40 protein-coding genes (2 of these 40 running past the window's edge) are annotated in these 57,671 nt (G+C 34.2%); 20 read left to right on the top strand and 20 right to left on the bottom strand.

The genetic code is table 11. From position 1 onward, the window contains the following. From Q0910_RS11355 to Q0910_RS11340, 4 genes are all read right to left on the bottom strand, one after another. Positions 1–3,596: the 5' portion of an immunoglobulin-like domain-containing protein gene (locus Q0910_RS11355; protein WP_299216146.1), read on the bottom strand. Its footprint begins 796 nt before the window's first position; 3,596 of the gene's 4,392 nt are visible here — the first part of the coding sequence; the start codon lies at positions 3,594–3,596; the stop codon falls past the left edge of the window. A gap of 131 nt (positions 3,597–3,727) precedes the next feature. Next, the gene (locus tag Q0910_RS11350) at positions 3,728–8,086 is read right to left on the bottom strand and encodes a LamG domain-containing protein (RefSeq protein WP_299216143.1); all 4,359 of its coding nucleotides are present in this window, start codon (positions 8,084–8,086) and stop codon (positions 3,728–3,730) included. A gap of 742 nt (positions 8,087–8,828) precedes the next feature. Then, a complete protein-coding gene (locus tag Q0910_RS11345; RefSeq protein WP_299216140.1) occupies positions 8,829–12,968 on the bottom strand; it encodes a M60 family peptidase N-terminal accessory domain-containing protein in 4,140 nt (1,379 codons plus the stop codon). Between the two features lie 479 nt (positions 12,969–13,447). Next, positions 13,448–15,079: a tetratricopeptide repeat protein gene (locus tag Q0910_RS11340; RefSeq protein WP_299216137.1), complete on the bottom strand. Its 1,632-nt coding sequence runs from the start codon at positions 15,077–15,079 to the stop codon at positions 13,448–13,450. 234 nt (positions 15,080–15,313) lie between these two features. Between Q0910_RS11340 and Q0910_RS11335 the strand changes: the two genes are divergently transcribed. The 4 genes from Q0910_RS11335 (at position 15,314) to Q0910_RS11320 (ending at position 26,749) form a co-directional block, all read left to right on the top strand. Continuing rightward, a complete protein-coding gene (locus Q0910_RS11335) occupies positions 15,314–15,835 on the top strand; it encodes an RNA polymerase sigma factor (RefSeq protein ID WP_299216134.1) in 522 nt (173 codons plus the stop codon). Positions 15,836–15,906: 71 nt separating this feature from the next. Then, on the top strand, positions 15,907–16,812 hold the full coding sequence (locus Q0910_RS11330) for a FecR family protein (protein WP_299216131.1): 906 nt from the start codon (positions 15,907–15,909) through the stop codon (positions 16,810–16,812). Between the two features lie 116 nt (positions 16,813–16,928). Then, positions 16,929–19,604: a TonB-dependent receptor gene (locus Q0910_RS11325; protein WP_299216128.1), complete on the top strand. Its 2,676-nt coding sequence runs from the start codon at positions 16,929–16,931 to the stop codon at positions 19,602–19,604. Between the two features lie 368 nt (positions 19,605–19,972). Continuing rightward, complete coding sequence (locus tag Q0910_RS11320; RefSeq protein ID WP_299216125.1) at positions 19,973–26,749, top strand: ELWxxDGT repeat protein; 6,777 nt, start codon at positions 19,973–19,975, stop codon at positions 26,747–26,749. A 278-nt stretch (positions 26,750–27,027) separates the two neighbouring features. Here Q0910_RS11320 and Q0910_RS11315 read toward each other — a convergent pair whose 3' ends face one another. The 3 genes from Q0910_RS11315 to Q0910_RS11305 form a co-directional block, all read right to left on the bottom strand. Further along, positions 27,028–27,402 (bottom strand): hypothetical protein, encoded by a 375-nt coding sequence (locus Q0910_RS11315; protein WP_299216122.1) that lies wholly within the window; start codon positions 27,400–27,402, stop codon positions 27,028–27,030. Then, entirely contained in the window at positions 27,402–27,773 is a 372-nt protein-coding gene (locus Q0910_RS11310; protein ID WP_299216118.1) for a hypothetical protein, read from the bottom strand. Before Q0910_RS11310 ends, Q0910_RS11315 begins: the two co-directional genes overlap by 1 nt. A gap of 115 nt (positions 27,774–27,888) precedes the next feature. After that, positions 27,889–28,767 carry an RNA polymerase sigma factor gene (locus tag Q0910_RS11305; RefSeq protein WP_299216115.1) on the bottom strand — a complete coding sequence of 293 codons (879 nt, stop codon included), beginning with the start codon at positions 28,765–28,767 and terminating at the stop codon, positions 27,889–27,891. A 223-nt stretch (positions 28,768–28,990) separates the two neighbouring features. Between Q0910_RS11305 and Q0910_RS11300 the strand changes: the two genes are divergently transcribed. From Q0910_RS11300 to Q0910_RS11270, 7 genes are all read left to right on the top strand, one after another. Beyond that, entirely contained in the window at positions 28,991–29,497 is a 507-nt protein-coding gene (locus tag Q0910_RS11300) for an SRPBCC family protein (RefSeq protein ID WP_299216112.1), read from the top strand. Between the two features lie 136 nt (positions 29,498–29,633). Further along, positions 29,634–30,155 carry a DinB family protein gene (locus Q0910_RS11295; protein ID WP_299216109.1) on the top strand — a complete coding sequence of 174 codons (522 nt, stop codon included), beginning with the start codon at positions 29,634–29,636 and terminating at the stop codon, positions 30,153–30,155. A gap of 158 nt (positions 30,156–30,313) precedes the next feature. Further along, positions 30,314–30,817, top strand: a complete 504-nt coding sequence (locus Q0910_RS11290; RefSeq protein ID WP_299216106.1) for an SRPBCC family protein — start codon at positions 30,314–30,316, stop codon at positions 30,815–30,817. Positions 30,818–30,837: 20 nt separating this feature from the next. Beyond that, complete coding sequence (locus tag Q0910_RS11285; protein ID WP_299216102.1) at positions 30,838–31,431, top strand: DinB family protein; 594 nt, start codon at positions 30,838–30,840, stop codon at positions 31,429–31,431. A gap of 29 nt (positions 31,432–31,460) precedes the next feature. Then, a complete protein-coding gene (locus tag Q0910_RS11280) occupies positions 31,461–32,081 on the top strand; it encodes an SRPBCC family protein (protein ID WP_299216097.1) in 621 nt (206 codons plus the stop codon). A gap of 2 nt (positions 32,082–32,083) precedes the next feature. Beyond that, a complete protein-coding gene (locus Q0910_RS11275; RefSeq protein ID WP_299216094.1) occupies positions 32,084–32,437 on the top strand; it encodes a nuclear transport factor 2 family protein in 354 nt (117 codons plus the stop codon). Positions 32,438–32,507: 70 nt separating this feature from the next. Further along, positions 32,508–32,879 carry a hypothetical protein gene (locus Q0910_RS11270; protein ID WP_299216091.1) on the top strand — a complete coding sequence of 124 codons (372 nt, stop codon included), beginning with the start codon at positions 32,508–32,510 and terminating at the stop codon, positions 32,877–32,879. 141 nt (positions 32,880–33,020) lie between these two features. Here the strand turns inward: Q0910_RS11270 and Q0910_RS11265 are convergent, their stop codons facing one another. After that, positions 33,021–36,392 (bottom strand): T9SS type A sorting domain-containing protein, encoded by a 3,372-nt coding sequence (locus Q0910_RS11265; protein ID WP_299216088.1) that lies wholly within the window; start codon positions 36,390–36,392, stop codon positions 33,021–33,023. 273 nt (positions 36,393–36,665) lie between these two features. Here Q0910_RS11265 and Q0910_RS11260 point away from each other — a divergent pair, with 273 nt between their 5' ends. From Q0910_RS11260 to Q0910_RS11250, 3 genes are all read left to right on the top strand, one after another. After that, positions 36,666–37,175 (top strand): sigma-70 family RNA polymerase sigma factor, encoded by a 510-nt coding sequence (locus tag Q0910_RS11260; protein ID WP_299216085.1) that lies wholly within the window; start codon positions 36,666–36,668, stop codon positions 37,173–37,175. Between the two features lie 73 nt (positions 37,176–37,248). Then, positions 37,249–38,157 carry a FecR family protein gene (locus Q0910_RS11255; RefSeq protein ID WP_299216082.1) on the top strand — a complete coding sequence of 303 codons (909 nt, stop codon included), beginning with the start codon at positions 37,249–37,251 and terminating at the stop codon, positions 38,155–38,157. Next, positions 38,158–40,752 (top strand): TonB-dependent receptor, encoded by a 2,595-nt coding sequence (locus tag Q0910_RS11250; protein ID WP_299216079.1) that lies wholly within the window; start codon positions 38,158–38,160, stop codon positions 40,750–40,752. An 80-nt stretch (positions 40,753–40,832) separates the two neighbouring features. Here Q0910_RS11250 and Q0910_RS11245 read toward each other — a convergent pair whose 3' ends face one another. The 9 genes from Q0910_RS11245 to Q0910_RS11205 form a co-directional block, all read right to left on the bottom strand. Then, entirely contained in the window at positions 40,833–41,702 is an 870-nt protein-coding gene (locus Q0910_RS11245) for a M57 family metalloprotease (RefSeq protein WP_299216076.1), read from the bottom strand. A 368-nt stretch (positions 41,703–42,070) separates the two neighbouring features. Then, complete coding sequence (locus tag Q0910_RS11240) at positions 42,071–42,916, bottom strand: M57 family metalloprotease (RefSeq protein ID WP_299216073.1); 846 nt, start codon at positions 42,914–42,916, stop codon at positions 42,071–42,073. A gap of 575 nt (positions 42,917–43,491) precedes the next feature. Further along, the gene (locus Q0910_RS11235) at positions 43,492–44,340 is read right to left on the bottom strand and encodes a M57 family metalloprotease (RefSeq protein WP_299216070.1); all 849 of its coding nucleotides are present in this window, start codon (positions 44,338–44,340) and stop codon (positions 43,492–43,494) included. A 353-nt stretch (positions 44,341–44,693) separates the two neighbouring features. Then, positions 44,694–44,969: an ATP-dependent Clp protease adaptor ClpS gene (locus tag Q0910_RS11230; RefSeq protein ID WP_118461178.1), complete on the bottom strand. Its 276-nt coding sequence runs from the start codon at positions 44,967–44,969 to the stop codon at positions 44,694–44,696. Positions 44,970–45,026: 57 nt separating this feature from the next. Further along, positions 45,027–45,869: a 50S ribosomal protein L11 methyltransferase gene (gene prmA / locus Q0910_RS11225; RefSeq protein WP_299216455.1), complete on the bottom strand. Its 843-nt coding sequence runs from the start codon at positions 45,867–45,869 to the stop codon at positions 45,027–45,029. Between the two features lie 98 nt (positions 45,870–45,967). Then, the gene (tpiA, locus tag Q0910_RS11220) at positions 45,968–46,720 is read right to left on the bottom strand and encodes a triose-phosphate isomerase (protein ID WP_299216067.1); all 753 of its coding nucleotides are present in this window, start codon (positions 46,718–46,720) and stop codon (positions 45,968–45,970) included. 55 nt (positions 46,721–46,775) lie between these two features. Then, positions 46,776–47,846: an ABC transporter permease gene (locus tag Q0910_RS11215; RefSeq protein ID WP_299216064.1), complete on the bottom strand. Its 1,071-nt coding sequence runs from the start codon at positions 47,844–47,846 to the stop codon at positions 46,776–46,778. Positions 47,847–47,848: 2 nt separating this feature from the next. Then, positions 47,849–49,045, bottom strand: a complete 1,197-nt coding sequence (locus tag Q0910_RS11210) for a BT_3928 family protein (protein ID WP_299216061.1) — start codon at positions 49,043–49,045, stop codon at positions 47,849–47,851. A gap of 89 nt (positions 49,046–49,134) precedes the next feature. Further along, positions 49,135–49,677, bottom strand: a complete 543-nt coding sequence (locus Q0910_RS11205; protein ID WP_299216058.1) for a DUF1599 domain-containing protein — start codon at positions 49,675–49,677, stop codon at positions 49,135–49,137. A gap of 83 nt (positions 49,678–49,760) precedes the next feature. Between Q0910_RS11205 and folP the strand changes: the two genes are divergently transcribed. From folP to Q0910_RS11185, 4 genes are all read left to right on the top strand, one after another. Further along, positions 49,761–50,591, top strand: coding sequence for a dihydropteroate synthase (gene folP / locus Q0910_RS11200; protein WP_299216055.1), 831 nt, complete (start codon positions 49,761–49,763; stop codon positions 50,589–50,591). 85 nt (positions 50,592–50,676) lie between these two features. Continuing rightward, on the top strand, positions 50,677–51,453 hold the full coding sequence (locus Q0910_RS11195; protein ID WP_299216052.1) for a diadenylate cyclase: 777 nt from the start codon (positions 50,677–50,679) through the stop codon (positions 51,451–51,453). Then, positions 51,453–52,247, top strand: coding sequence for a DUF3667 domain-containing protein (locus tag Q0910_RS11190; protein ID WP_299216049.1), 795 nt, complete (start codon positions 51,453–51,455; stop codon positions 52,245–52,247). The genes Q0910_RS11195 and Q0910_RS11190 overlap by 1 nt, the downstream gene beginning before the upstream one ends. A 75-nt stretch (positions 52,248–52,322) precedes the next feature. Continuing rightward, entirely contained in the window at positions 52,323–53,099 is a 777-nt protein-coding gene (locus Q0910_RS11185) for a DUF3667 domain-containing protein (RefSeq protein ID WP_299216046.1), read from the top strand. On the opposite strand, the gene Q0910_RS11180 is transcribed toward Q0910_RS11185, so the two are convergent. Both Q0910_RS11180 and truA read right to left on the bottom strand, forming a co-directional pair. After that, entirely contained in the window at positions 53,096–54,862 is a 1,767-nt protein-coding gene (locus tag Q0910_RS11180) for an ABC transporter ATP-binding protein (RefSeq protein WP_299216042.1), read from the bottom strand. The two genes, Q0910_RS11185 and Q0910_RS11180, sit on opposite strands and share 4 nt — an antisense overlap. A 2-nt stretch (positions 54,863–54,864) precedes the next feature. Next, positions 54,865–55,611, bottom strand: coding sequence for a tRNA pseudouridine(38-40) synthase TruA (gene truA, locus Q0910_RS11175; RefSeq protein ID WP_299216039.1), 747 nt, complete (start codon positions 55,609–55,611; stop codon positions 54,865–54,867). Positions 55,612–55,727: 116 nt separating this feature from the next. Here truA and Q0910_RS11170 point away from each other — a divergent pair, with 116 nt between their 5' ends. Next, complete coding sequence (locus Q0910_RS11170; RefSeq protein ID WP_299216036.1) at positions 55,728–56,222, top strand: metallophosphoesterase family protein; 495 nt, start codon at positions 55,728–55,730, stop codon at positions 56,220–56,222. Between the two features lie 57 nt (positions 56,223–56,279). Here the strand turns inward: Q0910_RS11170 and Q0910_RS11165 are convergent, their stop codons facing one another. Then, positions 56,280–56,690 carry a DUF4293 domain-containing protein gene (locus tag Q0910_RS11165; RefSeq protein ID WP_299216033.1) on the bottom strand — a complete coding sequence of 137 codons (411 nt, stop codon included), beginning with the start codon at positions 56,688–56,690 and terminating at the stop codon, positions 56,280–56,282. A gap of 202 nt (positions 56,691–56,892) precedes the next feature. Between Q0910_RS11165 and rho the strand changes: the two genes are divergently transcribed. Further along, positions 56,893–57,671, top strand: the 5' portion of a protein-coding gene (gene rho / locus Q0910_RS11160) for a transcription termination factor Rho (protein ID WP_299216030.1). The gene runs 901 nt beyond the window's last position; 779 of the gene's 1,680 nt are visible here — the first part of the coding sequence; it begins with the start codon at positions 56,893–56,895; its stop codon lies beyond the right edge, outside the window.

Genomic DNA, 57,671 nt, shown 5'->3' with positions numbered 1-57,671 from the left:
TCCATAAAAGCAGATGCATCGATTACTACAGCTGATCCATCATCGGTAGTAGCACCTAATTCAGAATACCCAGCTCCTAGCTGAATTGTTTGTGGATTTGCTCCGGTTAAGGTAATTATTGGTGCAGTCGTATCCACTACGTTTACTATACGAATTACTTCTATTGCATTATTACCAAAAGTATCTGTTGCGTTATAAGTAACATTATAACTTCCTGTTACATTTGTATTTACTGCTGAAGCATCGATTACTACGGCTGATCCATCATTAGTTGTAGCTCCTAATTCAGAATAACTATTACCTCTTTCAATCATTTGCGGGTTGGCTCCAGTTAAAGAGATTATCGGTGCTGCAGTATCAACTACGTTTACAATTCTTACTACTTCTACTGCATTATTTCCCGAAGCATCCGTTGCATTATAGGTCACATTGTAACTTCCTACTGCATCTACAAAAGCAGAAGCATCGATTACTACGGCTGATCCATCATCGGTAGTAGCACCTAATTCAGAATATCCAGCTCCTAATTGAATTGTTTGTGGATTCGCTCCGGTTAAGGTAATTATTGGTGCAGTCGTATCTATTACATTTACTACACGTACTATTTCTATAGCATTATTTCCTGAAGCATCCGTTGCATTATAGGTAACATTATAGCTTCCTACTGCATCCATAAAAGCAGATGCATCGATTACTACTCCTGATCCATCATCTGTGGTAGCTCCTAATTCTGAGTATCCAGCTCCTAATTCAATAGTTTGTGGATTCGCTCCTGTTAAGCTAATCACTGGAACTGTAGTATCTACTACGTTTACGATACGAACTATTTGTATGGCATCATTACCAGCGGCATCAGTCACATCGTATGTAACTGAATATGATCCAGGGATTAATGTATTTACAGAGTTTATCACTACAATACTAGCAGTAAGATCACCATCTACTATATCACTTGCGGTGGCTCCGGCATCTACATATGTATTTCCTGCCTCCACAGTTACAACTGGTACCCCATTAGGTATAATTACTGGTGCAGTGGTATCTATCACGTTTACTTCTCTAGTAATCTCTACAGCCATATTTCCTCCATTATCTTCTACATTATAAGTTACTGTATACATGCCAGGAACAGAAGTGTTTACCGGATTTACGGTTACAATGTCTGCAGTGATATCTCCATCAAAAGAATCACTAGCGGTAGCGCCAGCATCAGCATAGGTACTTCCAGCTTCTACAGTTACAGTCGCTGAACCATTTAATGCAATTACTGGAATAGTAGTATCCGAAACGGTTACTTCTCTTGTAACCTCTACAGCAGCATTCATTGCTGCATCACTTACATTATAGGTAATTGTATAAACTCCGGGCACCGCAGTGTTCACTGGATTTACAGTTACGATATCTGCTGTAATATCTCCGTCAAATGAATCACTAGCGGTAGCTCCCGCATCCGTATAAGTACTTCCTGCTTCTACAGTTATAGTTGCAGCACCATTTAAAGCAATTACAGGAGGGGTATCATCTTGTACAAACACTAAACGAGTTTGTTGGGCAGCTGCATTTCCAGCGGCATCACTAACATTATAGGTTACTGTATAAGATCCAGGAATAGAAGTGTTCACCGGATTTACCGTTACAATATTTGCTGTAATATTTCCATCAAAGGAATCACTTGCGGTAGCACCAGCATCCGTATATGTGCTTCCTGCTTCAACAAATTCAATAGGACCACCCAATACCGTAATTACAGGTACCGTAGTATCCGTCACCGTAACTTCTCTTGTAACCTCTACTGCATTATTTCCTGCTGCGTCACTAACATTATAGGTTACTGTATATACTCCAGCCACAGAAGTGTTCACTGGATTTACCGTTACAATATTTGCTGTAATATTTCCATCAAAGGAATCACTTGCGATAGCACCAGCATCCGTATAAGGGCTACCTGCTTCTACAGTCACAGTAGCTGAACCATTTAAAGCGATTACCGGAATTGTGGTATCGGAAACAGTTACTTCTCTAGTAACCTCTACAGCAGCATTCATTGCTGCATCACTTACGTTATATGTTACTGTGTATACTCCAGGTACTGAAGTATTCACTGGATTTACTACTACAATACTTGCAGTAAGATCTCCATCGAAAGAATCACTTGCCGTAGCACCAGCATCAGCATAAGTACTTCCTGCTTCTACAGTTATAGTAGCGGAACCATTTAATGCTACTACAGGAATTGTAGTATCCGAAACGGTTACTTCTCTGGTAACCTCTACAGCAGCGTTCATTGCTGCATCACTTACATTATAGGTTACTGTGTATACTCCAGGTACTGAAGTATTCACTGGGTTTACTACTACAATACCCGCGGTTAGGTCTCCGTCGAAAGAATCACTGGCTGTAGCGCCAGCATCAGCATAGGTACTTCCTGCTTCTACAGTTAAAGTAGCTAAACCGTCTAAGGCAATCACTGGAGCTGTTGTATCCGAAACAGTTACTTCTCTGGTAACCTCTACAGCAGCATTCGTTGCTGCATCACTTACATTATATGTTACAGTATATACTCCTGGTACTGAAGTATCCACAGGGTTAACCACCACAATATTTGCTGTAAGATCTCCATCAACAATATCACTAGCTGTAGCGCCAGCATCAGTATAGGTACTTCCCGCTTCTACAGTTATAGTAGCGGAACCGTTTAATACAATGGTTGGTGCAGTCGTGTCCACTACTGTTACTTCACGGGTTACTTCTACTGCGGCATTTCCGACAGCATCACTTACATTATATGTTACTATATATAATCCAGGCACCGCAGTGTCCACCGGATTTGCTATAACAATATTTGCTGTAATATCCCCATCCACATTGTCCAGTGCAGTAGCTCCTGCATCAGCATAGGTACTTCCGGCCTCAACAGTCTCAGTAGCATTTCCTAGTAGAGTAACTACAGGTGGCGTCGTATCAATTTCTGCTCCTGAAGAATCAAAGGTATCGTTCGCAGCAGATATAACAGTCCCAGAACAAGGAATACCTTCACAGGCAATTACAAATTGACCTCCAAAAAGAGCTGCTTCTTCAAAAGTAAACATAGGATCTTTTGTAATATCCTGATACTTTATCTTTAAATGAAATAAAAGCTTTGGTGTACTAGTCACATCACTTTGAGTGTCCATTAGACTTACATTAACACCTTGTTGAAAGGAAACAGAATATCGAGTATTGGTATTGTTATTATCAACAAAACCATTATAAACGTTTAAAGCACCTCCGAATAAAGTAGCTCCAGTAATAGAACCCACGGGTTGCGTATATTCTGAAACATCAGGTATTGGAGGAACTGCTGAAGTATCTCCGTCAATGTTAATTCCGAAAGCCTCGGAATTATAGTTAAAATACAGCTGACCTGATCCTAGTTTGAAATCTACAGTACTTTCGATCAATACATCTACTTCGTAGAAATCATCGACTCCGTCATTGGTGTTTTGTGCATTGGCAAAGGTAAAAAGGATATCCTGTGCCTGCACACTGATCAATCCTGACACTAGGGCTAGTGTCAAGGTTAAGTTCTTAATAAATCTGTAATAATTGTGTTTCATATTGTATTTGTTTAAGGGGTTTTAAGGATTATTAGTTTTATAAATTTCAATAATTTCTTATGGGTGATTTCAGTTAATACAGTCAAGTTTTGAGACACCCTATTTTTATTTTACTTTTTTCGATAAAAGGTTTAAAACTGTTCTCCTTTACCAAGGTTAGGGTTCATTAATGTATTGATGTCTGTATTCTGGATTTGACCGTTCATATCCATATCAGCTTTGCTATATCCTGATCCTCCTAATACTTGTATGACTGCATTGACATCAGCATTTTGGATCTGACCATTCTCGTCCTGATCTCCTACAGGGATAGCAAAGACCCCATCACCCATATCAATTACAGCGTTAGCTGATCCTTGTAATGAAGTATTGTTTGAAGAAAGATCAACAATAGGGTTGCTTGATGATAAATAATGGGTATTTATAGAAAGTACGCCTAAGTGATTATGGTGTTTAATTGCTATATAGTAATCATCGGCTGATAGAACGAAAGACACTGATGATACTCCATCAACGTTCACAATATCACCATCACGCTGTAATAAAGCTGATTTACCTTCTACAAATACTGTATTATCATTGGCTTCTCTTAATTCAATCCATATCCAATCTACAATGGCATCAGCTCCTGTTACGGCTAATACAGCCGAATCTAACACAAGTGCATCAGCATAAGGGCTTGTAGTAGGAATCATTCCACCGGTTCTAAGATCATCTCTCATTAATGTTTCTTCTCCAGTATTAGGATTGGTTGCTGCTCCTTGCAAGTATATTTTGGGAGACACTAGGATCATTCCTGCATTTACAGTTAGGGATTGTACAACGTTCGGAGCTACATCGTAATCATCATTACCATCCTGAGAAGCAGTGATATCAATAGTTCCAACACCAACAATACTTACTGTATTTCCTGAGATTGTTACCACACCGGTATCAGAGCTCATAAATGTAACTGCATTACCCGAAGCTCCTCCAGATACAGTAAGGTCAAAATCCGCATCTCCAAAGGCTACATCAGCTAATGCATCAAAAGTGATTGTTTGCGATGCTCTATTTACCGTTAAACTCTGCACTACATTTGGTGCTGGCAAGTAATTAGAAGTTCCAATTTGTAAAGCTGTGATATTAACGTTTCCTCCTCCTACAATTGTCACTGTATTTCCTGAAATGGTTGCCACTGAAGTATCTGAACTCTCATAAGTTATAGGCAAACCAGAACTTGAGATTGCTGCTAAATCAAATGTTGGGTCACCGAAAGTTTTATCGCTTAATGCATTGAATGTAATGACTTGAGATAGACGAGGTGTAAATCCAATTCCAGAACCATCCACATAGTTACTTTGTGTTCCTGTTAAGGCAAACCTGTTAAAAGTTGCATGATTCCCGGCATTACTTTGATCTGGCACCTGTGTTATTCCTGTGTTGTCACCATTGATGGTTCCTTCGCTAAAATTATAATACAATACAAGTCCCGATTCTGAGCCTTGAAGCTCTACATTTTTATAATCGTCAATTTCAGCATTCGTTCTAGCAACGTTCCAAAACCTAATTTCATCCATTGCTCCATCAAATGGATAAGGATCATTAATTGCATTTCTACTTGCTCCAATTAAAAGTGGTTCAGCATTAGTTGGTAATTCACCTGTACCAGCATCTGTACTAGAAGCCACTTCTATACCATCAATTAAAATAGACGCTTTATTATTAGTACCATCCAACTTTACCGCAACATGATGCCAACTACCAGCAGTTAAATCTGACCAAGTATAATCAGTAAAACCATTTCCAAAACCAGTATGATAAAAACGCATTAATTTTGATGGAGCATAGACCATTAAGCCATAGCTATCTACATATCTAGATTTTGCAAATAGTGCTCTCCAACCAAACCCTGCATTAGAAACGTTTAATTGTTCAAAATTCACCCATGCCTCATAAGTAAAATGGTCTGTAAAATCTAATGAATTATCATCTGGCACTGATAGATAATCATAATCTGTAAAGTTTACCACTTGCTCAAAGTGTAGTGCTGGTGATGGTACTGTAACTGTAAATAATGCATCCTGGACACCCATATTGTAATTAGCATCCTCGGCAATTGTAGCTCTGATGGTAAAAACACCTCCATCACCAACTGTCCATACAGAATTATTAGCTCCAGATAAGGTATTCCCATTTGGCGCACCACCTTCTATAGTATAACTAATAGTACCTGTAGAAGCACTTGCTCCTGAACCTACAACTTGAGCAGTTGCCGAAAGTACTTGATTAGGAGAACCCGAGGGAACCGTAACAGGGTTGAATTGAATGATTGGATCCGCTTTATTAATCGTCATTGTTGCTTGTACCGTACCAGAATTATAATTTGAAGTAGCAGCTTGATCTACTTGGATAATTACAGTTCCTGCATTACCTACGGTAACTGTACCATTTGTAGCCACGGCACTTCCTCCATTGATTTGACTTACTAAGGAATACGTAAGATCACCGCCAGAATTTGAAGAAGCAACTGCATTAAAAGTAGCATCGCCATATGTTTTTATAATATCATTAAGAGTCAGCGTAGGACTAGGTTTTACATTTTCTTGCGAAAATGCATAACCTGTCGTATTATAAAAGATTACACCATCAATTTCAGAATATGTATATATCGTAAAGTAATACGTGGTAGAGGCAGAGAGTCCGGAAATTCGAATATCCGGATCTACAGATGTACCAGCATATACCACTTGCTCACCTCCTGAGTACGTAGTACTTGCACCAGGTAACGAAGCACTTCCATCTGCTGGAGCAGTGAAAGAATTCGTTATATTCATTTTAATTACATGTCCTGTGACTCCTGCTGCTCCCGTAAAAGATTTTAAATCCATAAATGTATCTCCTACTTCAAAAAAGACAGCATCACTAGCGACAGTTTGCACGGCACCTAATGTGGCAGCATTAACTTCTACACCGGTAGATTCAAAAAAACCATTACTTTCACAATTTCTGTATGCAAATGCTTTGAAATAATATGTTACTCCTCCGTTACTATTATCCAGATTTGTAATTGAGGTATTGATTGTCGAAGAAGTTCCAACATATACTACTTGTTCACCACTTCCTGCATACACTGTATTTGCACTTGGCAATACTCCATTAGAAGGATTTGTAAAATTATTGGTCGTATTCATTAATACTAAATATCCATCGGCATCAGCTACAGAAGAAATAGAAGAAAGGCTTATGGAACTATGACTTATATCAGTTAGCGAAAGTATTGTTGGAGAAGTATCTGGAGCACCTGCGCAAATTGTTATTGAACTACTTACTCCTGTTGTTTCTATATAATTGATGCCATCACATGTTTCGTATGCATAACTTCTCATGTAATAAGTATTTTCTGAAATAATTCCCGTGCCACTAATGGTTGTATTAGGAGAGGTAGAACTTCCTACATTAATAGCTTGCTGCCCAGTTCCATTATAGATAGTGTTGGCAGAAGGAATAGAAGTAGGTGCTATAAACGTATTGTTATCATTAAGATAAGTGATATACCCTGTAGCTCCACCAGAAGCCGCACCAATAGACTGTAAGGTAATCGATGTTGGTGAAGATGAAATAGCTGTAAGACTTGTTGGTGCTGAAGGAACTACACCACAAGTCTGAGAGGGAGTAGTTGTTATACCAGCACCCATTTTATAGAAACTCAAACAGTTTGAGTAAGGTGTCACCTTGAAGGTATAATTTGTACCTTGACTCAAACCGGATACATCAACCGCACTAGGAGAAATAAGATTTGCTACTACCTGATTTCCGGAACCTCCAAAGACTGTATTTGGTGTACCTGTGTAGGCTTCATCGTATTGATTAGATAAACTAGAAAACGTACCGTTATCAGAAATTTGAACAATATAACCATCCGCATCACTTACGGTAGGAAAACTATTTAATTGTAGACTAGTAGTACTTGTCCGCGTAGTTCCAGAGAGTGTTGTTGCCGTAGGAGCTAAACAAGGCACAATCACGTCCTGATTTGGTGCTGCAGCACTAAAACATGAAGTCACTGCTGCGTCTTTCTCTTTAATAGTAACGGAATAGCTCTGGCTTGTACCGTCTGTTGATCTGATCCTTAAGAAAGTATACTTATTCGTAAATGAAGAAGTATAAGAAAACGTACCACAATGTGTAAAAGGTGTAGATAAAGACGATTCTGTTCCGGCATAAAGCCCTGTAGGGCTATCAATCACTCCTCTTTCTACGGTTATTCCATTTGGTATATTGCCATCAAAATAGACCCACCACCTGAACTCTTGAGGAAAACTCATGGAGAAGTCATAGCCGATCAGGAAATAATCATCATCCCCTGAAGAAACGGTTCCTGTAAGGGTTGTAGGTTCGAAAATTCGATTCTGAGAGGAAGCAACGGCCTCAGACACTGTGTTATTGGGTTCTACCTCTGGTGAAGTTTGGGCAAAAGAATTAAAGATTCCTGCTAAGAAAAGCAGCATTGTAACATATGTTTGTCTAAAAGTAAACGTTGATTTGTAACATTGTTTCATGGTAAAAAGGGGTTAAAAGAATTGATTTTTTATATAGGTTTTCCATATCAACAATTCATGTAATCCATGATTATTGATTCTTGATCTATTGATAAACTGGATTTAATCTATATGTATCGTTTGGAAATACATACTACTTCGCGAAGGCAAAAACTTGCAGAAGAAATGATTAAAGTAGGTTGCTAATACTAAAGGAGTAATTTTTTTCATCATAAAGGGGCTTTATAGGTTTATTATTTGTAATGACCAAGCGATTTTGATCACCTGAGTTAATCCTATTACAGGTAGGTTTCGAAATACCCTATTTTTATTTTTAGGTTTTCGATAAAAGGTTAAAAAACTTTAAACTCATATCTGGTCGTGTAGAAATGCATAAGGGGTTCATAGGTTTTAAGTATTTTAAGATTAAGGTGAAGCAAAAGTATGTCATGTATGAATTTTTAAAGAAAAAAGCACCCCTACAAATACCCCTACAAAAAACACAATCATCTAAAAAACAATAATTTGAGCCGTAAACTAATAATTACAAATGCTTTAAAATCGACATCTAATCAAAAAATCTTATAGTTGTTATCCCATCCAAACGGCTGATTTTAGATCTTATCTAGGACACCTAATAAAGTAGGTTCATACCTAAATATGGGCTATCACGATTTTCTTTATTTTTATTAATTCTATTGTTATATAAATTCTAAAACTGCTCTCCTTTTCCAAGGTTAGGGTTCATTAATGTATTGATGTCTGTATTCTGGATCTGACCATTCATATCCATATCGGCTTTGTTATAACCTGAACTACCTAATACTTGTATCACTGCATTGACATCAGCATTTTGTATCTGGCCGTTTTCGTCTTGGTCCCCTACGATAATGGCAAAAATGCCGTTACTCATATCGATTACTGAGTTAGCTCCTCCTTGTAATGAAGTGTTATTTGAAGAAAGATCAATAACAGTATTGCTAGAGGATAAATTGTAGGTATTTGCCGAAAGTACATTCAAGTGATTACGGTGCATAATTGCTATATAATAGTTAGCTCCAGGTTGCGTAAACTCTAAAGGAGATGTCCCGTCTATAGATACAATGTCTCCATCACGTTGCAATAAGGCTGATTTGCTATCGATAATCACCGATGAATCATTAGCATCTCTTAACTCTAACCATACCCAATCTACGATAGCATCATTTCCTACAGCATTAAAAACACTTGTGTTACAGGTTAATGCATCAACATATGGGCTTGTAGTTGGTAATAATCCAGCAACTCTCAGGTCATCCCGCATTAAATTTTCTTCTCCGACATCAGGATTTAATGCAGCGCCTTGTAAATACACTTTTGGAGCGACTTGTAATCCTTCATTACCTTCAACTACAAAATCATCCAAAATAATACCTTCTTCATTAAAGATATTGTCAGAATGTAAAGTCATTCTAAACATAATATTATCTTCATTAGTAAGATCTGCTTCTCCCAAAACAGCATTTTCCGCAAAATCATATCCGTACGATGTCATAGTTGTATTTGTTCCGGTCCATTGCGCTCCCGGACAACCTAGACAACCAAATTCACTACCATCATTATCACTATTATACCAGTTTGGCTGACTATTTACAGTACCCAAATTTTCCCATGTTAGCCCACCATCTATCGAATACTGAACATTTGCCCAATCCCAATTCTCCTCAAGGTCATAAGCCATTTGAAATTTAAGTACAGGATTAATAATCTGTATAAAATCATAACAATTTGATTGCAAACTTGCATTTGCATCGGCAGGATAATTCCCAGATAGATTAGTGCCGTAAACCTTAGTTCCTGTTGCTGCATTATTTAAGACAGAACCCGTTGGAACACCTCGTTCCCAAACACCATTTTGAACAATTAATTCATCCTGAAGATTTTCAAAAGAATTTATCACATTAAAATCCCCTGATGTATTTGCACTAAAGTTTTGTGAAAGGTTATCATTAGTATTATTCTCGTCATTAGTTATAGATACTTCAACATTTAACGTGAAATTTCCGGATCCTACTGAAATTGAAGATAGATTTACAATTGTTTCTTCATCAGATTGCAGCATCCCATCCCAAGTATAATTATGAGTTTCACCTCCAATTACACCATACATAATATTAATATCACTTATGTCATTTATTCCATTATTTCTTATTAGTAATTGTGGAGAAATATCACCACAAATTGTTTGTGAAGCATTTGGATTATTAATGGCACGTAAACTGACATCATTTTGAAATGTTTGGCAAGCTCCGTTAGGATAATAAGTTGCTAATAAGGAATCGATTTGAGCGATAATTTGATCACCTATGTTTTGAATATCATAATTATTATAAATATCATTGATCTCAGCATGATGATATGGATCTACTTCTGATAATAATAAATCACGCCAAGGCAAGAATTCAGCTTGTGTTTTAGGTACCAAACTCTTATAATGTAATAAGCGATCATATATTTTACAACTCGCCTGATACGACGCATAGGTATTGATTTCGTTAGCTGTTGGTATCATCCCCCAAAAGTTGAGTAATGGAGTCATATTAAATCCAATACGTTCTGTAGCTGCTTGCAAATATTCAGAATCAGTCACGTGTGTATTTCCTAGAGGAGAGCCTCCTTCTATTGTCCACTTATCATAAAAGAATTTATTCAACTTTCCCAGATCTTCCCAACTAAACATATCGACGATATCAAACCATTTTACGGCACCGCGTACTTGATATTTAGCATGCTCATCTAACATAGCTGTATTATTCCTAAATTCCGGAGTGATCATCCAGGCAATTGCGCCCGTATCTCTTCCGTACGTTTCGTCCTCGACATAGCTAATTGATTTTTCTAAATCATTGGTCAATACAAAGTAACTTGGCACCGAAAACATTTGCACCACGGTTTCCGCATGTCCTCTAGGGATTGGAAATAGCATATTATGCCCTAATTCATGAAAAATAAATCCCTGATTGGTTTCTACAAAATTGGGTTCTAGCACTCGCAGAGGATTCCAATAGGTGGATGGTAATGCCTTATCATAGGTGTTTTCGTGCATACGCTTAGGATATCCTCCAGATCCAACACCTCCAGAACAATCTGCCTGAACGTATTCTGCTCGAACCGGAGTCAAAGGTCTTCCGGCGACTGTATTTACCAGATCGATCATCTCACCCCACTTAAGCATTACATCTGTAACATCAGTAATACCAACCATACTCGTCGGTAATGTAAACATCATTTTATCAGATTCTATATCAGCCCAGGGAACGTATGCATAGGTAAGATCAGTGATCCATTCACCTACATTTTGTGGTTGCCCGGTGAGCATTCTGAAATATGGTGCTTTTACAGCTCCAGTAATTGTAACTGTTTGCCAACCTATGGTAGTTTCCTGGGGAATCCTAAAATATAAAGCGCCTCCAAAGGGGTTTGCTATCTGTGTTGTAGTAGACGTAATTTCAATTGCTTTAGAAATACGCTGAAAACGTTGCATACCTGCTAGAGAAGGTTCATTACTATGAGCACCTGCTACAATTTTTATTCCTTGATTGACCATAGCAGTGGGTACAGTAACGCTAACTAATTCTCCGGGGGCTGCATAATATCCTGTAGGACGTAATACCCCATGATGCCCATGTACAAGCTGTATTCCCGGATCTTTAATATAGGTTGCATTTATGGCGAGTTGAGCATTAGTAATACGTGGTGCAGCACTACTTACTGGACCAGGATAAATATTTCCTTCTCTAAAACTCATACCTGCCACATTTGCCATATTTCCTGCTACAAATTCATTATCAAAGATATCTTGCATTAGAAAGTAAGCTACCTGTTGTTCATTAAGTAAACTTGACAAACTAGGTGTTACGGCGCGATTGGTAAATAATGCATCAAAATTAGCTTCAAATGCTGCCAGATAATTATCTATTTCAGTTTTGGCATTAGTATAATTCTTTTGATGATTAACAATAATGGTATTGGTGTGTGTATCTTTTTCTGCCTGAGTTAAACTGATATTCCCTAAAATGTGATCCGTCATTTGTTGCAAAGCTGTTTGTAATGCAATAACATCTCCAGGTCTTGCCGGAACGTGCAACTTAAACTGATCTATGATCATCGTTCCATCAAAATTAAGAGCCTCCATATCCCACCCATGATCTTTTTGCCAACCCATATACGCAGGAAGGTTTTGAAGGGCGTTTTTAAAAATGTCCATATCAAAACCCTCTGAAAAAAAACCAAAATTAAATACCTCGTTGGCTTTAAAAAACCACGATCTTGCCTGATAATCTACCTTTAGACTTATATTAATTTCTTCATTCTTATTAAGAGGTAAAGGATTCACTTTAAAAAAAGAAGACTCATCAAAATTATCATCGGCAAATCCTAAAAAGATATTGAATGTAGTTGCGTTATTATTAAGCGCATTGAGCACCAAACCAGCACTCGCATTACCTGTGAGTTTAGAACCATAAATAGGTTTACGTCCATTACCCATGCCTGTATAGGTATACCTAAAATCAATCTCTATCTCAAAAGAATCATCACTCACTATTAATGACTGAAAGGAATTGTCTAGTAAAAAATATTGATCGTGTGTAAGATCTATTCCTTGCCCTCCAGAAGGTGTTGATGCATAATTCGGCACTGGAAAAGAGTTCCTCCATTCCAGAAACGTTCCTGTTACATTATTCGCAGTATCATTCAAATTTCCATCTAAGGGATGGTTGACTACCTGAGCTAAAAGTCCAGCGGTCATAAACATCAAAATCACATAAGGAAAAACTAATGTACTTGGAGTGGTAAGGTAGTTTTGTTTCATAAGTAGGTTTATTAGGGGTGTTTTCTAAACTTATTATTAATACAATTAACACTAGGTATACCCTATTTTATTTTACCGGATATACTTTAGATTACTTGATTTGGATCATGTAAAAATAGATCATAGAACACCTTCAACACAAAGAATCACCCCCTACAAACATCCCTACAAAACTACCTAGTAACCTTTTTATCTTCTGAAAAACAATGATTTACATTGGCTGTTTTAGCATATCTAATATATTGAATATGCTTACTTATCCTTCTTAACCAGCATTATACGTGGTTGTAAAAATAACTTGACTATGAAGAAAAGTATTTGATCATTACTAATTGGGAAATCAGCGATCGATACAGCAAGTTTAGATACCTCCCAAAGCAATTATATTCCCCTAAGATTTCAATCCCTTATGAATTTGCTAAAAAAATAGATCTTATAAAGATCAAAAATTGATGTCATATGATAGTAATCAACTAGTTTTAGTTTTCAAAATATTCAAGAATTGGAGCTCCTTTGGGTGCATCGATTTTTTTTCGCAAGCGGTAACGGTTCATCATCACACTATCTTCTGATATTGCCAACATATTAGCAATTTGTCGAGTATCCAGTCCCAATTTTTCCATTGCGACCAATCTTTCTTCAGACTGTGTAAGCTCGTACCCTTTTTGTTTGATATTTTCAAAAAAAGAGGGATATGCTCTTACAAACTTTTCTTTGAAATTATACCAATCATCTTTGGTTAAAATCTTTTCAGCTGCCACTTCTTGTAGCTTTTTTAAAGAACTTTTTTCTACAACTTCAGCTTTTAGTTTGTCTAGCTCCTTTGTTAATTCTTCTTGTTCTTTACTCTTCGCCACTAGTTGTTTGGTGAAACTTGTTAATTCTTGCTTATTCTTTTCTAATGCTTCTGCTGCTAACCTGACTCTGCTTCTATAGATCCTTCTTATAAGATAGGCAATTACAATTCCAGCAACGATAGTTACCAAAAAAAGTATGAAATAGATTCTTTTTTCAGCAGTTTCGGCTTTGGCAATCAACTTTAATTCACTTTTTTCTTTGGCAAACTGCAAGCTGTCCGCCAACTTTTCCTGATCAAATTGATAATTAAGTTCTAATGCTTGTACCTTTTTCGCGTTTTCGATATTAAACACGGAATCCGAATGTTTTTTATAAATTCTATATTCTTCTAAGGCTTCTAGATACCTACCCATTTTTTTATAAATCAAGCTTCTTCGTTGATGTGCCTTTGATATCCTAACTTTTGTTTTTTGTTCTGTTGCAATTTCTAATGCTTTATTTATATGGTATAAAGCGATATCATGTTGTAATAATCTTAAGTAACTTAATGATATATTGTAGTGTACTCTTTGCAAGGAAAGTTGTTTGTTATTTTTAATATCAAAATCCAGGTTTTCTTTATAAATATCAATGGCTTTTTGGTATTCTTTCTGTGTATGGTACCAGGCTGCAAGATTAGAGTTTACTCTGTAAATATTTTCTTCATCTTGTAAACGTAAAAATGTAGTTTTTGCTTTCTGATAACTACTAAAAGCTGAATCCATCTGCTTCGATTGCCGATATGCTACCCCCATCATATTATAGGCGATGGCTACTCCCGTTTCCTCTTTCAAACTATCTTTAAGAGCGATTGTTTTTTTGAAGTATTCTATAGATTTTTTGTAATCTTTTTGATCCCGAAATACCATTGCCAAATTGTGATAAATATCTGCGATATTGGAGTCATCTTTTAATTGGTGATAAAGATCCATAGATTTTAAATAGTACTCCACTGCTTCAGGATAATCGCCTTTTCGTTTACTAACGATTCCTAATGCTTCATAAACGGTTGCTAATTGTACTTCTTTTACTTCTGTACTATTTTTACTAATAAGTTCTAAGGCTTGTAACAGATATTTTTCTGCCTTTCTAAAATCTCGGATTATTTGATAGTCTCCAAGGTCAATAAGTGCCTTAATTTTTGCGGTATCGGATTGTGCTAACTTAACTTCAATAGTAAGTCTAACAGCTGTAGTATCTTGCTCCTGAGCAGAAAACACTAAGCTTGTAAAAAGTAAAGAACATATAAAAACAATTATGACAGGTTTTTTCATTATAGGGGTATGATTAAGAGTATTAAAGTCTTGCCTGATTACAACCTATTTAAAGATACTAAAACAAACAGAGCATATTTACTTTTTGACTAAATAGTACGAATTTTACTAATATTTCTTTTATCAAACTTCTTACTATTTGGTTTAAAACATAATACAGATGAATACGGAAATACCCTATCTTTTTTCTGATTTTTTTTAATAGCTTTGAAATTCCAATAAGGTTAACATTACATGGCTGAAGGAAATAAATCTGTTTGCGAAGAAAAGAATTTTGATAGTCTTTTCAATACTCACTACGAATCAGTGAGAAATCACTTGTATTATAAGTGTGGTAATCTTCAACAAGCCGAAGATATCGTGCAAGATGCATTTGTAAAATTATGGAAGCAATGTGCTGATATTATCTATAATACTGCAAAATCTTTGATATTTAAGATTTGTAATAATGCACTTCTTAATGAATTTGCGCATAAAAAAGTGGTTTTGCGGTATGAAAGTACCCCAAGAGATGACAGAAATCATGAAAGCCCTGATTTTATTATGGAAACCGAAGAATTTAGAGAAAAATTGGAATTCTGTATTTCAAAACTATCTCCTAAAGAGCGAGAAGTATTTTTATTGAGTAGAATTGATAAAAAAACATATAAAGAAATTGCAGAGATGACTAATATATCAGTAAAAGCGGTAGAAAGAAGAATGAGCAAAGCCTTTGTTACACTAAGAGAATTACTGGGAAGTGAAATAAAATTTTAAAAAAAGTAGGGTAATCCCACAACAACCTGTATTAGATACAAGAGCAGGGGTTTACCTAAACTTTAATAATTATGGAAAAGTACGAATCAGATGAAACATTAATAGCGCGCTGGGTGGCTGGTGAATTAAGCGAAGAAGAATTATCTGAGTTTAAGAAATCAGATGCTTATGAGATGTTTGATCGAATCAATGAAGAGGCGCAAAAATTTAAAGCTCCTCCAGTTGATAAAAGACAAGCGCTTATTAAAACTAAAGAGCAAATTACTTTTGGTAAAACTCGAAAATCATCGAATATTACCTGGTATGCTATTGCTGCTTCAATTGCAATAGTGATAGGTTTAGTTGGTGTATCAACTTCATCTAAAAGTTATCAAACAGCTTATGGTGAACAATTGGCCGTTACTTTACCTGATGGTTCTAAAGTTCAATTGAATGCAGATTCGGAATTAACACACAAACGATTTTTCTGGATGAATAACAAAACTGTTCATCTTAAAGGAGAAGGATATTTTAAAGTACAAAAAAGTGATGGTTTTGCGGTTGAGACTTCTTATGGAAAAGTTGCCGTTCTAGGCACAGAATTTAATATTAAAACTCGTCAAAACACTTTTGAATTAGATTGTTATGAAGGTGTGGTTAGATTTGATCAAACAAACGCTACTGTGCATCAAATTTTGCGTAAAAATGATCGTGTAGTTGTTTCTGACAAGATTGTTGTTGCCGAAAAATCGACCGAAGATAAGCCTAATTGGATGAAAGGACTTAGCGTCTTTAAAGAACAGCCATTACAAGAAGTTATTAATGAAATAGAACGTCAATATAATGTTACTTTTCAATCAAATAAAGTGGATTTAAGCAGGTTATTCACAGGAAGTTTTTTACATAATAACTTGGAAACAGCGTTAAAATCTACTTTGACTCCTATGGGGATTAATTATACCTTATCAGAGGATAAAACTATCATATATTTACCTTAAATTTGCATTAAATCATATAAAACCTTTGTGTTGTTCTAATAATATACGCAAAGATTATTTTTGATGATAAAGTCCCCTTTTTTTTATCATTGAATTGTTATTAAATACAATGAAAAATGCAGGTAAAAATCCCCTTACTGTTTGCAGCACTATTGCTGTGTTCAATTTTTGGCTATGCCCAACAAAAAATAACGGTTAACTATTCTCAAACCTCGTTAAAAGAAGTAGTAACAGATATCGAATCCAAAACTTCTATACTGTTTTCTTATGCGCCTGAAATTATTGCTTCTAAAAAGATAACATTAGAGAAGCAGGAAATAACCATCGATGAACTATTACCTCAATTAGCATCACAATCCGGATTAGTTTTTGAAAAAGTTTCTTCACAACAGGTGATTATTTCTGTCCCAAGAATTATTTGTGGTTATGTCTTCGATGAAGAAAGTAAAGAACCGATACCATTTTCTTTGGTGAGCATCAATAATGAACAAAGTACGGAGACTGATGAAAAAGGATATTTCAGCTTTAAAGATGTCAATACAGATGTCAATATCGTTAGAGTTACTTTTATCGGATATGATGATAAAACGATTTCTCTGAAGATTGGCGATCCCTGTCAGGAAATATACCTTAATCCGCTCGGTGATACTCTTGATGAAGTGATTGTATTAGGTTATGTAACATCTGGTATCGATAGAAATAAAGATGGATCAGTTTCTTTAGATAGTGATAAATTAGGAATTTTACCGGGCTTGGTAAGTCCGGATATTGTACAAAGTATACAATTGATCCCTGGTATTTCTACACTAGACGAATCTGCTACAGGGATCCAAATTCGTGGAGGATCACCAGACCAAAATTTAATACTCTATGATGATATCAAATTGTACAACACCGGATATTTTTATGGAATGTTCTCGCTCTTTAATCCTTTTGCCACCAAAAAGGCAACCGTTTTCAGATCTGGCACAAGTGCAAGTTATGGTGATCGTATTTCTGGGATTATCGATATTTCTAGTGGTGATGCTATTCCTAAAAAAACTGAAGGTGGATTCGAAGTCGATGGTTTATCTGTTAATGGATATGCCAAAGTTCCTTTGTCAGAAAAGACTGCAGTATATGCTTTTGCCAGAAGATCTTATGCCGATATTTTAGAAACACCAACATATAACAGTTATGAAGATAAGATTTTTACGAATTTTGGAGTAGCTCGTGATATTAATGGAAATGTATTAGAGCTGGAAACGGATGATGATTTTAGTCCCGAAACAAGTAATACTGATTTTTCTTTTGCTGATATTGGTGCCAAACTTATTATAAAACCCAATGCCAAAAATCATATTTCGGTGAGTGGATTGTATACCCGAAATCGTTTAGACTTCGATTTTACTGGTGATGGTGAAGAGTTTGTCGTGGATTCATTAATTACACAAAATAAAGGGTTAAGTCTTTCTTGGAAACATACCGCAAGTGAAAAGCAACAAACAAAGGCCGTATTTTATTTTTCAGAATACAATTCTTTTTATCAAAATGATGAAATCAAAGATGAAACAGGAGATGGTCTTCTTGATTTAGCTGAAATTAATATACGAAAAAATGATATCGTAGATCTAGGCTTAAAACTTTCTTCTATTTCTAGAATTAAAGAAGATCAACAACTTACATTAGGGTATGAACTTTCCTATACAGATTTAGATGTAATTATTAGTAGCGAAAATCCAATTGATGCCGAATTAGAAAGGTCTCTGCAAGACGATAATAATCTTAAGAATGCTATTTTCGGGGAATACACCTATAATTTTAAAAATAGTGGACTCATCAATGGAGGGCTTCGATTCGTACATTACAGCTCTCTAGATCAATTTTTGGTAGAACCCCGTATTAATTTCGAATATCCTCTAGGAGATCGTTTTAGGTTTAAAACGGCTATTGAAAGAAGAAATCAACCTATTTCTCAATTAGTAGAATTTAATCATACAGAGTTGCGTTTAGAAAATGAATTATGGCGTCTATCTGATAATGAGCAATTTCCTTTATTAAGCAGTAATCAAATTTCTGGAGGAATACTATATCATTATAAAAATCTAAATATTGATGTAGATGCTTATTATAAGGAATTAGAAGGATTAACTACATTTACCAATGGTTTTAGTAATCCTCTGGAAAACCTTGAAGAAGGCGAAAGTACTATAAAAGGGTTAGATGTTTTATTAAAATATAGGTGGAATAACTACAAAATATGGGCAGGATACACCTTTAACGATATTACATTCCAATTTCCTAATTTGCAAGATACTCCATTTAGGTTTTCAGGGAATAATGACATAACGCACTCCTTCAGGATTTCGAATACCTTGCAACTCGAAAAATGGCAATTTTCTCTGGGATGGCAATTTAGAACAGGAAAGCCTGTAACTCCTGTAAATAGCTACGAAATTATGATTGATGCCGATGGTGAAAATGCTGGAGTGGTACGATTTGGAGCCGTAAATAGTGATCGATTACCTGATTTTCATAGGTTGGATGCTTCCATCTTATATGATTTTAATATTAAAGCAGGCAGTAAAAAACTGAAATCACAACTAGGATTATCTTTCCTCAATATATATGATCGAGTAGAACCATTGAATTTAATTTATAAAGCAGAACGAAAACCATTAGATGATGGCGGAATCGCTATACCTGGCACTGATGGATCTTCACCAGAAGAACTAGAAGTAATTCTGGAACAGGTCATTCAACGATTTTCTTTAGGTTTTACACCTAATGCGGTTTTTAGGATCTATTTTTAATTCGTTGTGCGCTTTGTTTTTTTTGATTCCAAATCCTTAGATCGAACTCACGTCAAAAGAAGAAACGTCATCTGAAAAGATAGCATTTTTTATTTTGATCCTATCAACCCACAAGTAAAACCCATTTTGTAGGGATGTTTGTAGGGGTACTATTTTAGTATTAAAAAGTAACAGTAACTACTTTTGCGACACCCAAATTTATAATATTAACTGCCTTAATAAACCTACTATGTCTTTATTGCCATATGGCATACCTTTTTACATCTTTATTCTTTTTATCGAAAAAAATCAAATTAAAATAGGGTTTTTATAGTTGAGCCTGTACATAGTATAGAACGAATTATAAAAATCTTTAAAAGCCCCTTTATATGAGATCAATTTTTACCCTACTATTTTTTGTCATAAGTATACAAATAAGTGCCCAGCAGGCATACCTAGTAAAAGATATTAATACCGAAACAAACGGCAGCGCCGATGTTAGAAATTTAATCGAATTTAAAGATAAACTGGTCTTTGTTGCTAGTAGTAATGAATATGGAAGCGAACTTTGGGAAACCGATGGTACTCTTGAAGGAACGAAATTAATGGTCGATGTTGAAGCTGGTAGGTCAGGATCTTCTCCTCGGTTTTTGACGATACTAGGAGATAAATTATTTTTTCAAGCCTCTGATAGAGCCACAGGTCAAGAATTATGGGTAACCGATGGTACCCAAGAAGGTACAGAACGAATTACCGATTTGAATCCAGGTCCGAATGGTTCTAGTATAGGTAATATAACAGTTTATAATGGTAAACTCTATTTTGGAGGTAACGATGGTAGTGGGAGTGGTGAAGAATTATGGGTAAGTGATGGTACTACCGCAGGAACTCATATGGTCAAAAATATTAGTGAAGGTGTCAACTATGGTTCTGGTCCTAATAATTTCAAGGTTTACAATGGGAAGCTCTATTTTTCTGCGGATGATGGTATACATTTTAGAGAACTATGGGTAACCGATGGAACGGAAATAGGAACTCATATGGTAAAAAATATTAACTCTTCTATGTACGGCTCTAGTGATATTACTAGTTTGACCGTTTATAATGGAAAGCTTTATTTTCAAGCTTATGATGGTTCGCAGTACGAATTATGGGAAAGTGATGGTACCGAAATAGGCACAAAGCTTGCCGTGGATATAAATCCTTCTGCCAGTTCATTCCCAAGAGGGCTTACAGTGTTTAATAATAAACTCTATTTAAGCGCTAATTATGGAACGATAGGATCAGAACTTTTTGAAACGGATGGTACACCAGCAGGTACACGATTAGTAAAAGATATCAATGTAGCAGCGTTTAGAAGCTCTTCTCCAAGTAATTTTACGATTTTTAATAACAAGCTATATTTTTCGGCTTATGATGATACTGAAGGAAATGAACTTTGGGAAACAGATGGTACCGAAGCAGGTACACGATTGGTAAAAGATGTTTTTCCAGGTACAACAAGTTCCAATGTTAACTATATAACAGTCTTTAATAACAGGTTATTCTTTGGTGCTAGAAACACTAATAGTGGTGATACTCAATTGTGGAGTAGTGATGGAACCGAAGCAGGGACACAACAATTCTATCAAATCGAACAAGGGACCTCATCTTCCAATGCACAAGATTTTATACATTATAATAATGAAGTGTACTTTAGAGCTGATGACGATATCCATGGTACTGAATTATGGAAAAGCGATGGAACCCAAGCGGGCACGCAAATGGTAAAAGATATTTATCCTGGAAGCAGATCTGGTATTAGAAATATGTTAGGTATTATAAATGGCAAACTTTACTTTGAAGCAGATGACGGAGTTCATGGAGATGAGTTATGGGTAACTGATGGAACGGAAGCGGGCACGCAAATGGTAAAAGATATTCATCCTGGAAGTGGATCTTCAGACCCTTATACAGGCACCGTTTTAAACGGGGAAATTTATTTTGCAGCTAATGATGGTACTAACGGAGAAGAATTATGGGTAAGTGATGGTACCGAAACAGGCACACGCATAGTAAAAGATATCAACCCAGGTACCAATAATAGCTATCCTTTTGAGTTCGCAACCTACAATAATAAAATATATTTCAATGCTAATGATGGCATTAATGGAAATGAATTATGGGAAAGTGATGGTACCGAAGCAGGCACCAAATTAGTAAAAGATATATTTGCAGGAGCTTCGGGCTCAGATCCAAGATACTTAACGGTACACAATAATAAATTATATTTTCAAGCTTATGATAATATCTATGGGGGAGAACTGTGGGTTACGGATGGTACCGAAATGGGTACCCAATTGGTAAAAGATATTCGAACAGGAACTTCTTGGTCATCTCCACAATGGATGGCAAGTTATAGAAACAAGTTGTATTTCAGAGCAAATGATGGAGTTCATGGTGATGAATTATGGGAAAGTGATGGAACTGAAGCAGGTACTAAACTTACAGTAAATATTAAAGAAGGATCTGGGAATGGAAGTGGTGTAGCTGAGTTGGTTGTACTTCAAGATCGCTTATACTTTCGCGCAGATGACGGGGTTTTAGGACCTGAATTATGGGTTACGGATGGTACTGTTGAAGGAACTCGATTAGCAGCTGATATGGATCCTGGTACGAGCGGTTCAGATTTAGATGATATGGTGGTTTCCAATGGTAAATTATTCTTTAATGCTGATGATGGTAAGTTTGGTGAAGAAATTTGGGCGTATGAACCTTTCGATTGTAGTGTGCTTACCTCAAATATTCTTTACGTAAGCCCTACAGGAACAGTAACAAACTATGGAAATTCATGGGCAGAAGCAACCTCTTTACAAAACGCTTTACAGCTCGCTGCAGAATGCGCAAGTATAGAAGAGATATGGGTACAGCAAGGAACATATAAACCAGGGGTGAACAGATATGATACTTTTTCTATTCCTAGTAATATTAAAATCTATGGAGGTTTTAATGGTACTGAAACAAGTCTAACAGAAAGAGATTGGGTAAACAACAAGACGATTTTAAATGGAGATGCCGGAATCCCAAATAGTACTTTAGGGAATTCATATACGTTACTGACTTTAATCAATACGAAAAACACCTTGATCGATGGATTTCTTTTAGAAAAAGCATTTTCTGAATTTGATCATGATAGAGATAATTTGGCAGATACCAGAGGAGGAGGAATTTATTTAAGAAATGCCAACAACAATAGCTTTATCAATTGTGTTTTCAGAAATAACCTCGCACTTGAAGGAGGAGCCATTTATCAAACTTCAGGAACAAATAACCAATACATCAATTGTTTGTTTTATGAAAATGAAGGGCAACAAACCAATACAATATTTGTAGAAACAGGTTCCGTAAACCTCATCAATAGTACCTTGGTTAATAATACAGCTGTTTCAGGTAACGGAATTTTAGGAACTAAAGACGGTGCGATTACTTTTGCTAACAGTATTTTAGACGGAAACCACATTTTAAATTTTAACACCACAGGAACAGGAAGTTTAAACGCAACGTATAGTTATTTAAAAGGAGAACATCCTTCAGGTACTGGAAACACCGATGGAACAACGATTACCGATGTACTTTTTAAAGACCTAGCAACTAACGATTTTACCTTACAAGGAAGTTCTCCTTTAATTGATAAGGGAAACAATGCTGCTAATACCGAAACCAAAGATTTAGAAGGGAAAATCCGAGTTATTGATGGAGATAATGATACTACTGCCACTATTGATATAGGTGCTTATGAATTTGGCCAAGCAGAACAAGCTATAACTTTTACCGCATTAACAGACGCTACTTACGGTGATGCTGATTTTGACTTGACAGCAACAGCGGATTCTGGATTAACAGTAACGTATACGAGTTCTGATACTTCGGTAGCAACCATTTCAGGAAATACTGTAACTATTATAGGAGCAGGAACAACAACCATAACAGCCTCGCAAGCTGGAAATCCCGATTTTAAACCTGCTACTGATGTTACTCAGGATTTAAAAGTAAATGGAAGAAAAATTACCGTAACCGCAGATGCAGGACAATCAAAAGTATTTGGAGATGCAGAACCTACTTTAACCTATACAATTACCTCAGGAAGCTTGATAAATAGCGATGTATTGAGTGGAGTTTTAGGAAGAACTGATGGAGAAAATGCAGGCTTCTACCCTATTAATCAAGGAACAGTAGCCAATACTAATTACGATATCACTTTTGTAGCTAATGATTTTGAAATCACAAAAGCAGACCAAATCATTACATTCAACAACCTAAGCGATGTAACCTATGGCGATGCAGATTTTAACTTAAATGCAACTTCAGATTCAGGTTTAGCAATTGATTATACAAGTTCTGATACTTCTGTTGCTACGATCTCAAGAAATACTGTAACGATTTTAGGAGTAGGAATAACAACGATTACAGCAAGTCAAGCTGGAAATATAAACTATAACGCAGCGACCAATGTTACACAAACATTAAGGGTAACACCAAAAGCGATTACCATAACTGCGGATTCAGGGCAAGGTAAAGTGTTCGGAAGTGCAGATCCTGCTTTAACATACACAATTACTTCAGGAAGTTTGGTTGGAAGCGATGTACTTACTGGAAACCTAACACGTACCATTGGAGAAGATGTTGGATTCTATGCCATTCAGCAAGGAACAATAACTAATACTAATTATGATATTACGTTTGTTGCTAACGATTTTGAAATCACTAAAGCTGATCAGACGATCACATTCAATGGATTAGTAGATGTTACTTATGGTGATGCAGATTTCGATCTAAATGCAACTTCAGATGCTGGTTTAGCAGTTTCATATACAAGTTCCGATACTTCGGTAGCGACTGTTTCAGGAAATACGGTAACCATTATTGGTGTTGGAACCACAAGCATTACTGCAAATCAAGCCGGAAACGGAAACTACAATCAAGCAACTCCTGTATCCCAAACTCTACAGCTTGTTCAAAGACCAATTACGGTCACTGCAGACGCTGGTCAGAACAAAATATTTGGAACATTAGATCCAATGTTCACCTACACAATCACTAACGGAAACCTGGTAGCAAGTGATGTGTTGATTGGAAATGCGGAAAGAACCGCAGGAGAAGACGCAGGATTCTATCCTATCAATCAGGGAACTGTAGATAACATTAATTATGATATCACCTTTGTAACTAATGACTTTGAGATCACGAAAGCAGATCAAAGCATTACATTTAATCCGTTAGCAGATGTCACTTATGGAGATGCTGATTTTAATGTAAATGCAAATACTACCTCAGGATTAACAATTACTTATAATAGTTCTGATACTTCTGTTGCTACTGTTTCTGGAAACACCGTTACGATTATAGGCATGGGAACAACAACAATTACAGTAAGTCAAGCTGGAAATTCAAATTACAATGCTGCAACTGCTATTTCACAAACACTAACCGTAACTCCAAAAGCAATTACAATTACTGCGGATGCAGGACAATCAAAAGTTTTTGGAAGTACAGAACCTGTTTTAACCTATTCAATTACTTCAGGAAGTTTAGTTGGAAGCGATGTACTATCTGGAAATCTAACACGTACCACTGGAGAGGCTGTTGGATTCTATGTGATTCAGAAAGGAACAGTATCCAATATAAATTACGATATCACCTTTGTAGCTAACGATTTTGAAATTACGAAAGCAGATCAAAACATTACATTCAACAGTTTAAGTAATATAACCTATGGTGACGCTGATTTTAACTTAAACGCAACTACTGATTCAGGATTGACTGTTAGCTATGCAAGTTCTGATACTTCTGTTGCAACAGTTACTGGAAATACCGTTACAATTGTAGGCGTTGGAATAACAACGATTAGGGCAAGTCAAGCTGGAAATACGAACTACAATGCTGCAACTGCTATTTCACAAACACTAACCGTAACTCCAAGAGCAATTACAATTACTGCGGATGCAGGACAATCAAAAGTGTTCGGAAATACAGAGCCTGTTTTAACCTATTCAATTACTTCAGGAAGTTTAGCTGGAAGTGATGTACTTACTGGAAACCTAACACGTACCATTGGAGAAGATGTTGGATTTTATGCGATTCAACAAGGAACAATAACTAATGTGAATTACGATATTACATTTGTTGCTAACGATTTTGAAATCATTAAAGCAGATCAAAGCATTACATTCAATCCTTTGGCAGATGCTATATACGGAGATGCTGATTTCAATCTAAATGCAACCGCCTCTTCCGGGTTAACAATTACGTATAGTAGTTCTGATACCAATGTAGCTACTGTTTCTGGAAATATCGTAACGATTGTTGGAGCGGGTACAACAACCATCACTGCTATACAAGAAGGGAATGGAAACTATAGTTTCCTTACCGAAAATCAGACTTTAACAGTACTTCCAAAAACTATTACCGTAACAACAGATGCAGGCAAGAGCAAAGTGTATGGCACAACAGATCCAGTATTTACATATACTATCACTAATGGAAACCTGGTAGCGAATGATATACTTACCGGAAACTTGGGAAGAGTTGCGGGAGAAGATGTTGGGATATATTCAATTAATCAAGGGACATTGAATAATTCTAACTACAACATTACTTTTGAATCAGAGAGTTTTGAGATCACCAAAGCAACTCAGGTAATTACTTTTACTGAATTGACCAATGTCAACTTTGGAGATCCAGCATTTGACCTAAACGCAACTACCTCTTCAGGATTGGTAATTACCTATAGTAGTTCTAATACCGATGTAGTTACTATTTCTGGAAATATGGTAACAATTGTTGGAGAAGGTTCTGCTGTTATTTCTGCTCATCAATCTGGTAATGAAAATTATCTTTCTGCTGATTTTGTGTCTAGGATTTTAACCGTACTTCCCGGAGAAATACAAGAAGAATTGGTAAGATTATATCCAAATCCTGTAGTACATGAGATTCAAATTTCTGAAACCCCGTCAAATAATCGTTTATCAATTTACGACGCAAACGGAAAATTAGTAAAACAAGTAACTGACTATTCGAAAGATGAAACTATAAATGTAGCGACCTTACCATCTGGAACTTACTTGATAAAAATGATGTTTTTTGATTATAGAGGAAAAACAATCGTAAAGAGATTTATAAAACAATAATTTTTTAGATTTTATACGACATTATTCTAGAAAATGCCATTAATTATATTTCTAATATAATTAATGGCATTTGTAATGATAAATTAAAGCGTTTGTCAAGATGTTTAGTAGAATGTTCACAAATTAGAAAATAGGTTTTCTTGAAACTAAAAATAGAGTATTTTCAGTGTTATAGTCTCATACCTGCATAGTAGTATCTTTAGATTTTTGAGGTTTCGATTGGCAAGAGATCATAGTAGGCATCAACATTGTTAATTCATATAAAATCTTTAAATATCTCATTTCTGATTTTTTAAAAGATAAAGAAGTACTCTTTCTAATTGATCGTTCCAATTTTCAAAATCGTGAGCTCCATTAGTACTAAAATTCTCGACACCATAGTTTTTAGACTTATAGATATTTAGAAGAGGTTCTACATATTTCTCTGCATCATTCTTTCCTGTTGTTATAATAACTCGTAAATCATTGTTCTCTGAAAAGACAATGGCACTCAAGACTTGATTACAAGGATACGTAATTGGAGATAACAAGGCATAATTCTGAAATAAAGTGGTCTTACCAGAAAAATATGCTGCATTAAGCCCGCCAAAGGATATACCTACTAAACTGCGCTGTTCTGGTTTTCGCAAAAGTGAACCTTCTACACGAGGCACTAATTCTTCTTCAAAGAAGCTGACATAATCATCATTACAAAAAAATAAGTGTTGCGTTTATCTACATCCGTTATAACATCGATCGTACTCACAAACACGTAGTACGCCTCAGGTATTTTTTTTTGAAGAGTTAAAAGTTTAATACGCTCCAAAGCTCCATTTTCAATCATTTTTTGACCATCTGTAACATACACAACAGCTATATTTTCATCATCAGGTGATACATTATAGGTAGTGACTGAAATCTTTTCAGAAAGGATCTTACTATCGACTATAAAAGATTTTTCTATCGGAAGAGCCTGCTCACCTAATTTTACTGATAAAGATGTTATTAATATTAAAAATATTTTAACGAAACTAAACCAACTCATTATCGTGATATTTTAATGTTTAGTGTTTAGATTCAGAAATAAGCGAACTGTGACGAGTACAAACAAAAAATCCAAATTATTACGTGTTTGGATTTCTTATCTGGTAGATATTAAATCAATTCAACCGCATTGCTTGATTGATTTGTTCGTTATTAATGATATCCTGTAAAAATGTCTTCTTATCGAAATCCTTTTTAAAAGGCATCTCCCTGTAGAGTTCATCAAATTTGTCTTCAACAGTTTCCATCATAAAATCAGCATCTGGTTTTATGGCTTCTTTAAAACTAGCGTGTTCATCTCTATTAAAAAGTAAGTTTTTCGCATCAATAATTTTATTATCCAATGCAAACTGTACTTTTTTATGACATCGACATGGATTATTTTTATTAACCAAACCGCATTTATCATTCATATAATTAAACATATCTTTTCTGGCTCTTGATAATTGTTTTCTGTAATTATCTTTTGATATGTTCAATATTTCAGAGCCTATAGTCTGATCGGCATCAAACATCTCACCTATAATATAAACCAAACGCTGGTTTCTGTTCAGACAAAGTAGCATACCGCTCATACAAGAATAATTCATCTCTTTAATAAGTTTTTCGTTAGCCTTCTTTTCAGCATCACTCATTGCTGTATCAGGTGTATTTTCCAAACCAGCAGCGTGCACATCAAAACTCGTAAAAACCGCTTCACTTGATTTTCGCTTCGACATTAAGAAATGATTTACGACAATACGGTAACACCAAGTTGAAAACTTACTCTTCCCTTTGAACTTACCTAAGTTTGTTACGATTTTAATAAGAGCCTCTTGAGTGAGATCTTTAGCGTCTGCCGGGTGTCTTACCATCTTCCAAGCAACATTATAAATAAATGGCTGATGCTTCAGTAAAAGTTCTTCTAATGCTTTCTTACTTCCATTTTGAGCTTCGCTTACTAAGGTTGTGTCTGTCTTTTCGCCAGTATATGTTTTTAAAAAAGGATTATCCATCTTGATATAGTTTATTAATTAGATGCAGACTTTTAAGAGGTGTGACAACTTAGTCATAAAAAAAACAATCATTTATCTCAAGGTACAGTATTCTTATGAATATAACTTTTGTATTTAGATAACTTTCAACATAAACTAAGAGGTGAAAATAAAAAACAACAGCAAGTTGTCACACCTTTCAATATTCTGAATCAAAAGGACATAACTTTTAAAATATATCAAAATGAAAACGTTAAAATTATTAAGTCTAGTTGCTCTTTTTGTATTTGGGGTAAGTACTAATAAAGCAATCGCTCAAAACCCAGATGCAAAATTAACCCATACAAAAATAGTAGATAAAGGTGCGGATGACGTATGGAAAATAGTCCGTAATCTAGATTTTGCAAAATACACTAAGATAGTTTCAAATGTCGTAGTTACGGGAGAAGCAGGTGCAGGTGCATCTAGAGTTTGTTCTACCGCTGATGGCAAAGGACAGTTCAAGGAAAATATACTTTCTTACGATGATTTAAACCGGACTTATACATATGCAGTTATAGAAGGTGTACCAGTAAAGGGACTTGTAAACAACTTTAAAGTAGTAGACTTAGGCTACAATAAATCTATGATTGTATGGTGGTCTAACTATGAGCAGTTTATGAAGAATCCACAAATGACCGAAGCCCAGTTTTCTGCATTTATGCAAGCATCGATTGATGAAATTGTGACAAATATGGCTAATGATGCCTAATCTCTATTTTCCCTAGAGTAGGATGGCTCACTGTATATGTGAGCCTTCCTTTTTATTAAAAAAAGGTTCTTAAAACTTAAAAAAAACATTGGTTCAAAAGACCAAACATTTCAAAAATATTCTAAATCTAATTGAAATGAAACTCAATCAAACAATACAAACCTTACTAATTTTTATGTTTTCGTCTTGGACACCTATTACGGCTCAACAATCATCCTTTAAAGAAGAATTTCTAAAAAAATGGAAGAATTCCAGAGAATACACAATAAAAGTGGCAGAAAGAATGCCTGCAGAAAAATATCAATATAAGCCAACTGAAGATATGCGAACCTTTGGAGAACAAATAGAACACATAGGGTACGCGCTAACCTTTTTACCAAAAAAAGCTCTAAACATAAAGGAAGTAAAATATAAAGGAAGTCTTACCGATAAAGAGACCCTTATTGCTTACTTAAAAGGGCAATTTGAAATCATAAAGACCGCTGTAGAAAAAATAGACAATTCAGATTTTGAAAAGACGACATCCTTTTGGGCAGGTCGTATGACACGTAGAAAGATATTGAACGTCACCTTTGATCATATAACACATACCCGAGCACAAGCTATAATATACTTGCGAATTAATGATATTAAGGCACCACAATATATTGCTTGGTAGCCAGTCTGACAATCCAAACAATTTGAATAACCTAAATATAAATTCAGATTGTTTTTATACAAAGTTGTCACAGGTTAGTTATTTCTGAATCAAAACATAAACAAGTATAAAAAACGGATTGTTATAATTTTCCTTTAACAATGTAATTAAACAAAACTATGAAAATAAATAAGACACTTAAAATCAACGCACCTGCCAGCAAAGTTTGGGAGGTACTTTATACCAATTATGGTCGAGCCTGCGATTGGGCAAGTACCGTAAACGAATCAAAGATGCGAGATGTATCTGGAAATCAATATGGAGGCAGAACCTGTTCCACAAGTTTTGGTGATGTGAGTGAAATCATAGACCAAGCTGACGCTGAAAAGATGCAACTACAATATCATTTAGATGACACTCCATTCATAATGAAAGCTGCAACCGCTGTTTGGAACGTAAGACCAATGAGCATAAATACATCTGAAGTAACGATGAATCTCGATGTAACACTTGCAACTATCCCAGGCTTTTTGATGGGTTGGCTTATCAAACCAAAAATGAGAAAAGACATATATCAAACCATAGAGGACTTAAAATACTTTGTCGAGACTAGCGAACAGTCTGAAGCCAAAAAGAAATCTGACGAAAAATATTTTAAGAAAAAAGGCAAAAAAGCCGCTTAATCCTTAAATCAAAAAAGAAAATGAGCAAATCAATTATCAAAATAGCAGCAGTATTAGCATTATCAATAGGAGTTGTTTCGTGTATGGAACAGAAAGAGCCTCTTACAAAAGAGGTTATTAAAGAAGTATATAAGCCTACTGATGTACAAGTCCTTAAAGCACAATATGATTTACAGGTAAATCTTTTTAGTAAAAATCTAAAAGATATTAGTGATACCGAAGCAGATAAACGAATTAATAATTCTAACAGCCTAGCCTGGATTGCTGGCCATACGGTAGACATTCAATACAATCTGGCAATGTTGTTAGGGCAAGCAACCGAGAATCCATATGCAGGCCAATTTGGATTTGGTAAACCTTTTGATGAGGAAGCAGAATACCCATCATTATCTCAAATGCAACGGGACCTGGACGTCCTGATTCCTAAAATTTCTGAGGCACTCAGTAGTTTAACTGAAGAACAATTAGACGCAAAAGCACCTTTCCCGATTCCGTTTCCCGAACAGACTATGCGTGGGTTATATGCATTCCAAATGCATCATTTAGGTTATGAATTGGGTCAAATAGGATTGTACAGAAAGTTTTTGGGTAAATCGGCATTTAGTTATCAATAAGTAAAATGAATACTCTTAATACATAAATAATGAAAATTACAAACAGAATAATAGTAACGATGGTCATAGCAATTATGGCAACCACCGTCTGTTTTGCACAGTCGATGGAAAAGAGGTTTAAAACGGTACATGTAGCACTTAAAATAAACGCCCCAGCAGAAAGAGTTTGGGAAGCTATGGTTCTTGATTATGGAGAAATATCGAATTTCTCTCCATATATCTATACTTCAGAATATACAAATGGATCTTTAAAAGGAGAGGTTGGAGCAACGCGTAAATGCAATTTTAATGGAAAAGGAACACAATGGTCTAAAGAACGTATTGCGGAAATTGATAATAAAAATATGATGATGCGTAACGTAGTTATTGATGGTGCAAAACTTCCGCTAAATTTTGACAATTCTCAGGCTTTCTATCGCGTAAAAGATAATGATGATGGGACTTCTACAGCTTCTTATGAGTTTCAGTTTAGGACAAAACCTGCTTTCTTAGCTCTCATAGCAAAGGGTGGATTCAAAAAACAAATGTCAGGCACTCTAGTAGGATTAAGACACTATTTAGAAACAGGAGAAAGAGTTACAGGAGGCACCGATAAATACAAGGAAATTAAAGATAATTATCCAAAAGCAACAATAATTAAAACCAAATAAAAATGACAAATAAAGAAGTAGGAGATAAATTAGTAGAACTTCTAAGACAAGGGCAATTTGAAACTGTTTATGACGAACTTTTTCATAATGATGCACATCATATCGAACCTCAGTCCGAACAATTCGCAGATATAAAAGGCGTTAAAGCTATTAAGGCTAAAGATGCTGCAATGGCAGAAAATATTGTAGGTATGGAAGGTATGGAAGTTGGAAATGCCATTGTTGCAAAGAACTATATCGCGATCCCTTATAAAATGACAGTTAATCTCAAGGATGGTAATACGTGGCCATTAGACGAAATTATTGTTTACAAAGTTGAAAACGGTAAGATTCTTTCTGAAGAATTTTTCTATTAATGGTTTATAGATTGATAGCTAGGAAACTCTTAGTTCGAAATATAACTAAGGTTTTTTTATGCTGACAAATATGAATACGTCAATAACAATATATAGGAAAATCAATAAGAAATATCCTATCGTAATTAGATTTGCAGAAGAAGCCATCAATGTCTTTTCTTCTATGGGTTATGTTTTAGATTCAAGCATTATTAATAGTGATATTTTATTAAAAATTAAGCCAAAAACACTCTGTAAAAATATGAGCGCTTCAATAGCTTTAATTTACTTAGAAAGTGATAGCAATAACGCTACAACTATTAATGTAACTCTTAACTATCATCAAATTAATAAAAGTATAATCGATCTATTTACACATAACTTATATCGTAAAAAGCTAGTAAGGGCAATGACTTCAAATTTTCTAGATGATTTTATAAAGCGAGTAGAAAAATGGGGTTAAATGTGAACAAAACAAAAGAATCTAAACATATAATCAATACGATTTTAAAAATAAAAATCAACTTACATTTTCAGATTGAGCTAAAAAACCCTTGTATAAATTATACAAGGGTTTTAATTTACTTTGTGAAATATATTCTTTTTAGTTTCTAAATAACTTCATTGTTTTATTTACTCCATCTAGAGTTACATTAAGAAAATACATCCCTTTTGAGTAACCAGATAAATCAATTTGCGCAGTATTCTCTGAAGAATTCAATCCACTTCTAGAAGAAATTAATTTTCCAGCTAGATCTGTAACTCGATACGAAACTTTTGTAGCATTTCTCCATTGGATATTAAATAGATCTCTAGAAGGGTTAGGGAATAAACTAAACACCGGTCTGTTCTCCAAATTATCCACACTAAGTGTATTACCTTCTATCTGAAGATCATCGACGATAACTCCCTCTCCATTAGTATTTTGATCTGTAACAAAATTAAATCTAAACATAAAGCTCTGTTCGCTAGCAAAAGCTGCAAGATCATAACTATATTCTTTCATGGTAGCATCCCTTCCTGTCCATTGGGCTCCAGGGCAAGTAAAACAATTAGAATTATTTGGTAAAGTATTACTATTATACCAATTCTGATCATTTGCAGAACCTAGAACATTCCAGCTTTCTCCTCCATTAACAGAATATTCGATATTAACAAAATCCCAGTTCAATTCAATATCAAAAGCCATATTAAATTTTAAAACGGGACTTCCAATAGCTGTAAGATCATAACAATTAGAGATTAGATAGCTTACAGTACTGTCCGAATAGTTACCATCTAGGTTTGTTCCATACACATTTTGTCCAGAAGTTGCAGTACTAAGAAGAGAGCCCGTAGGAATCCCTCGCTCCCACAAAGAACCTGAAATCAACAAATCATCACTGTTGTTTTCAAATTCGTTTACACCTACCGAAGCACTATTATTCTTACTAAAAGATAAAGAACCTGAATTATTTACTACAAATGAATCGCTAGGCATTAAAACAACAAAATTTAACTTATGATCTCCTAATCCTGTAATATCATTTTCAGGAAAATCTACAGTAGTTGTGCTACCAGAAGTTAAACTTCCTGTCCAGGATTGAGTTAAGGCATTACCTCCATCAATAGTATACTGAACATCAAAAGAGGTTACAGTATCAGTACCATTATTTTTGATAGTAGCTTTAGGAGAAATACTACTACAAACAATTTGACTATTATTATTTAGACTTACAGCCTCTAATTGTAAATCATTAGCAGCTAAAGCAATCGGAATATTAGAACGCCATACTCCTCTTCCATAAGTAGCGGCAGTTATATTTCCATCATTCTCATTAATTTCTAAATCTCTTACCGCAACATTTGGAAGGTTATTTAAAAATGGCTCCCAAGAATCAGAAGTATCATCTAATCGATATACTCCCAAACTAGTACCCAAATATAAAGGGTTGTTTGGATGAAAAGACTGGTGTTTTATAACAAGTTTAGCATCCCCTGGTAAATTGAAAGAAATATTATCAAAATCGATTCCTCCATTTATTGACTTGTATACGTTATTTGAAGTTGTTAAGTACACTATTGAATTATCTGTACTACTTACTGTCACACTAGTTATGCGTTCATTATTGAATGTTCTTACATTCGTAAAACTAACTCCTCGATCTTCACTTTTATGAAGATTGCTATCTACAAAAGCATAAATAATATCGCTATTAAATGGGTCTATTTCTATACCATCTAAAGGAGATGAAAAAGATTGAGAAATCCTATTAAAACTACCACTCTCTAATCTGTATAAACTACCATATCCCGCATATAATTCACCTTCCTTACTCATCTTAAGAGGGGTAATCCAATTACCACTCTCTGAAGCAGGAGCATTAATAGAACCTCCTAATGTCGCTCCGGCATCATTAGAAAAATACAAACCTCCTCCATTCTGAATAAATCCATAATACTTATTCGGATTATTAGGATCAATTGCAGTATCCATACCATCTGCTCCATAATAGTTCTTCCAATTATTATCACTATACGCATATCCTCCATTATCTTGCAATCCTCCAACCATATTGTTTGAGGTTTGCGGAGAAACAGCAATACGATAAAACTGACCAATTGCTAAACCTTCTGTTAAATCTTCAGTAGAAGTACCGTTAGTAGATCTGTATATACCTCCATCTGTTCCAAAGAACATAATACCATTAATATCTCGAATCATATGGATATCCGCATGTGTGTATGTGGCAGTTCCAGGAGCACTCCAACTGTTCCATTGTACAAAGCTGCCTCCTTCGTTAGAAGACTTATACACATCTAAAACTCCTATATAGATATCATTTTTATTAGTATCAGAAACTTCGAAAGCCAAATCAAACCAAGCTTGGCGAGATCCACCAAATAAGTCCGCGCTACCATCATCTAGTCTAGTAAAACTATCTGCAGAATTTTCAGATCTATAAACTCCTTGAAAGGAAAAGTCATTTGCTGCACTTAACACGTATACATTATCAACGGCATTTGAAGTAACTGCTAATACCATTCTTCCACCTGAAGTTGGTAATCCATTGGAAGCTAATGTAAAAGAATCTCCATTATCAATAGATTTATATACTTGATTTCTGGTAGCAGCGTAAATTACATTAGAATTTCCCGGTTTTAGCTTTACGTCATTCAAATTTTGATTCAATGTTCTTGTAAAAGAAACCCCGTTGTCAATCGATTTATAAAATCCTCTATTCGAAGAAACAAATATCTTATCATTATCTAATGGATCAATATATACCTCATTAATTGACGAACTAGTGTTCGAAAAAGAAAGTCCTGTTGAATTCCAGGTTTGTCCTCCATCAATTGATTTCAGAACACCTATACTATATGTATCATTCGCATCATCATCACCAGTTCCAATATAAATCACATCCGAATCTCTAGGATCAATGGCAATAGCTGACACTCCTATTTGTAATAAATCATCAGACAATGGAATCCAATTTACTCCTGAATCAACAGATCTCCATATTCCTCCGGCAGGAGCACCAACATAATATATTTCCGGATTATTAGGGTCAATGGCTATTACATTAATACGTCCTTGTCCCGATGACCATGAACCCGTATTGGTGTGAATATATGGGCCTAATGATTGCCAATCGCTTACATCCGCCATCTGATTTCTTAGTTCTTGTTTTTGATTGAAAACATTCAACATTTCTTGAGGAGTTGGTATAGTTCCGTCATTTTTAACAAAATGCCTCCAATAACTCTCCCATCTTTTAAAAGGCTTATATCCTGATCCTTTTTTTGTATGATCCTTATCTTTCCAATATTCATTAAATGCATCGACAATCTCTTGGAATTTGATAGGTTCTTCTATCCCAGAAGATTTTTTTTGCGCATTTAGCTCTTTCATCCAAGGAGCACTTGAGTTAAATTGTGCACTGCCTGAAAACCAGAAACATAATGCAACAACTAGGAAAATAATTTTCTTCATTTTAAAAGTTTTGTTGAGTTACTTCTATAATAAACAATTTAATAGAACGAAACCCTACTTACGAAACTGTTTTTTTTTTAAAATTTCGTTAGCATACTCTATTTCTTAAATTAGAAACTAAAAAAATCCTTATTACTAATAAAATATGTAGCCCAACAGGTTTTTAATTCAGTCTCAAGTAAAAACCAAAAAAAATCTATTAGTAAAACTGATTCAGATTAAAAAACTATAAAGTTTTAAAATCTCAATAAAATAAATATCTTCGAAAAATATATGGAAAAGAAATCTGTTTGTGACGAGAAAAATTTTGAATCAATCTTTGATGATTGTTCAAAATCGCTACGGAATCTTATCTACTATAAATGTGGTGATATTGCTCTGGCAGAAGATATTATTCAAGATGCTTTTATAAAATTGTGGCAGAACTGTAAAAAAGTTATCTATTACAAGGCAAAATCATATGTATTTACTGTAGCTAACAATACTTTATTAAATCATATTGCCCATAAAAAAGTAGTTCTTAGATATGAGCAAAAGCCACATTCAGATCTTAATAATCAGGATCCTCAATTCATTATTGAAGAAAAAGAGTTTATGTCTAAACTTAAAAATGCAATAGATGCACTTCCTGAAAAACAAAGAGAAACATTTTTATTATCTAGGATTGACAAGAAATCTTATAAAGAAATTGCTGAAATCACCGGGGTTTCTGTAAAGGCTATTGAAAAAAGAATACACTACGCATTACTAAGTTTAAGACAAAATTTAGGCGATATTTTATAATCATAAGTAGGGTAATATTGTATAAGGCTGTTATTAATAAGAAGACATAAATAAAGAAAGTAAAAAACAACTGATGGAAAATCCATATTCTGATGAAACATTTTTAGCAAGATGGCTTAATGGGAGTCTAGATGCTAAGGAAAAAATAGAATTTGAAAAATCGGAAGATTATCAGAAATACGTGACTATTATAAATAAAATAGATACGTTGGATTCTCCTGGCTACGATAAAGATAAAATTTTTCAAGCAATTAAAAATGATATCGTTAGAAATAAAAAAACCACACGTTTAATTCCAAACTGGAGCTATGGTATTGCAGCTACCCTATTAGCATTAATAGGATTGTTTTTTTTCTTTGACAACGCTACTACACACACGACGGATTATGGTGAACAAATCACGATAGAACTTCTGGACGGATCTGAAGTAATCCTTAACTCTAAATCTGAATTATCATTTAAAGAGTCCGACTGGAAGAATAACAGAAAAGTCACCTTGGCTGGAGAAGCATTTTTTAAAGTAAAAAAAGGTTCTGATTTCTTAGTAAAAACATCATCAGGAAATGTAAAAGTAATAGGAACGCAATTTAACGTAAATACCCAAAAAGATTTTTTTGAAGTTATTTGTCACGAAGGTAAAGTAAAAGCAATGGGGTATAATTCTAATGAAGCTGTTCTTGTTAAAGGAAAAGCTTTTAGAGTAACAAACAATATTGTCGAAAACTGGGAAATAGAAACAACAAAACCAAGTTGGATATCTGGAGAAACTACATTTACCAATACTCCATTAAAACAAGTAATACTTTCTCTAGAGAATCAGTTTAATATTACTTTTAACAAAGACAACATTGATCAAAATCAACGTTTTACTGGTAGTTATAATCATGAGAATATTGAACTAGCTTTAAAAACAATCTTTGTTCCTATGGAAATTTCATATACTTTTAACAACGAAAACAACATAGTTCTCGTTAAAGAATAAATGAAATCAATTTTTTTCTATCTTTTTGTATTCATCTACTTTAGCTCTTTTTCTCAAAAAACAGCTGAATTAGAATATGATAATACTCCTTTGAACACCATTCTAAAAGTTTTAGAAAAAACGTATGAAATTAAGTTTTCTTTCAATCCTGAAATTATTAAAAGTGAAAGAATAAGTGTTTCTGCAAAGGATTCACTGGAAAAAATCCTCCAAAAAATACAATCTCAAACTTCTATCTTTTTTCAAAAGATTAATAACAGATATTATGTTATTCGAAAAAAAAACAAAGAAGGAAGAATTTCGATCTGTGGATACTTACTTGATAATTCTACAAAAAAACCTTTAGTAGAAGCTTTTGTAAATAACGAAAATCAATCAAAATCAGTAATTTCGGACGCCGACGGTTATTTTCAATTATTCTTATCTGAACCTAATGACACCATTAATATTAGGTTTTTAGGATATAAAAACCAGCAATTTATTGCTAAAGATCTTGAAAAGAAAGACTGTATTAAAATATTTCTGTCTGAAGATGATTTTCAGTTAGACGAGGTTCTCATTACAGAATATGTGACCTCCGGAATATCAAGACAAGGAGCAAGTAGTGCCATAAATATTAACCCAAGCAAATTAGGGATTTTACCACGATTAGTAGAGCCAGATGTACTACAAACCCTACAGTTTCTACCTGGCGTACAAAGCCCTACTGAGACTGCTTCAGCTTTACATATTAGAGGAGGAACTCCTGATCATAATTTGATTTTATGGGATGGTATAAAAATGTATAGTACAGGGCATTTTTTTGATCTATTATCTATTTTCAATCCATACATTACCGAAAACATAAAACTTTTTAGAAGCAGTACAGAAGCTAAATATGGAAACAGAATTTCAGGAGTTGTTGATATAGAATCCAAAAATGAAATCCCAAAAGATTTTGGTTTTGGTGTTGGTTTTAATATGACCACCGTAGATGCTTATATCGAAGCTCCTATTGATGAAGGTTTTGGAGTAGTTATATCCGCAAGAAGATCATTCACTGATCTTCTTGAAACATCTACTTTTCGCAGTTACTCGGATCGAGCTTTTCAAAGCATTCGTTTCTTTATAGATAATCAAAAGTTAGATCAAGAAACTGTAGAAAATGAAAATGTGTTTTACTTTACGGATCTTACGGTTAAAGGAATTTTTAAAATATCTAACGATGAAAAATTTACTATAAGCTCTATATTCACAAATAACAATCTGAATTACACATTAAACATCAAAAACATTCTTGGATTTAGCGAACCATTTGATGAAAACCAAAAAGATGACTTAGAATTTGTAAATCAAGGAATTAATATGAAATGGGAGAAAAAATGGAGTCCTCATTTCTCTCATTCAACTAATATTTATTTTTCAAACTATGAATTCGATTATAATGGATTAAGAGAATCCAGAGCGAGTATTGATGGATTCCTTTTTTTTGAAAATAATATTGTAGAAAAAAATACAATAAGAGATGCTGGTGGATCTATTCATGGAAATTGGTCTATAAATCCTAAACATAGTTTTACTTCGGGTTATGATTTTTCTAACAATGATGTAGCCTACAATGCTGATTATTCTGCTGATGATGTTTCTTTCGACGAAAGTGATAACAATATGACACACGCAATATTTGGAGAATATAAGTTTAATTCTAACGAAAAACTTAAAATAAGCGCTGGTATACGAGGTAATTATTTCTCTGTCCTTGAAAAAACATATTGGGAACCAAGAATTAACCTAGAAGTAAATTTGTCTAAAAACATTATAACCAAATTATCAGCAGAAAGAAGAAATCAAGTGATTAGTCAGATTTCTAATTACCTGCCTAATGATTTTAATCTGGATAATCAAATATGGCTATTAGCTGATTCTGAATTTGTTTCAATGCTCGCGAGTGATCAGGTTTCTGGTGGTTTTACGATCAACAAGAGTGACTGGTATATCGATATCGAGGGCTACTATAAATCCATTGATGGACTTACATCATTTGCTAATGGTTTTAATGGAGTACTTGCTTTAGAGACGGGAGAAAGTGAAGTTCTTGGTTTAGACATATTAATCAAAAAAAGAATAAGAGATTATAGAACATGGATATCCTATTCCTTAACAGATCAGGATTTTAAATTTACGAATGTCAATGAAGGAGAATCATTTCCAGGTAATTTTGACATCGGCCACTATCTATCCTGGATTCATAGTTATCAATGGAATAATTTCGAATTCTCATTAGGATGGACAATTAGAACCGGAAGACCTTTTACTCCTGCGCAAGGCATTACTGAAACTGATGAATTTCTTTTTATTGATTACGGAGAGATTAATAGTGAACGATTAGATGCCTATCATCGATTGGATTTTTCTGCCTCCTACAAGTTTAATTTTTCAAAAAATGATACATGGCGAAGTAAAATAGGATTTTCCCTATTTAATCTATATGATAAAGAAAATATCTTAAACCGAACATACGATATCAAATTTGATAACGATAGCTATTTATTACAAGAAGTAAACACATTTTCCTCCGGCATTACCCCTAACGTATCTTTTAGAATTGATTTTTAAACTACTGAATAAAAAAAACCATCCCGAACTGATTCGGAATGGTATAATAAAAAGTTCAAAGCTTATATTTTATATTATTATTAATATAGAAATTCTAAAGCTACAATATCTATGCTGCTAAATTCTCCATCTTCACTTCCATCAAAACAAGAAATCATAAGAGAATCAGAATCTAAACCATTTTGTCCCCACTGATTAGCAGTTGGAGTACCAGGAATATTAATCGCTCCAACACTTGAAGCTCCTTCATTACTATTGTCACATCTTCTACGAGCGTAGTCTGTATGTCTGAAACCTAAGGCATGACCTATTTCGTGTCCGATCACATGCTCATTTACATTATTCACATTACTACCACCAAAAGTACCTGTTCCATTTAAAATCTGGATAAACTTTCCTGGTCTTCCTCCACTAGGAAATTCTGCTTGCCCTCCGGCTCCAGATCCATTATTATTATATACTACCATATCAGCTGCTTGGAAATTAGTCCCAAAAGTTAATCTAAAATTTAAGGTAGTACTTAAATTGTTATAATTATTAACAGCCCATTGTAAACCTGTTTGCATATTACTTGTTAACGCATTACCGCTACCTGTAAATCCAAGAATATCAATAGTTCTATTAGAACCTGTTACCAGGTTATTGGTTCTGTATTGCTTATTATTACCATCTTCAGCATTACCTAATGCATAAACCCCTTGTTCGAGCTGTTCGAGATCCAAACTGATATCTCCAGATAAAACAATTTGTTTTTCGACACCATCTAAATGTTTGATTGTTTCTATTGTTGCATTACCTGGATTTACTCCTGCTTTCCACATAGCATCCTGAAGGCTTTTGTTAAGTTCTAAAGATTCGGGTTGTGCTTCACTTGAAAAGTCTTCTTTTTGGCACGATGTTACAACACCAGATACCAAAGCGCAAAGCGCTAAAAATTTTAATTTCTTCATTTAAATTGTTGAGTTTGTGTATTTATACGACAAAGTAGATTTAAAAAACCTATTCTGTATGCAAATGTTTTTATTTAAAGCTTTGAACTTTTTAAAAAATTTTGCGATTAGAAATATATACATTTATTTCAATGTATTGATGAAAATTTTGAATTATTTATTGAAAATATGGGTAAACCGTAAATATAATTCAATAAAACATCCCAAAAGGATAGATAAATTATAATTTTACTATTTTGACTATATAATTATAATTAACATGTAATCATGCACTTAAATAATATTCATTATAAAAAAACCATCCGTCTAAGACGGATGGTTCTATAAAAAGGTTCAACGATTTTATTATAATATGTACTTACTTAGTTTTAGTAAAGAACATTTAAAGCAGTAATATCTGTACTTGTGAATTCTCCGTCCTCTCCAGAACCGAAGCAAGCTAACATAATAGAATCTGCTCTATCAGAACTAGGTGTACCATTGATTAAGATTGCTCCTACTCCAGCCGTACCTTCATTAGTGTTCTGACCACAACTCTGACGAGATCTCCAGTCTTGGTGACGGAAACCAACAGAGTGACCAATCTCATGAGTCATAACGTGCTCTACAACGTTTGTACTAAAAGAATCAGTACCAGCATTAATCTGTACTCTTTTAAAAGCCTGACCTCCAGAAGGGAATCCTGCAGATCCACCTCCACCACCGGCACCATTATTATAAACAACCATATCAGTATTGTTAAAGTTGCTTTGAAAAACGAGTGATAAGTTAAGAGAAGTATTTAGTCTGTTATAGTTGTTAACAGCCCACTGTAATGCAGTTCTCATTTTGCTTGTTAATGCACAACAAGATCCTGTGTATCCAACGACTCTAAAGCTACGATTAGAACCGGTAACCAGATTGTTGGTTCTGTATTGTTTGTTAGCTCCATCTTCAGTTACTCCCAATTTCTGAGCTCCTGAATCTAAATCTGCATTAGAAATAAAGATATCTCCGGATTTAACACCTTGTACAACTGGATCTCCTGGAAGACCTTTAAATGTAACATATTCTGCTCCGTCTATATTAACACCTGCTTCGGCGAGTGCATTAAGATGAGCTTTAGTTACTGCTGCAGTTTCAGGTTGTGTTTCGTTGGTGATTTCGTCTTTTTGGCAAGATGTTACGACACCAGCTGCGATAGCGCAAAGCGCTAAAAATTTGATTTTTTTCATTTTTAAAAAGTTGAGTTTGTGTAGTTACTATTAAACAAATATAGATCTACTACAGTATCTATTTTGTTGAAATAAATTTAGTAATGCTTTGAACCTTTTTAAAATTTAAGCGGGCTGAAGATATGATAATTTTTTTTAAAAATCAGTTAATTATTTAAACTATTCTCTGGTTATCTGCAAAATACATACATTAAATTCAACAAATTGAAGTTTTGTTTAACAAATATACATCCTCAAATTACACGATAAAACCGATTAAATGCATCAAGATTATCATTATATATATTCCTTATATAGTAAAAAACCATAGCGGCATCAATGATATCTAACAAATCTAAAGCAATTCTTTTTTTACAAAGACTTGTAGGTTTTTTCTTATATGTCATAAATTTTTAACTAAAAAATGTTAAAAAAATACTAATGGATGTTTTGCCGTACTTTATTTTAAAAAAAGTAATGAAATCGAATGTTTTAAAATTGTATTCTTAAAACCATAATTACAAAAAAGAACATAAAAAAAACCCAACTAAAGTTGGGCTCTTATCTATCTAATTAAATTATAGAATACACTATTATTAGTACAGGTAATTTAATGCGGTTACATCATTCCCATTAAACTCACCATCAGCACTTGTACTGAAACATGCTAACATAATAGAAGTAGAATCATATCCTGTTGGTGTTCCTGGGATATGGATAGCTCCATCAGATCCAGCACTTTCTCCAGACTGCCCACAACTTTGGCGGCTAAACCAATCTGTATGACGGAAACCAATAGAATGACCAATCTCATGTGTAATTACGTGTTCATTTACATTATTAGAATACCCTCCTAAACCGTAAATTGCAACCCACTTATTTGGTCTTCCCTGTGAGTCAGGAAATCCTGCAACTCCTCCTTGCTCTCCTGCAGCTTCTTCATTTGGATCATGATAAACTACCATATCCTTAGATTGATAATCCGTACCAAAAGTTAATCTAAAACTAACTGATAAATTCAATCTATTATAATTATTAACTGCCCATTGCAATCCTGTTTGTTCTTTACTATTCAAACCATTACTATTATTTCCTGTATAGCCAATAATATCAATCGTTCTACTAGAACCTGTCACCAAGTTGTTAGTCCTATATTGCTTAGTGTTAGCTTCGCCAGTTCCTAAAGCAGGAGTATTCATAAGATTTTCTAGAGTAGAAAAATAATCACCTGATCTAACTCCTGAAACTTCAGAACCATCTAAAAATGTTCTAGTTTGTATGGTAGCATTATCAGAATTCACTCCAATTGCTTCTAATTGTAGTTTTACTTCTTTAGAAACTTCTTTGTTTACTGTATCGATTTCTGTAGAAATGTCTTCTTTTTGACAAGATGTAACAAGACCTGCTGCGATAGCACAAAGTGCTATGAATTTAATTCTTTTCATTGTAAAAATGTGTTGAGTTTGTATAAATTATTTTGGGAGAGTACATTCAAAACCAACGAATTGCGCTAGCTTAAAAATCAATAAGAAAGTTTTGGGGCGTACAATTTTTCCAATCCAAAGATATGATAATTTTTTATTAAAAAAAGTTAATATGCTGAATTATTCTCTTCAAAACCAAATAATCCTTAAATATTAATCAATACAATAACGTTTTTTCGATGAATAACATAATTTACAAAACATCTCAAGACCTTACTATCATTATGTTATAACCGTAATTTTGTTTTTCGGACAAAAAAAATCGTTCAATAAGCAATTTTATTGAACGATTATTCCTACAAATATAATTATGGTTAGACGATTTCTGCGCTTAAGCCTGCCTGTAATAACTTTGAACACCTAGGAACTAATTCTTCGTAAACCCCTGTTTTTACTGTGCATTTACCTTTATAATGAACTAGCATTGCGCATTGTTCTGCCTGTACTGGTGTATGCTCACACGTATAGATCAAAGTTTCAATTACGTGATCAAATGTATTGACATCATCGTTATACAACACAATCTCATTATTATTTTTCTCTACCGTTTTTTCTAAAACCTCCTCTAAAACCTTTTCTTGAGTGCTCATCACATTAATTTTATACAAATATACTATTTCGAAAAGAAAAATTAATCGTCTATTAGATTATTTTAACCTGTAATTAGCTGCTATCCAATTATTTCGATTAAAACTTTCTTGAAGTTCTAAATTATGAGCAGTACACTCTTTGGTAATCATCTCTAAATCTTCTTTATAGAAACCACTTAGAAAAAGACTCCCTCCTGGAGTCAATGTTCCGGCATATACAGAAATATCATTTAGCAGTATATTTCTATTGATATTAGCAATTACCACATCATATTTCTTATCTATTAATAATGACGATTCACCTTCATAAGCGGTGATATGCTTACAATTATTGCGCTCCACATTTTCGATTGTATTCAGATAACACCAATTATCAATATCAATAGCATCTATAGGTTTTGCCCCTTTCATTTCTGCTAATATTGCCAAAACTCCAGTCCCGCAGCCCATATCCAACACCTTTTTGCCTTCTAAATAGTTCTTTAGCAAATGCTGAATCATCATGTGAGTCGTCTCGTGATGACCTGTACCAAAAGACATTTTAGGTTCTATTACAATGTCAAATGCCACCTCCGGTTTTTCGTGAAATGGGGCTCGTACACTACAGATATTATCCACCATAATGGGAGTGAAGTTTTTCTCCCACTCTTTATTCCAGTTTACTTGTTCTATTTCTTCTGAAGTATATGTTATCTCGAATTCATCTGAATTCAAGACATGAATGTCATTCAAGATATTTTCACTCCATTCCTCTTTTTGAATAAAGGCTTCTACTCCTTTTTCAGTTTCTACAAAGCTCTCGAAACCTGCATAACCTAATTCTGCAATCAAAATTTCTGTTGCCGGCTGTAAAGGCGCAATAGTAAAGTAGTAGCCAATATATATAGGAGTTGTTGTCATCATCATTTAAAATTAAGTTGCAAAGTTACTATTTTGACCAACAAAAAAAAGGTATTCGCGCAAACGAATACCTAATTATTTATTATCCAAAACTTTATTTAGAATGAATTTGCTATAGCAGCAAAACTCTCAGGATCTAAAGCAGCTCCGCCTATTAATCCTCCATCTACATCAGGCTTAGCAAAAATCTCTTTTGCATTAGCAGGTTTTACACTTCCTCCGTATAGTATGGAAACTTCTTCTGCAATTTCTGCACTAAATGCATTAGCTATCGTTTTACGAATAAACGCATGCATTTCTTGTGCTTGTTCTGGGCTTGCTGTTTCTCCTGTTCCTATTGCCCAAACTGGCTCATACGCCAAAATAATATTCTTCCAAGCATCTGCATCAAGTTTAAATAAGGCATTTTTTAACTGACTCTCTACCAAATCAAAATGGTTACCAGCCTTACGATCTTCTAATTCTTCTCCGAAACAAAAGATAACTGTCATATCGTGTTTTAACGCTGTATTTACTTTTTCCTCTAGCAATGCATCCGTTTCTCCAAAATATGCTCTACGTTCACTATGTCCTAATATAACGGTTTCTACACCGGTACTTTTTAGCATATCTGCAGAAATTTCTCCGGTAAACGCTCCATTTTCCGCTTGATGCATATTTTGTGCAGCTACCTCGATATCAAACCCTTTAAGCTCTTCAAAAGCATAATATAAATTTGTAAATGTTGGCGCTACAATGATTTTTGCATCTGGTGTTTCCTTGAGTTTTGTTTTTAGCTCAGAAAGTAAAACTCCGGTCTCTGCCAGGTTTTTATTCATTTTCCAGTTTCCTGCTACAATTTTTGCTCTCATTAATTTTAATTTATGTGTGTGGTTACTATTTGGTTACAATTTAAAAGCATGATAATTACACCCGAATTCTAGGATCTAACCATCTATAAATAATATCTACAAATATATTGATTAGAATGAACACTGAAGAGATCACAATTACCGCTCCCATAATAATAGGAAGATCTGATGTGTTTAACGCATCTACTATCTCTTTCCCCAGTCCATTCCATCCAAAAATATACTCTACAAATACTGCTCCTGCTAACATGGATGCAAACCATCCTGAAATTGCTGTTACAACTGGATTCAAAGCATTTTTTAATGCATGCTTTCTAATTACTTGGTGTAATGATAAACCTTTTGCTTTAGCTGTTCTTATATAATCCTGACTCATTACTTCTAATAAAGAATTTCTCATTAATTGACTAACTACTGCTAATGGTCGAACTCCCAAAACTATTGCCGGTAGTATTAAATTTTTCCACTGAATATATGTTCCTTCTCCAAAATCATCCACTTCATACAGACTTCCGGTCATATTAAGATTGGTATATTCGTGCAATACATATCCAAATAACCAGGCAAAAATAATAGCACTAAAAAAAGAAGGGACACTCATTCCTATGGTACTCACCAATTGAATTAATCGATCAGGCCATCTATCTTTAGTCAGTGCACTAACCATTCCCATGGAAATACCCAGAAATATAGCTATCAAAATTGCCGACACTGCCAGCACAGCTGTATTAGGCAAAGTTTCTTTGATTACCTGACTTACTTTTTTTCCGTTTTTCTGAAAAGATTCTCTAAGATAAGGATACTTAAAGACTGTTTTTATAGCACCTATAGTAAATAATGAAACTCCAGAATATTTTTTAGTATCGAAATAAGAGAAATCATCTTCCTTGGCACTATGAAATGAAATTGGTGAAAGGTCATTTAGATAATAGCGATATTGGGTACGGATAGGAAGGTCGAAACCATATTTTTTATTTATGATATCTAACTGCTCTTTATTTTCGTTCTGCCCCATCATCATTTGTGCTGGGTCGCCCGGAAGAATAGTAAATAATAAAAAAATCACAGTAATTACTCCTAGTAAAGTAAGTAAAGCATACCCAAATTTATAGAAGTATTTAATCATCGTTAATTAGATTTTTCTGAATCTATAGATAAAGTATCAACCGATAGGGTGTCCATTTCCACTTCTACTGCTTCCTTAATAATTGGCTTTGATCGTTTTACCTTGTCTAAAATTAATTTATCTGCATCATTCCAGTGCAGTTTTTCTGTGATGACCCCTTTATTCAATTTTACGATTCCCGGATTAGATCGTAAGATGGTTTTAAGCGCAGTTTCATCAGTGCTATAAAAATCAAAACTCAAGTCATATTGTTCTTTTTTCTGAGAAACTTCCTGAGGAGAAGATGCTGTAAGTCCTATTACATCATAACCTTGAGATAAAGCTTTATCAGTAAGCCCTTTCATGGCATTCATTCCTTCTCCTTCACTTTTAGAAAGATTATACATAATAATAAGGACAACATTTTCTTTTTCTAGAAACTCCGTGGTATAATCCTGACCATCTTTTTCTATTGCGAAATCATGAATAGGTGGAATATATCCTTCATTAATCATTTTAGTTTCTACCTCTATATATTTACCATTAACTTGTGGATATTCACCACTGGTTTTTATGATTTCTTCTTTGCCATCTATATCGAATTTCCAAAAATATTCAAACGCTGCTTCTGGAGCTCCTTCAGGAACTGACATCCCTTCCTGTATGTTTGTTCCTATTTTATAGGCTCTGAAATCAAAAGTTGGTAAATGCATTAATACTTGATATGCAAATCCTAAACAAGCAGTAAAGCAAGCAAACACAATCCATTTATGAGAAGACTCCTGTAAGATTGGTGTTATATATTTTCTTCCGAAGAATAAAATCAAAATAAATACAAGCAGAATAACATCCTTTGTAAAAGACTCCCAAGGAGTCAATGGTAATGCATCTCCAAAGCAACCACAATCTGTTACCTTATTAAAATAAGCTGAATAAAAGGTAAGAAACGTAAAAAAGACAATCATACCTAATAAGGACCATACAGTAAATTTTGGCAGATATCCTAACAATAATGTCACTCCTACTATTATTTCAAAAACACATAAGAATACTGCCATTAATAATGCGAACGGAATTAAAAACTCCATATTTAGCACTCCTTCGCTAAAGTATTCTTGAAGCTTGTACGAGAATCCTAACGGGTCATTAAGTTTAATAAATCCTGAAAATAAAAAAAGAGCAGCTACAAATATTCTGGAAAAACCAACGAGTATTTTCATTTTAAAAGGTAATTATAATTTATTTCGAACAAGATAATAGCTTTATATCTTGTTGCTTTTAGTTTAACAGTATTTTATAAAATCACAAATTATTCTGCTTCACCTAAGTGAATCATTGCAAAAACAGCGTAGTTAATCATATCTTGATAATTAGCATCGATACCTTCACTTACGAGTGTTTTACCCTTATTATCTTCAATTTGTTTAACACGAAGTAATTTCTGAATAACTAAATCCGTGAGTGAACTTACTCGCATATCACGCCAAGCCTCACCATAATCATGATTTTTATTCATCATCAATGTTTTTGTGATCTCTATATGCTTATCATACAGACCCGTAGCTTCTTCTGTAGACAAATCAGGTTGTTCTGCAATTCCTTCCTCTAACTGAATTAGAGCCATCAAACTATAATTTATGATGCCAATGAACTCAGAAACTTCTCCTTCATCTACTTTTCTTACAGCATTTTCTTGTAAGCTTCTAATACGTTGTGCTTTTATAAAAATCTGATCTGTAAGTGATGGTAATCTAAGGATTCTCCAGGCACTGCCATAATCTTTCATTTTCTTAATAAACAGATCACGACACTTCGTGATTACCGCGTCATATTGTGTTGACGTATCTTGCATATAACTGTTGAATTTTGCGTAAATTTCGCTTTAATATGGCAATTATACCAAATAAACATTAAAAATATAGTATAAACTCTTATATGACTATTAATTGCAAAGGTTTCCTGGTAGATCTCTCCTCCCCAAAAGTAATGGGAATTTTAAATCTAACACCAGATTCATTCTATGATGGAGGAAAATACAAAGACGAATTACAAATCTTACATCAGGTAGAAAAAATGCTTCAGGAAGGAGCTACTTTTATAGATATTGGTGCCTATTCCTCAAGACCCGGTGCAGATCACATTTCTATTGAAGAAGAAGAGAAAAGAATTTTACCTGTAGTAGCATTAATTGTCTCCAAGTTTCCGGATGCTATCTTATCGATAGATACCTTTAGAAGCGAAATTGCAAAACAATGTATTGATACAGGGGCTGCAATTATTAATGATATTTCGGCCGGAAATCTGGACAAAAACATGATTCAAACTGTTGGACAACTTAAAGTGCCATACATCATGATGCACATGAAAGGTACTCCGCAAACTATGAAATCGTTAAATCAATATGAAGACTTAATAAAAGATATTCAGTTTTATTTTTCTCAAAAAGTAGCTGAAGCAAGAAAAGAAGGTATTAATGATATTATCATTGATCCTGGTTTTGGTTTTGCAAAAAATATCGATCAGAACTTTGAACTTCTTAGAAAGCTGGACTTGTTAAAGTTTCAAGGGTTACCAATCTTAGCAGGTGTATCAAGAAAATCTATGATTTATAAATCTTTAGGCATTAACCCATCAGAATCATTAAACGGAACAACCTCATTAAACACCATAGCGCTGCTTAAAGGGACTTCGATCCTAAGAGTACATGATGTAAAAGAAGCAACGGAATGTATTGCTCTTACTAATAAGTATTACGAACAATCTTAACCAACTAATTCGAATGCTCCGCCTTTGGCGGATTTTCTAATCAGAGTTTCACTAATTTTCCTATTTTTACAAAAACTCCCAATATTTGGATTTAATCAACCTTAGAATATTAGATATCCTGGATATCGTACTCGTAGCACTACTACTGTACTATATCTATAAGTTGGTTAAAGGAACCGCAGCCATCAATATTTTTATCGGTATTGTAATGATATATCTGGTTTGGAAACTTACACAGTTTCTGGCTATGGAGATGCTTAGTAGTGTACTAGGAGAATTTATTGGTGTAGGAATGTTTGCGTTAATCGTTGTTTTCCAACAGGAAATTCGAAAGTTTCTATTAATGATTGGCTCCACAAATTTCGGAAGAAGAAGGAAATTTCTTCGACAACTAAAATTTATAAGAGACACTCCAGAAGATAGTCTTACCGATGTAACCGCAATTGTAAAAGCCTGTCAAAAAATGGGAACCACTTTTACAGGAGCTCTAATCGTAATTAAAAGAAATACTTCTCTGGATTTTGTAAAAACCTCTGGTGATGAATTGGATATTTTGGTAAAAACCCCGATTATAGAAAGTATTTTTTATAAAAATAGTCCATTACACGATGGCGCAATGATTGTAGATGACAATAGGATTGTGGCTACTCGTGTCATTCTACCTGTAACTAATGATAGAGACATCCCTTTGCGTTTTGGATTAAGACACCGAGCTGCTATAGGTATAACAGAAAAAACCGACGCGTTAGCTCTTATAGTCAGTGAAGAAACAGGTCAAATGTCATATATCAAAAATGGCGAGTTTGTAATTTTTAAAACACCCGAAGAGTTAATAGAAAAAATAAAGAGAGATCTTCAATAATGAGTAACAACCTTACTAACATAAATCATTGTAAAAACTGTGGTTTCCAAATTGACAACTACTCTTTTTGTCCAGATTGCGGAGCTAAAAAGATAACGAAACGAATTACTTTTAAAAACCTGACTCAGGAATTTAGTGATCGTTTTCTAAATCTTGATAATTCATTTATTAGAACATTCATATACCTGTTTACGACACCAAAAGATGTAATTGATGGTTATATTCACGGAGTTAGAAAAAGGTATATAAATGTTTTTAGCTACTTCGCCATCTCTCTTACTATTGCTAGTTTGTATACTTTCGTCTTAAGAAAATACAAAGACACAATTTTCTCAAATGTTTTTATTGATACTAATCAAATTGAAGTCTCCAAAGTAGCTTCAGATTTATCTTTTGAATATCAATCTCTGATCTCATTTTTAACGATTCCGTTTTTAGCCTTCATATCAAGACTCGTATTCTTAAATTATAAAAAATACAATCTAACGGAACATTTTGTAATCCATTTATACGCGTATTCACATATTACTATGGTTATAAGTTTTATTACTTTACCACTACTTCTAACCATAAAAAATATATTCTTGATTCTCTGGATTCAATTTCCTATTTCCATAATATACATCGCATACGTTCTTAAAAGTCTCTATAGCCTTAATCTTAAAAAAATTGTAATCAAAACCTTATTATTTTCACTAATTATGACCGTCTTATTTATACTCTTTTCAATAATTTCCGGCATTATTATGTTTAAAATGGGTTTAATACCTAATAGAGAATCTTCTGCCATATAACCTCTAATTGGCAGAAAAGGATTATTTTAAAATCAAAAAAAAAAAAAAAGAAAAGGAGATTAATATCAAAATAAAATGGCTAAGACTATTACAATCAACAATTGTAAAAATTGCGGAAATAACATAGAAGACGTTAATTTTTGCTCTAATTGCGGAGCCAAAAAAATCACAAAACGTATTACTTTTAAAAACCTAATCACCGAAATAAGTGAGGTGTATCTTAATGTTGATAACACATTCGTTAATACAATAAAAGACTTAACTACAAAACCACATATTGTAATCGATGGTTATATTAATGGAGTAAGAAAGAAGTACCTTAATGTAGCATCATATTTCTTGCTATCTGTTACGTTAGCAGCAATACTTACGTTTATAAAAGAAAGAGGATTTGACATACCTTCAGATTCGGAAAGGTTTGACGAATCATCTAAGATAGTTCAGCTTTTCATAGAAGTAACTAAAAAGTTTCCCACATTAGGATATTTTGTTTTAATCCCTTTCTATGCCATCATATCACGTTTTATATTTAGAAAGTATAAAAAGTATAATTTTACCGAACACATTGTTATCAATTCCTACCTTACATCTCATCTTACCATTTTAACTTTCATTCCTTATATCATAACATTTATTTTAGGAGACTATATAGAAGAAAGTAGTTTTGTTTTCTTACTAATTCAATTTATCTACGCAACTTTTTTATTCAAAAACCTATACTTGATCAGTTACAAAAAAGTAATAGTTAAAGGATTTATTGGGTGGTTCCTAATTGTGCTAATTACGACAGGCGTAATAATACTTGCGGCTCTAACGTCCAAATTCCTAAAAGAATATGGATTGATAAACTAAACCTCTCTCACTTCTGCAAACTGCACATCATAAAGATTCTTATAATATCCATTTTCTAATTCTAACAGTTCATTATGATTACCTTCTTCTACTATTTTACCGTTATCCATAACGATAATCTTATCGGCATTTTTAATAGTAGCCAATCTGTGGGCGATTACTATAGAAGTCCTACCTTCAGTTATTTTATCCGTAGCATCCTGGATAAGTTGCTCGCTATGTGAGTCAATAGAAGAAGTTGCTTCATCTAAAACTAAAATCTCAGGATTTGTAACGTATGCTCTCAGAAAAGATATTAATTGTCTTTGACCAGAAGAAAGCATTATCCCTCTTTCTTTTACATTATAATGATAGCCATTAGGAAGGCTCATTATAAAATCGTGAATTCCTATTTCTTTAGCAGCTTTCTGAACCTGTTCTTCTGTAATATCAGGATTATTAAGCGTTATATTGTTCAGGATCGTATCAGCAAAGAGAAATACATCTTGCAATACTACGGCGATATGACTTCTCAAAGATTTTAGATCAATAGTATTAATTGGCTGCTTATCAATTGAGATAGTTCCACTATCGATTTCATAAAACCTACTTAGCAAATTAATAATAGTAGACTTACCGGCTCCAGTAGCCCCAACTATAGCAACAGTCTCTCCAGACTTTACAGATAAGGTAACTCCTTTCAATACTTCTTCTCCTTCTAAATAACTGAATCTTACATCATCAAAATCGATATCTCCATTAATGGCCGGTAATTCTAATTGGCCAAAGTCATTAATTTTTGATTCAGTGTCCAAAATTGCAAATACTCTATTGGCAGCCACCATACCCATCTGCAATGTGTTAAATTTATCCGCAATCTGACGCAAAGGCCTAAATAGCATTTGGGATAACTCGATAAACGCAATGACTACACCCAGTGTGATTACATCACCTTGTGCCGCTCTCAATCCACCATACCAAACAATTAATCCAATAGTTATAGAACTAGACATTTCTGCAATAGGAAAAAATATAGAGTTATACCAAACGGTTTTTATCCAGCCTTTTTTATGTTTATCATTAATTTCTTTAAAATTGGCATATTCTATTTCTTCTCTGGTAAAAAGCTGAACGATTTTCATTCCGGTAATCCGTTCCTGAACAAAAGAATTCAAATTTGAAACCTGGGTCCTGACCTCTTCAAAAGCAGTTTTCATTTTTCTTTGAAAAACTCTAGTAGCAAAAATGATAAAAGGAAGTACTGCTAGAACTATCAAAGTAAGTTGCCAGCTATAATAGATCATAAAACCAAGAATAACAATCATCTTTAGAAGATCACTAATAATCATAAAAAGACCTTGGCTAAAAATACTCGCAATAGTTTCGATATCACTCACTGCTCTAGTCACCAACCTACCAACAGCTGATTGATCATAGTATTGTTTCTTAAAACCTAACATATGATCAAAAAGTTTCACCCTTAAATCCCTAATCACTTCTTGCCCTAACCAATTAGCAAAATAGATAAATAGGAATTGAAATATTACTTCTAATAATAACACCCCTAACATCAAACTTATATAAAATAATATCAGCTCTTCATCTTTTGGAATAAAACTTTTATCAATGGCTTTTTGCAATAAAAGAGGCCTAAGTATCGCAAATACAGATAATAATATAGCAGACAAAGCCACAAAATAAAATGTAATACGATATGGATTAGTAAAACCAATCAATCTCTTAAACAATTTAAAGTCAAATGCTTTACCGCTTTTTTCAGCCATTATTATATAAGGTATATAGTTTTTGGGTATTGTACTTCTGTTAAATATAAACCGTGTGCTGGTACTGAATAACCTGCTTCACTTCGATTTTCGCTTTTTATAATACTCTTTAAATCATTCAGGTCAAGTTTATGTTCTCCAATTTCAATTAAGGTACCAACAATAGCTCTAACCATATTTCTAAGAAAGCGATTTGCCGAAATTTTAAAAACTAATACATCACCAGTCTTCTCCCAGACAGCATCGGTTATGTTACAATTATACGTTTTTACATCGGTTTTAGACTTACTAAAACATTTAAAATTAGTATAGTTTAACAGTAATTTAGCAGCATCATTCATCAAGTCTATGTCCAATTCTTTCTTAAGATAATACGCATTATTTATTCTAAAAGGATCTTTAGATACCGATATAATGTACTCATAAGACCTACTAACAGCATCGAATCTAGCATGCGTATTCTCTTTTACTAAACTCACTTTTTGTACAGCAATTTCCTTCGGAAGAAGTGAATTCAGCTTGTATTTGAACTGAAAAGTATCTAATTCTGTTTCACTATCAAAATGTGCCATTATCTGTCGTGCATGAACTCCTGTGTCTGTTCTACCTGCGCCCACTACATCAATTTTACACCTCAATAATAATGATAAAGAATCTTCTAAAACCTCTTGTACAGAAATTGCATTAGGCTGGCGTTGCCATCCATGATAAGGTGTACCATTATATGAAAGTTCTAAAAAATATCTCAAAGCTTTATGCTATTTTTGTTCAAAATCTGATGGCAAATATACTTTATATTATAGAGATGAATTGTATAGGATTGTTCAGTTTATTTATAACATCATAAATCATTTTTATTACCAATTTGAAAAAAATACTCTTACTTAGCGACACACATAGTTATATTGATGAACGCATTTTACATTATGTAAAAGAAGCAGACGAGGTATGGCATGCGGGAGATATTGGAGATCTAAAAGTCACTGATGCTATCGAAGCTCTTAAACCGCTTCGTGCTGTTTACGGAAATATTGACGATGATAAAGCAAGAGCTACCTTTCCCCTAAATCAGAGATTCTCCTGCGAAGGTGTTTCTGTTTGGATCACGCATATCGGAGGATATCCACCTAAATATAATATAAATACAAGGGAAGAAATCAAAACCAATCCACCTAAATTATTCATTTGTGGTCATTCTCACATTCTTAAAGTAATTCCTGATAAAATTAACGATGTATTACATATGAACCCTGGTGCCGCAGGAAAACATGGATTTCACAAAGTAAGAACCATGTTAAGATTTACCCTAGATCATGGTAAAATCGAAAATCTCGAGGTTATTGAATTAGGTAAAAAATAAGACCCGAAGTTGGCATACTTCGGGTCTTAACGCACTAATACTACTAAGATTTTAGGTTTATCGTAATCGATCAACAGATTTTACGAGATTCTCATCCTTTCTGATAGCCTTGTTGGCTACTACTAATAAAACGATAGAAATAACAGGAATCAACATCCCAATACCTTTCTCCGAAACCAAAGTTTCTCCAGATAAAGTTAGTGACCAATAAACAAATACTCCTAGTAAAATAAAGTTTAATAAGATATTGATACGCCCCAATACAAATTGAAGCTGTCTATTTTTAAATAAAAAAATACTTACCAAAGCTAATACGGCGGATCCGGTAAACATTCCTAAAACCAAAAAATTATTCTGAGACAATAAAGCTTCTCCATCTTGATCTAGCCCATATGGTAATATCGTGGATATCCCACCAGATAATACCACTACTAAAAACAAATAAATAGATTGGATTCTTTGTATCATTGCCCCTTACTTCTTTTGGAAATGCAAAAATAAGAGTTTCTTTTTATAAATATGTGTAAAAAATCAAAAATAAAGTCGTATACTTGCAACACAAATTGTGTAACCCATTCTATTTAGGTTACTTACCTTCAAAATAAAATTTTCCTAGAATTCTTCTTTAGAAAATTTAATACCAGAACCTTAAATTATATAACAAATTTAAATGTTAGAGATTTCTGAATTAAAAGCGAAAAAGCTTCCTGAGCTACAGGAAATTGCGAAAAATTTAAAAGTACCTAAATTTCGCACCATGAAAAAATTAGATTTGGTATACCAAATCTTGGACTATCAAGCTGCAAACCCCAGCAAAGTAAAAGAAGTTATTACTGAAGAATCTTCTGGTAAAACTGAAAACGAAAAGCCAAAACAAGCTCCTCGTCAGAGAAGACCTCGTAAGGCACCGAATACTCAGAACCCTTCTAGTAAAAACCAAAATCCTCCTAACAAAAAGGAAACTGATACTACTGTAGAGAAGAGCCCAGCTCCAAAAACGGAACACAAAGAAACCAACACACCTAAGCCTATAGAAGCTCCAGAAAACAAAAAACCTCAACAAAAAAGAGAAGACAAAAAGGACGATAGAAAGGACGACAGAAAAGATAATCGTAATAGAAATAACGATAAATCCCAAAACAAAAACCGAAATACCAATAAAAAGGAAAATAACGGAAATAGGGATAGCGGTAATAGAGACAACCGAAATCGCTATAAAGAACCTGATTACGAATTTGATGCAATTATCCAAAGTGAAGGAGTACTAGACATCATGCAGGATGGATATGGTTTTTTAAGATCCAGTGACTACAACTACCTCTCTTCTCCAGACGATATATATGTATCTCAATCACAAATAAGACTTTTTGGACTTAAGACAGGTGACACCGTTCTTGGACAAGTAAGACCTCCAAAAGAAGGCGAAAAATATTTCCCATTAATTAAGGT

Source organism: uncultured Aquimarina sp. (assembly GCF_947495315.1).
In the GTDB taxonomy this organism is placed as follows: Bacteria; Bacteroidota; Bacteroidia; order Flavobacteriales; family Flavobacteriaceae; genus Aquimarina.
Note: the sequence above shows the minus strand (reverse complement) of the source record. Positions and strands in the feature narration are given on the sequence as shown.

What these genes read in the sequence shown, in the direction of transcription:
- Q0910_RS11345 (WP_299216140.1), bottom strand. Translation starts at nt 12,968, where the DNA reads ATGAAACAAAACTACCTTACCACTCCAAGTACATTAGTTTTTCCTTAT.
- prmA (WP_299216455.1), bottom strand. Translation starts at nt 45,869, where the DNA reads ATGACAACAACTCCTATATATATTGGCTACTACTTTACTATTGCGCCT.
- Q0910_RS11330 (WP_299216131.1), top strand. Translation starts at nt 15,907, where the DNA reads ATGGAAAAGTACGAATCAGATGAAACATTAATAGCGCGCTGGGTGGCT.
- Q0910_RS11300 (WP_299216112.1), top strand. Translation starts at nt 28,991, where the DNA reads ATGAAAACGTTAAAATTATTAAGTCTAGTTGCTCTTTTTGTATTTGGG.
- Q0910_RS11215 (WP_299216064.1), bottom strand. Translation starts at nt 47,846, where the DNA reads ATGATTAAATACTTCTATAAATTTGGGTATGCTTTACTTACTTTACTA.
- tpiA (WP_299216067.1), bottom strand. Translation starts at nt 46,720, where the DNA reads ATGAGAGCAAAAATTGTAGCAGGAAACTGGAAAATGAATAAAAACCTG.
- Q0910_RS11250 (WP_299216079.1), top strand. Translation starts at nt 38,158, where the DNA reads ATGAAATCAATTTTTTTCTATCTTTTTGTATTCATCTACTTTAGCTCT.
- Q0910_RS11265 (WP_299216088.1), bottom strand. Translation starts at nt 36,392, where the DNA reads ATGAAGAAAATTATTTTCCTAGTTGTTGCATTATGTTTCTGGTTTTCA.
- Q0910_RS11270 (WP_299216091.1), top strand. Translation starts at nt 32,508, where the DNA reads ATGAATACGTCAATAACAATATATAGGAAAATCAATAAGAAATATCCT.
- Q0910_RS11255 (WP_299216082.1), top strand. Translation starts at nt 37,249, where the DNA reads ATGGAAAATCCATATTCTGATGAAACATTTTTAGCAAGATGGCTTAAT.
- Q0910_RS11245 (WP_299216076.1), bottom strand. Translation starts at nt 41,702, where the DNA reads ATGAAGAAATTAAAATTTTTAGCGCTTTGCGCTTTGGTATCTGGTGTT.
- Q0910_RS11165 (WP_299216033.1), bottom strand. Translation starts at nt 56,690, where the DNA reads ATGATACAAAGAATCCAATCTATTTATTTGTTTTTAGTAGTGGTATTA.
- Q0910_RS11310 (WP_299216118.1), bottom strand. Translation starts at nt 27,773, where the DNA reads ATGAGTTGGTTTAGTTTCGTTAAAATATTTTTAATATTAATAACATCT.
- Q0910_RS11320 (WP_299216125.1), top strand. Translation starts at nt 19,973, where the DNA reads ATGAGATCAATTTTTACCCTACTATTTTTTGTCATAAGTATACAAATA.
- Q0910_RS11275 (WP_299216094.1), top strand. Translation starts at nt 32,084, where the DNA reads ATGACAAATAAAGAAGTAGGAGATAAATTAGTAGAACTTCTAAGACAA.
- Q0910_RS11260 (WP_299216085.1), top strand. Translation starts at nt 36,666, where the DNA reads ATGGAAAAGAAATCTGTTTGTGACGAGAAAAATTTTGAATCAATCTTT.
- Q0910_RS11235 (WP_299216070.1), bottom strand. Translation starts at nt 44,340, where the DNA reads ATGAAAAGAATTAAATTCATAGCACTTTGTGCTATCGCAGCAGGTCTT.
- Q0910_RS11290 (WP_299216106.1), top strand. Translation starts at nt 30,314, where the DNA reads ATGAAAATAAATAAGACACTTAAAATCAACGCACCTGCCAGCAAAGTT.
- Q0910_RS11180 (WP_299216042.1), bottom strand. Translation starts at nt 54,862, where the DNA reads ATGGCTGAAAAAAGCGGTAAAGCATTTGACTTTAAATTGTTTAAGAGA.
- Q0910_RS11340 (WP_299216137.1), bottom strand. Translation starts at nt 15,079, where the DNA reads ATGAAAAAACCTGTCATAATTGTTTTTATATGTTCTTTACTTTTTACA.
- Q0910_RS11205 (WP_299216058.1), bottom strand. Translation starts at nt 49,677, where the DNA reads ATGCAAGATACGTCAACACAATATGACGCGGTAATCACGAAGTGTCGT.
- Q0910_RS11210 (WP_299216061.1), bottom strand. Translation starts at nt 49,045, where the DNA reads ATGAAAATACTCGTTGGTTTTTCCAGAATATTTGTAGCTGCTCTTTTT.
- Q0910_RS11230 (WP_118461178.1), bottom strand. Translation starts at nt 44,969, where the DNA reads ATGAGCACTCAAGAAAAGGTTTTAGAGGAGGTTTTAGAAAAAACGGTA.
- Q0910_RS11280 (WP_299216097.1), top strand. Translation starts at nt 31,461, where the DNA reads ATGAAAATTACAAACAGAATAATAGTAACGATGGTCATAGCAATTATG.
- Q0910_RS11185 (WP_299216046.1), top strand. Translation starts at nt 52,323, where the DNA reads ATGGCTAAGACTATTACAATCAACAATTGTAAAAATTGCGGAAATAAC.
- Q0910_RS11350 (WP_299216143.1), bottom strand. Translation starts at nt 8,086, where the DNA reads ATGCTGCTTTTCTTAGCAGGAATCTTTAATTCTTTTGCCCAAACTTCA.
- Q0910_RS11190 (WP_299216049.1), top strand. Translation starts at nt 51,453, where the DNA reads ATGAGTAACAACCTTACTAACATAAATCATTGTAAAAACTGTGGTTTC.
- folP (WP_299216055.1), top strand. Translation starts at nt 49,761, where the DNA reads ATGACTATTAATTGCAAAGGTTTCCTGGTAGATCTCTCCTCCCCAAAA.
- Q0910_RS11305 (WP_299216115.1), bottom strand. Translation starts at nt 28,767, where the DNA reads ATGGATAATCCTTTTTTAAAAACATATACTGGCGAAAAGACAGACACA.
- Q0910_RS11285 (WP_299216102.1), top strand. Translation starts at nt 30,838, where the DNA reads ATGAGCAAATCAATTATCAAAATAGCAGCAGTATTAGCATTATCAATA.
- Q0910_RS11325 (WP_299216128.1), top strand. Translation starts at nt 16,929, where the DNA reads ATGCAGGTAAAAATCCCCTTACTGTTTGCAGCACTATTGCTGTGTTCA.
- Q0910_RS11240 (WP_299216073.1), bottom strand. Translation starts at nt 42,916, where the DNA reads ATGAAAAAAATCAAATTTTTAGCGCTTTGCGCTATCGCAGCTGGTGTC.
- Q0910_RS11295 (WP_299216109.1), top strand. Translation starts at nt 29,634, where the DNA reads ATGAAACTCAATCAAACAATACAAACCTTACTAATTTTTATGTTTTCG.
- Q0910_RS11335 (WP_299216134.1), top strand. Translation starts at nt 15,314, where the DNA reads ATGGCTGAAGGAAATAAATCTGTTTGCGAAGAAAAGAATTTTGATAGT.